Below are 53,437 nucleotides of genomic sequence, written 5' to 3' on the forward strand. Positions count from 1 at the left end.
CGGCGGACGCGGGCCGGCCGGGAGCGCGGCACGGCCCACACCGGCCGGATCCGCATCGACAGCTCCCCGGACGCGGGCGGCCCGACGCCGCCCCCGACCGGTCAACGAACGCCGGGCCGGTCACGACGCGCGGTCAGCTCGGGGTGGCGAAGACCTGCGTCCAGTACGGCCCGTTGCTGCGCGCCACACCCACCCCGATCTGGGTGTACGAGCAGTTGAGGATGTTCTTCCGGTGGCCCTCGGAGTTCATCCAGCCCTCCATGACCGCCGCCGGGGTCTGGTAGTTCCAGGCCACGTTCTCGCCCACCATGCGGTAGCTGTAGCCGGCGGCCTTGACCCGGTCCCAGGGCTGACTGCCGTCGCTGCCCGTGTGGTCCATCTTCCGGTGGTCGGCCTGGTCCTGGCTGTGCCGCTGGGCGGCCAGGTTCAGCTTGGCGTTGACGGTGAGCGCCTTGCAGCCGGCCTTCGCCCGCTCCTGGTTGACGATCGTGACGACCTTCTGCAGCTCGGCGCTGAGCCCGCTCGTGGCGGTGGCCTTCGTGCTCGTGGAGCCGCCGCTCGACCCGCCACCGCTCGACCCACCGCCCGGGGCACTGCTGCGCTCCTGCTGCCGCGACGGGGCGGTGCTGCGGCTCGGCTTCGGGGTGGCCTTCTTCGTCGGGCTCGGCGCGGCGGTGGTCGGTACGGCGGACGGGCTCGCCGACTCGGGCGCGAGCGCGTCGTCGGGTCCGTCCTCGGTCCCGTCGGGCGCCTGCGGCGCGGCGGCCACCGGCGCGTCGGCGGAGGTGCGCTTCGTGCCCTGGTCGCCGCGGGGCAGCAGGACGGCGCCCACGCCGAGGCTCACCACGAGCGTGGCCGCGGCGGCGGCCCCGCCGATCACGAGCGGCCGGGACAGGCGCCGCTTCGGGCGCCGCCGGTCGTCGGCCGGGGTGTCGGTCGCCGGCTGCCAGGTCGCGGTGGGCTGGTCCCAGCCACCGGCCGGCTGCTCCTGCCCCTGCCACGCGGCGGGCTGCTCCCGGCCCTGCCACGCGGGCTCCTGGCCCTGCCACGCGGCGGTGTGCTGCTCCTCGCCGTTCCACCGGTCACGGGGTGCCGGGGGCGCGTTCTCCGGGCCGTAGCCCGCGGGGGCCGGGCCGGCGGGCGGCCGCTGCGCGGCGTCCCCGAACAGGTACGACGACCGCGGCTCGGGCCGGTCGCTGAGCCACGCCGGACCCTCGTCGGTCGGCGGCTCGGGACGCCGGCGGGCGCCCTCCGGTTCGATCGGGTCGTTCCAGCGGTACACGCCTGTCCCCTCCACGGGTCGGTTGCGGGCCCGGGTGACGCTACGGGCGCGCTCCAAGCTGCGGCAACGTGGCTAAGAAAGAGTTAAGGCGAAGCCGGAGCCGAGGATGAGTCGTTCACACATTTCCGGCGTACAGTAAAGGTGTCCGGACAGAGCGTGTCCGCGCCTTGTGGCAGCCCCCCGGCGAGTGGACCGGCCGACGTGGAGATGATCTACGGCCTTGGTCAACTTGACGAAGGAGGGGGTTTCGGCTCAATATGTAGGTGTCGCCAGTCGCGCCCAGCCATGCCCCGATGCAGTGGGAATGGCAGCCGCGAACATCATGGGCGCGCGTTGGCCGGCCTTTCCGGCAGCGCACATCAAGGAGTCAGCATGGCGAAGGCCCTCTACGGCCACGTAAGTGCAGCGCCCGACCGGCGTCTGCTCGACGAGGTCACCCGACTGCGTGCCAGGGTTCAGGCACTGGAGTTCGAGATCACGCGTCTGCGCGCCGACAACGATCGGCTTGCGGCGGCAGCGGCGGAGGCCGATGACCTCCTCCGTCTGGCCGAGCCCGCACTGACCTGATCTCCAGTTGTCGGAAAACTGAATCGCACCACACCGAAAAGCGCGCCGACACTCAAGTGCCGGCGCGCAGCCATGTGTGGACCCCTTTTCGTCGCCGCCGTCGCAATAATCGATCTTGCGGAAGCGTCCGGAATTGCGCCCGGTAATTGTGATCATGCATTTCCGTTCCGTCCGCGACGGCCGGGCGGAAAGCGGGCAGCCGGCCCGGCGGGTGGGTCGCGTGGCGGCGGCGCCCCGGTCCCGGGTTAGTCTGCGGGTTCACCAGGTCCGCGCAGCCGGCGACGGTACGGCGGCCACCGGACGAGGATCGAGAAGGTGCATCTCAAGAGCCTGACGGTGAAGGGCTTCAAATCCTTCGCCTCCGCCACGACGTTGAAGCTGGAGCCCGGGATCACCTGCGTGGTGGGCCCGAACGGCTCCGGCAAGTCCAACGTCGTCGACGCCATCGCCTGGGTGCTCGGCGAGCAGGGCGCCAAGGCGCTGCGCGGCGGCAAGATGGAGGACGTCATCTTCGCCGGCACCGCCGGGCGGGCGCCGCTGGGCCGGGCCGAGGTCACCCTCACCATCGACAACACCGACGGCGCGCTGCCGATCGAGTACACCGAGGTCTCCATCACCCGCCGGATGTTCCGCTCCGGCGAGAGCGAGTACGAGATCAACGGCGACTCCTGCCGCCTGCTCGACATCCAGGAGCTGCTGTCCGACTCGGGCATCGGCCGCGAGATGCACATCATCGTCGGGCAGGGCCGGCTCGACGGCATGCTGCACGCCAAGCCGGAGGACCGGCGCGCGTTCATCGAGGAGGCGGCGGGCGTCCTCAAGCACCGCAAGCGCAAGGAGAAGGCGCTGCGGAAGCTCGACGCGATGCAGACCAACCTCAACCGTCTCACCGACCTCACCGCCGAGCTGCGCCGCCAGCTCAAGCCGCTGGGCCGGCAGGCCGAGGTGGCCCGCCGCGCCGCCGGCATCCAGGCCAACCTGCGCGACGCCCGGCTGCGGCTGCTCGCCGACGACCTGCACACGCTGCGGACCACACTGGACAAGGAGATCGCCGACGAGACCGCGCTGCGCGAGCGGCGCGAGCTGATCGAGGCCGAGCACGGCGAGGTGCAGGGCCGTCTCGGCGAGTTGGAGGCGGCACTGGCCGAGGACGCGCCGCTGCTCGCGGCGGCGCAGGACACCTGGTACCGCCTCTCCGCGCTCCAGGAGCGGTTCCGCTCGATCGAGCAGCTGGCCCGGGAGCGGCTGCGTCACCTCAGCGCCGCCGGCGACGACGAGCGCCCCGGCCGCGACCCGGAGCAACTGGAGGCGGAGTCGCGGCGGGTCCGCGAGCAGGAGGAGGAGCTGCGCGCCGCGCTCACCGAGGACCAGATCCGGCTGGCCGAGGCGGTCGAGCACCGCCAGGAGCTGGAACGCCAGCTCGCCGCCGCCGAACGGGAACTCGTCGCCGCGGCGAAGGCGATCGCCGACCGGCGGGAAGGGCTGGCCCGGCTGACCGGCCAGGTCAACTCCGCCCGGGCGCGGACCACGAGCGCCGGCGAGGAGATCGAACGGCTCGCCGCCGCGCACACCGACGCGATGGGCCGGGCCGAGAAGGCGCAGGCCGACCTGGACGCGGTAGCCGAACAGTCGACCGAGGCGGACCGGGACAACGCCGACCTGGACGCGCGGCACGACGAGGCGGTGGCCGTCCACGAGCGGGCCCAGGCGGCGGTGCGCAGCCTGGCAGACGGTGAGCGCGCCGCCGAGAAGGACGCCGCCACCTGGAAGGCCCGGGAGGAGGCGCTCGCCATGGGCCTGCGCCGCAAGGACGGCGCCGGGGAACTGCTGGCCCGCGCCGACCAGGTGCCCGGCCTGCTCGGCAGCCTCGCCGGGCTGCTCACCGTCGCGCCCGGTGACGAGGCGGCGCTCGCCGCCGCGCTGGGCGGCCTGGCCGACGCGGTGGCGGTCAGCGGCGTGGACGAAGCCGTCGAGGCGATGCGGCTGCTCAAGATCTCCGACGCCGGCCGGGCCGGGCTGCTCGTCGGCAGCCCCGCCGGACCGGGCATGGACGGTCCCGCCGACGCGCTGCGCCCGAAGCTGCCCGAGGGCGCCCGCTGGGCCCCCGACCTGGTGGAGTGCTCGCCCGCGATCCGCCCGGCCGTGCACCGCGCGTTGCGCGATGTGGCGCTCGTCGACGATCTCGCCGCGGCGTCCGCGCTCGTCGCCGCGAACCCGGAGCTGCGCGCGGTCACGCCCGACGGCGACGTGGTCGGTGCGTACGCGGCGGCGGGCGGGTCGGCCAAGGCGCCCAGCTTCATCGAGGTGCAGGCCGCCGTCGAGGAGGCGCGGGCCAACCGGGCCACCGCCGAACGGACCGCCGCCGAGCTGCGCGAACAGCTCGCCGAGGCGCGCGCCGAGGTGGCCGCCGCCAAGGAGGCCGTGCAGCACGCCGCGGCTGCGAAGCGGGAGGCGGAGAGCCACCGCAACGCCGCCGCGCGCCGCCTCGCCGAACTGGGCGCCGCCGCCCGATCCGCCAAGGCGGAGACCGACCGGCTCGGCGAGTCCCGGGCACGCGCCGAGGCGGCCCGGGAGCGGGATCTCGCCGCGCTAGCCGAGCTGGAGGAACGGCTGCGGCTGGCCGAGGCCACCCCGATCGACGCCGAACCGTCCACCGAGGAACGCGACCAGCTCGCCGCCATGGTGCCGCAGGCGCGGCAGAACGAGATGGAGGTCCGGCTCGCGGTGCGTACCGCCGAGGAGCGGGTGGCCTCGATCGCCGGGCGGGCCGACTCGCTGGCCCGGCAGGCCACCGCCGAACGGGCGGCGCGGGAGCGCGCCGCGGCCCGGCGCGCGGCCCGCACGCGCGGCGCCCAGATCGCCCGGGCCGTGGTCGGCGGCGCCCGCGAGGCGCTCACCCGGCTCACCGTCTCCATCGCCCGGGCCGAGGCGCACCGCGACGCCGTCGCCCGCGAACGCGCCGCGCGCGAGGCCGAGCTGTCCGAGGTACGCGGCGCGGCCAAGCGCCTCGCCGCCGAGCTGGAGCGGCTGACCAGCCAGGTGCACCGCGACGAGGTGGCCCGTGCCGAGCAGCGGATGCGCATCGAGCAGCTGGAGGCGAAGGCCGCCGAGGACTTCGGGCTGGACGTGGCCACGCTCGTCGCCGAGTACGGCCCGGACCGGCTGGTCCCGCCCACCGACGCGGACGTGGCGCTCGCCGAGAAGGAGGGCCGTCCGGTGCCCGAGCCGGTCCGCTACGAGCGGCCGGTGCAGGAGAAACGGGCCGCCAAGGCGGAGCGGGAACTGGCCCTGCTGGGCAAGGTGAACCCGCTCGCGCTCGAGGAGTTCGCCGCACTGGAGGAGCGTTACAAGTTCCTCTCCGAGCAGCTGGAGGACCTCAAGGCCACCCGGCGTGACCTGCTCACCGTGGTCAAGGACGTGGACGACCGGATCCTTGAGGTCTTCGCGAGCGCGTTCGAGGACACCGCCCGGGAGTTCGAGCAGGTCTTCACCGTGCTGTTCCCCGGCGGCGAGGGCCGGCTCGTGCTCACCGACCCGGAGGACCTGCTGACCACCGGCGTCGAGGTCGAGGCCCGCCCGCCGGGCAAGAAGATCAAGCGGCTCTCGCTGCTCTCCGGCGGGGAGCGGTCGCTCACGGCGGTGGCGATGCTCGTGGCGATCTTCCGCGCCCGGCCCAGCCCGTTCTACATCATGGACGAGGTGGAGGCGGCGCTCGACGACGTGAACCTGGGCCGCCTGATCACGCTGCTGGCCCAGTTGCGGGAGAAGAGCCAGCTCATCGTGATCACGCACCAGAAGCGGACCATGGAGATCGCCGACGCGCTCTACGGTGTGACGATGCGCGCCGGTGTGACCCAGGTGATCAGCCAGCGGCTCAACCGGGCCGACGACGAGGAACAGGTGACGAGCGAGTGAGTCGGGAACGCGCCACGGCGCTCCTGGTGGACTTCGACGGCGTACTGCGCCGCTGGGATCCGGCGGTGGCCGCCGGCGTCGAGCGGGAGTACGGGCTGACCGAGGGCGTCCTCGGTGAGATCGCGATGTCCTGGGGACTGCTCCAGCCGGTGCTCACCGGCCAGGTCAGCCACGCCCAGTGGATGGTGAGCGTGGCCGACGCGCTGACCCCCGCCGTCGGTGCGGACCGGGCCCGTGCGGCGGTCCAGGAGTGGCAGAGCTACCGCGGTGAGGTCGACCCGGAGGTGCTGACGTTCCTCCGCGAGGTGCGGGCCGCCGGCATCCGGGTCGGGCTGGGCACCAACGCCACCGACCTGCTCGACGCCGACCTGGCCGCGCTGGGCCTGACCGAGGAGCTGGACGTGATCGTCAACTCCTCGGTCGTGGGGGTGCACAAGCCGGCGAAGGAGTACTTCCAGGCCGCCTGCGAGGCGCTGGAGACGCCGCCGGGGCGGGTGCTGTTCGTCGACGACGAGGACCGCGCGGTGGCCGGCGCCCGGGTGGCGGGTCTGTCCGCGCACCGCTGGAGCGGCCCGGCCGACCTGCGGTACCTGCGCGCCGCGCTGGCGTACTGAGCCGGACGGGCCCCGTGTCCCGCCCGGCTCGTGCGCCGCTCACCGCAGGCCCGGCACCTCGGAGACCGTGAACGGCGGGGTGGGCGTGGTGGCGAAGAGTTGGCTGTCCACCCAGAGCAGCCGGCCGGCGTCGCGCGCCACCGAGGTCGGCGACCGCTCCGTGCCGACCGGACGGGACCGCTCGACCACCCGGGCGGTCCGCAGTCCGTCGTCGAGCCGGGCCACGTTCACCAGGAACCGGGTGCCGCCGGCGCCGTCCGGTTCGTTGACCACGCCGTAGAGCCGGTTCCCCTCCAGCAGCAGGCCGTCCGCGCCCATCCGACCACCGCTGATCTCGACCTCGGTCACCGACCGGCCGCCCAGGTCGACCCGGAACAGGCGCTCGCCGCCCTGTTCCGCGACCAGTGCGACCCGGCCCGACGGGTCGGCCACGACGCCGTTGAGGAAGACCGGGGCGGCCGGGAAGTCGTCGGGGCCTACCCAGGGGACCATGGTGCCGACGCGCCCGCCGTCGAGTGCGGCGCGCCACAGGGTGCCGGTGGCGGAGTCGGTGACGTAGACGGCGTCGCCGGTGACCGCCAGGTCGTTGAGGGCCGCGCCGGGTGCGGCGGTGCGGCGGGCCAGCAGGGCGCCGTCCGGCGCGTACACGAAAGGGTGCCGGTGGTCCAGCCGGCGACGAGGACGCGCCCCCGGTGGTCCACCCGGACCCCGGCGGCGCTGGTCCGGCCGTCGGCGCCGGGGGCGAGGAACGGGCGCAGCCCGGCCCGGCGGGTGTCGCCCCGGTAGACCGCGCCGGTGGCCGAACTCGTGACGTACATCGTGCCGGAGGGGGTGACCGCGAGCCCTTCGGGCAGCACGCCCGGCGCGCGGGAGACGACGTAGGTGTCGGGACGGACGCTGGTGGGGGCAGGCCGGGACGCGCCGACGGTCACCGCCGTCAGGACCGCGGTGGCCACCGCGAGGAGTGTCTTCACGCGACGCAGCGTCCGACGGTGCCGGCCCGCCCGGAAGCCCCTTTCGGTACGGGCCGAAAGGTGGCTACCGTTGCGCCGGTGACCACCGTGCGGCTCAACGCCACCGACCTGAGCCGCACGGTCCTGCGGTCCTGTCCGGCGGTGCTGGTCGAGCTGGCGATGGCCGCCCAGCGGCTGGTCCTGGCGGACGTGCCGGAGCACCTCGCCGGTTGGTGGTCCCGGACCCGGGCGGCGTTGCGCCCCGAGATGCGTCCCTACCTGGACCTGTGCCGGACGCCCTACCTGGTGCCGGACTTCGTGACCCCGCCGGTGTTCGACGGCGGTCTCGACGCCCTGCTGGACCGGGTCGCCGGCACCCCGGACGAGGTGCTCGCCGCCGAGTTGGGCCCGCTGGTGGCGTCCGGCGCGCTGCCCGCCCGGGTGGCGCCGCTGGCCGCCGGGGAGCCCGCCGCCCGGGCCCGGCTGCGGGCCGCGATGCGGGCCTTTTACGGCGTGGCGCTCGCGCCCTACTGGGCGGAGATCGAGACGGCGGTACGCGCCGACCGGGCGGTACGCGGCCACACGCTGGCGGCCGGCGGCCTCGACCGGGTGCTGCGCGACCTCAGCCCGTACCTGGCCTGGGCCGAGACGGGGGAGGACTACGCGCTGTCCTACCGGTGCGCGGTCGCCGACGACGTCGAGGTGGCCGCGGGCGGGCGGGGCCTGATCCTGCTGCCCTGCCACCTCGCCCCGCAGCCCTACCTGCTGGCGGACCCGGGCGGCCCGCTGGTGCTGGTGTATCCGATCCGGCCGGGGCGGCGTGAGCTGGGGCCCGGGGCGCCGCTGGCGGACCTGCTCGGGCGCACCCGGGCGGCCGTGTTGGCGGCCACCGCCGACGCCCCGGGCACCTTGCAGCTCGCCCGCCGCGTCGGCGTCTCCGCCGCCACGGCCAGCGAGCACGCGGCGACCCTGCGGGCCGCCGGGCTGATCACCACGCGGCGGGACGGCGCGGCGGTGCGGCACTGCCTCACCCCGCTGGGCGAGCAGGTGCTGCGGGCGGGCGCCCCGGCCGGGGTCAGGCCCCGGTGACGCCGTCGATACGCTCGCGGATCAGGTCGGCGTGGCCGTTGTGCCGGGCGTACTCCTCGATCATGTGGACGTAGACCCAGCGCAGGCTGATCTCGTGGGTGGTGTCGCCCCGGCGGTGGTGGAAGGTGTGCTCCAGCGGCAGGCCGGCCACCGCCTCCTGGGCCGCCTCGATCTCGGCCCGCAGGGTGGCGAACGCCTCGGCCGGGTCGGCGTCGGCGATGTCGTTGTGGTCCGCGTCCGGGTCGGTGCTGTAGTCGTAGAGCGTGGGCACGTCCTGCCCGGCGGCGCGGATGCGGAACCACCAGCGCTCCACGTCGGCCATGTGCCGGACCAGGCCGAGCAGGGTCAGCCCGGAGGGCTCGACGCTGCGGGTCCGCAGTTGCTCGGCGGTCAGCCCGGCGCACTTGTGCACCAGGGTGTCGCGGTGCAGGTCGAGCCAGCCCTGCAGCATGGTGCGCTCGTCGGCGACGAAAGGCTCGTGGCGGCGGTCGATCTCAGGAACGGTCCAGGTCATGGGCGCAGATGTTAAGAGGGGCCCCCTGTACAACGCGAGGCGTTAACAGGGGGCCCTTCCTTACACCATCAGGGGACCACGACGACGGGCCAGCGGCCGGTGCGCACCAGCCGGGTGGCGACCGAGCCGACCAGCCTGTGCCCGGCCTGCTCGGACGAGCCGACCACCACCATGTCGGCCCGGTGCTCGTCCGCGGCCCGGCACAGCTCGGTGTAGGCGTCGCCGCGCCGGCACAGGAACGTCACCGGCAGGTCCAGTTCCTCGGCCCCGCGCCGGCACTCCGCGCGCAGCTCGTCGGCCAGCTCGTCGTGGGTCTGCTGGACCGCACCGGCCACCACGCCGGAGAGCATCGCGCTGTACGAGGCGGGCGAGCTGACGAACACCGCCACCAGCGTGGCGCCCTGCCGCCGGGCCAGTCCGGCGGCGTACGCGGCGGCGCGCATCGAGGTGCGGCTGCCGTCCACGCCGACGAGCACCACCCGTGGCCCGTCCGTACCCCGTTCGTAGGGCAGCGGACGGGTCTGCGGGCCGTACCGTTCACGCTCCGCGGCGTCCATCGTCAGTCCTTCGTTCCGGCCGGAACGGCCTCGGCCGTCTCCCGTCCGGCGGGCACCGGCTCGGCGTTGGAGCGGCGCAGCGGCACCTCCCGGATGAGGACCACAGCGATCAGGGCGAGCAGTCCGAACGGGGCGGCGGCCAGGAAGATGTCACCGGCGGCGTGGCCGTACGCGGACTCGACCACGGCGCGGATCGGGCCGGGGAGCGTGTGCACGTCCGGCAGGCCGCCGCCACCCGACCCGGAGGCCGGGACGCCGAGGCGGCTCAGGCCGTCGGCCAGGTAGCCGGTGACCCGGTGCCCGAGGATCGCGCCGAGCGCGCTGACGCCGATCGCGCCGCCGAGGCTGCGGAAGAACGCCACCACCGAGCTGGCCGCGCCGAGTTCGTCCGGGCGGACCGTGTTCTGCACGGCCAGCACCAGGTTCTGCATGCTCATGCCGACGCCGAGGCCGATCAGCGCCATGAACACGGCGAGGCGCCAGTACGGGGTGTCCGCGCGCATGGTGCCCATCAGCGCGAAGCCGGCGGTGAGCAGCACCGAGCCGATGACCAGCCAGCTCTTCCAGCGACCGGTGGCGGTGATGATCCGGCCGACCACCGTCGAGGAGACCAGCAGGCCGCCGATCATGGGCAGCGTCATCAGGCCGGACATGGTCGGGCTGGCGCCACGGCTGATCTGGAAGTACTGGCCGAGGAAGACCGAGGCGCCGAACATGCCGACGCCGACCGCGATGCTGGCGATCACGGCGAGCGTGATGGTGCGGTTGCGGAACAGGTGCGGCGGGATCATCGGCTCCGCGGCACGCTTCTCGACCCGGGCGGCGAGCACGCCGAGCACCGCCGCGCCGGCCACCATCACGCCGCTGGTCCAGGAGATCCAGTCGTACCTGTCGCCGGCCAGGGTGATCCAGACCAGCAGCAGCGAGACGGCGGCGGTGATGAGCGTGGCACCCCACCAGTCGATCTTCACCTCGCGCCTGACCACCGGCAGGCGCAGCGTCCGCTGGAGCACGACCAGGGCGAGCACGGCGAACGGCACGCCGACGTAGAAGCACCAGCGCCAGCCGAGCCAGGAGGTGTCCACGATGACGCCGCCGATCAGCGGGCCGCCGATGGTGCCGACGGCCATCACCGCGCCGAGGTAGCCGCTGTACCGGCCGCGCTCGCGCGGCGCGATCATCGTCGCCATGATCACCTGGGCCAGGGCGGTGAGGCCGCCCGCGCCGACGCCCTGCACCACGCGGCAGGCGATCAGCTCACCCGTGGTCTGCGCCTGCCCGGCGAGCACCGAGCCCAGCACGAAGACCACCAGGGAGAGCTGGACCAGCAGCTTCTTGCTGAACAGGTCGGAGAGCTTGCCCCAGATGGGCGTGGTCGCGGTGGTCGCCAGCAGCGTCGAGGTGACCACCCAGGTGTACGCGGACTGGCCGCCGCGCAGGTCGGTGATGATTCGCGGCAGCGCGTTGGAGACCACGGTGGAGGAGAGGATCGCGACGAACATGCCCAGCAGCAGGCCGGAGAGCGCCTCCAGGATCTGCCGATGGGACATGTCGACGGCGGTCGCCCGCGCGGGCGCAGTCGCCTGGGTCATCGTGGATTGCCTCCGGAGCGGGAAAAAGGTTGCCTTGGGCAACCGTATAAGTCGTTGCCTTGAGCAACAACTCCTGCCGGACCGGCTTTGTTCCCCCCGCCGGGGGCATCAGAACGACTCGTTGAAGCGGTGCATCAGCCGGGCCAGGTCCGCCACGTCCTCTTTCGGCCAGCTTTCGAGCGAACGCCTTATCTGTCCGAGTCGCGCCGCCCGGGCCGCGTCGAACCGCCGCGTGCCCTCCTCGGTCAGGCTCAGCTGGGCCGCCCGCCGGTCGGTCGGGTCCGGGTCGCGCCGGACCAGGCCCAGCGCCTCCAGCCCGCCGATCTGGCGGCTCAGCGTGCCCTTCCCGATGCCCAGCTTCGCGGCCAGGTCGGTGAGGCGGATCGATCCGGAGCGGCGCAGCCAGAGCAGCAGGCCGTACGCGTTCGGTTCCAGGTTCGGGTGGACCTCGCGGGCGATCTCCCAGGACAACGCCCGGCCGCGGCGCAGCAGCGCGGTCAACTCGTGCTCCACGGCGCGCAGCGTCTCGTCCACGCTCAGAGGGTACTCAGTCCCCGTCGCTGAGTTGCTGTTGCGCCACCGGTCGCAGCTCGCCCTCGCTGGTCGTGCCCTCTATCACCACGGCGGCCCTGCGACCCTGATGCGTGAGCGTGGCGACCGCGTTACCGAAGTAGGGCCCCGCCAGCTTCCGCCAGCGCACCGGCGGGCGGCGTACCCCGGCCGAGCGTGCCAGCGCCCGGGTCGCCCCGGCCGGGCCGGGATTCCAGCCCAGCGTCATCAGCGGGCGCATCGCGGCCGGCACCTGGTTGTGGATCGGCGAACAGGTGAGCTGGTACACGGGTGTGCGGACGTCACGGTCGGCGAACCGCGCCCGCGCCACGTACGAGTGGTGCACGTCACCGGAGAGCACGCTGATCGACGCCGGTCGCGCGTACGCCGGCCCGGCGCCCACCCGCGCCCCGGTGCGCGGCGCGGTACCGCTGCCCAGCCGCGCGAACAGCTCGCCCAGCGCCTCGAACGAGCGCCGGAACGCGGCCCAGTGCTCCAGGTCCAGGGCCCGGCGGATCTGCTCGGAGATCCGCGCCACCCACTGCCGGTCGGAGTCGGCCAGGCGCTCGTTCCACGCCTCGACGTGGTGGATGCCCGGCGGCAGCAGCCACGGCAGCGAGCTGCCCACCACCAGATGGTCGTAGGTGCCGTGCGCCTGGTCGAGGAACCACGACCACTCGCCCGGCGGCAGCATCGCCCGGCTGCCGGGCAGGAGCACCCGGCTGGACCGGTTGTCCAGCATGACCAGGCGGGTACGGCCCAGGTCCAGCGCGTAGCTCCACTGGTATTGCACGGCCCGCCAGCGCTCGGTGTCGTGCGCCAGGTCGGCCTCCTTGTCGACCCGCTCGCCGAACTCGTGCAGCACACCGGTGGCGTCCTCGGCGGCGATCACCTTCGCGTACACCGGGTCGGCGGCGATCTCGTCCGGGCTCAGGTTGCCCAGGTGCTGGTAGACCCAGTAGGAGGCGAGGCCGCTGCGGATCCGCTCGGCCCACCACGGCTGCTCGCGCATGTCCGCGCGCCACGACTGCGAGGTGTTCCAGTCGTCGATCACCTCGTGGTCGTCGAAGATCATCACGCTCGGCACGGTGGAGAACAGCCAGCGGATCTCCGGGTCGCGCCACGACTCCAGATAGAGCTTGGTGTACTCGTCGAAGCTCACCACCTGAGTCGCCGGGGCGTCCTTCGGCCGCCGCCGGCGGCGCTTGAGCAGCCGCCGCACCGTGGGCGAGGTCTCGTCCGCGTACACCTGGTCGCCGAGCAGCACCAGCAGGTCGGGCAGCACGGCCTCGTCGGGCGCCGCCATCACCCGCCGGGCGTACGCGTCCAGCGCATCAGGCGGCAGCTTCCGCGCGGTGGAGTGCTGGGTGGTCTCCCGGCACGAGCCGAACAGCAGCCGCACCGGCTGGTCCGCGTCGTCGAGCGCGCGGGTGCGGATCACGCTGGGCGGGAACGACGAGTCCGGCAGCGGCCACGCCACCTCGTCGTCGATCAGCACCTCGTAGGTCGTGGCGGCGTCCGGGGTGAGCCCGCTCACCACGACGATCGCGTAGTGGTGGTCGTACGCGGAGAAGGTGGGCGAGCTGCCGGTGGCGCCGTCCGCCGTGCGGACGGTGACCACGGCGGGCGAACTGGTCTCCACCCAGACGGTCGCCCGCGTGTCGACGACCCGGCGCAGCAGCGGGCCGATGAGCAGGCGGGAACCGGGCACGACGCACCTCCGACAAGATCGTTGCGGCTGATTCCTACCCGGCCGGCGGTTGCGGTACGCCTTCCGGTGTGAGCGTACCCGCAGGTTGTTCGCGTGCCGAGGCGGTGAGTGGGACGCCGTCGCCGGCATCTGACAGGATTTCGGGCATGACGGAATACCTCCTCGTCGCTCTCGCCCTGCTCGGCGTGCTGATCATCGGCGGCCTGAGCCTCGTGGTGCCCCGGCTGCGCCGGCGCCCGCAGCCGCCGCTGCCGCGTACGGAGGTCGACACCCGGACCGAGGAGGACCTGGCCGGCCCGCCGGTCGAGGCCCCGGAGGCGGAACTCACCACCGGCGTGGTGGTCGAGGCGCCGCCGGCCCCTCCGGTCGAGGTGCCGCAGGTCGAGGTGCCGGAGCCGACCGCCGGCCGCCTGGTCCGGCTGCGCTCGCGGCTGTCCCGCTCGCAGAACGTCTTCGGCAAGGGCCTGCTCGGCCTGCTCAGCCGCGACCGGCTGGACGAGGACACCTGGGAGGAGATCGAGGACAGCCTGATCACCGCCGACGTCGGCATCGACGCCACCCGGGAGATCGTCGACCGGCTGCGCGAGCGGACCCGGGTGCTCGGCACGCGGACCGGGGAGGAACTGCGCGCGCTGCTCGCCGCCGAGCTGGTCAACGCGCTCGACCCGGGCCTGGACCGCTCGCTGCGCACCGCGCCGAAGGAGGGCGTCCCGGCGGTGGTGCTCGTGGTCGGCGTCAACGGCGCCGGCAAGACCACCACCTGCGGCAAGATCGCCCGGGTGCTCGTCGCGGACGGCCGCAGCGTGCTGCTCGGCGCCGCCGACACGTTCCGGGCCGCCGCCGCCGACCAGCTGGAGACCTGGGGCGGCCGGGTGGGCGCCGAGACGGTCCGCGGGCCCGAGGCCGCCGACCCGGCGAGCGTCGCGTTCGACGCGGTCAAGCGCGGCATCGACACCGGCGTGGACACCGTGCTCATCGACACCGCCGGCCGACTGCAGAACAAGATCGGCCTGATGGACGAGCTGGGCAAGGTCAAGCGGGTGGTGGAGAAGCACGGCCCGATCGACGAGACGCTGCTGATCCTCGACGCCACCACCGGCCAGAACGGGCTGGAGCAGGCGCGGGTCTTCACCGAGGCGGTGAACGTCACCGGCGTGGTGCTGACCAAGCTCGACGGCACCGCCAAGGGCGGCATCGTGATCGCCGTGCAGCGCAAGCTCGGCATCCCGGTCAAGCTCGTCGGCCTCGGCGAGGGCAAGGACGACCTGGCCCCGTTCGACCCGGCACAGTTCGTCGACGCGTTGCTCGGCACCGAGCCGCTCGCCCGGGACGCGTAGCCTCTCCCGTGACGACTGACGATCGCGCCTACGCGGGGTGGCGCGACCCCAGCCACCCGTCGCCACGCCTCGGGAGACCGTACGTGACTTCGCAGGAGATCCCGCTGCACGGCGGGAACGTGAGCACCGTGGTCCGTGTGGGAGACACGGTCCGGCGCAACGCCGGCCCGTGGACGCCCTCCGTGCACGCGCTGCTGCGCCACCTGGAGTACGTCGGATTCACCGGCGCGCCCCGGGCGCTCGGCATGGACGAGCGCAACCGGGAGGTCCTGTCGTACCTGGAGGGGGAGTGCGGGGAGTACCCGCTGGCCCCGCACTGGGTCACCGACGAGGCCCTGGTCACGGTGGCCACCATGCTGCGGATGTTCCACGACGCGCAGTACGGCTTCACCCCGCCGCCCGGCGCGGTCTGGCGCTCGTTCGGGCCACCCCCGCCGGACACCGAGGTTATCTGCCACCACGACGCCGCGCCGCACAACGTGATCTGGCGGCCGGACGGCACGCTCGGGCTGATCGACTTCGACCTCGCCTCGCCCGGCGCCCGCATCTACGACGTAGCGTACGCGGCTTGGACCTGGGTGCCGATCTTCTCCGACCGGGACTCGATCACGCTCGGCTGGAAACACCCGGACCGGCCGCGCCGGCTGCGGCTGTTCGCCGACGCGTACGGGCTGATCCCGCGCGACCGGCACCGGTTGATCCGGACCATCCGCAAGCGCATCGTCGACCACGTCGAGGGCATCCGGCGGATGGCCGCCGCCGGTGAGCCGGCCTTCGTCCGGATCGTCCACAAGGGCCACCTGCGTCGGCCTATGCGTGACCTGCGGCTGCTCGACTACGAGCGGCACCAGCTGGAGTACGCGCTGCGCTGAGCAAGATCGGCGTTCTTCACACGCCGGAAACAACCCGTCACGCGTCGGAAATCGCGCGGTGTCGCTGAAGGAAACAGCCGGCGACGAAGCTTCCGCGCAACCGGCTGACGGGCGATGCTGCCAGGTCTCAGTCGGAGGGAGGAATACGACAACGAGAGGAGGCAGCGTGGAGATCGACACCGGGAACACTGCCTGGTTGCTTGTCTCGACTGCCCTCGTGCTGCTCATGACCCCCGGTCTCGCGCTGTTCTACGGCGGCCTGAACCGGTCCAAGGGCGTTCTGAACATGATGATGATGAGCTTCTCGTCCATCGGGCTCGTCAGCATCCTGTGGCTTTTCTACGGCTTCACCGTCGCCTTCGGCGAGGGCGGCAGGTTCTGGGGTGACCTGGGCCAGTACCTCGGCACCAAGACCTTCGTCGGCGAGAACGACCTGTGGGGCGAGACCGGCATCCCGATCTACGTCTTCATCGCCTTCCAGATGATGTTCGCGATCATCACCGTGGCGCTGATCAGCGGCGCACTGTCCGACCGGGTGAAGTTCGCCGGCTGGCTGCTGTTCGCGTTCGGCTGGGCCACCCTGGTCTACTTCCCGGTCGCCCACATGGTCTGGGGCGGCGGGCTGATCGGCGGCGACATCGGCGCGCTGGACTTCGCCGGTGGTACCGCTGTGCACATCAACGCCGGTGCGGCGGCGCTCGCGCTGGTGCTCGTGCTCGGCAAGCGGGTCGGCTGGCCGCGCGAGAGCATGAAGCCGCACAACGTCCCGATGGTCGCCCTCGGCGCCGCGCTGCTGTGGTTCGGCTGGTTCGGCTTCAACGCCGGCTCCGAGCTGACCGCCGACGGGGTCACCGCGCTGGCGTTCATCAACACCCAGGTCGCCACCGCCGCCGCGCTGCTCGGCTGGATCGTGGTGGAGTGGCTGCGCGACGGTAAGCCGACCCTGGTCGGTGCCTCGTCCGGCGCCATCGCCGGCCTGGTCGCCATCACCCCGGCCTGTGCGTTCATCACCCCGGCCGCAGCGGTGCTGCTGGGCGTGGTGGCCGGTGCGGTCTGCGCCCTCGCGGTCGGCCTGAAGTACCGGCTCGGCTACGACGACTCGCTCGACGTGGTCGGCGTGCACTTCGTCGGCGGCTGGATCGGCTGCCTCTGGATCGGCCTGTTCGGCACCGCCTCGGTCAGCTCGCTGGTGGAGACCGACGGTCTGCTCGTCGGCGGCGACGCCTCGCTGCTCGGCAAGCAGGCGATCAGCGCGCTGATCGTCAGCGTCTACTCCTTCGTGGTCGCCTTCGCCCTGGGCTTCGTGATCGACAAGACGATCGGCCTGCGGGTCTCCGCCGAGGCCGAGGTCGACGGCATCGACATCGCCGAGCACGCGGAGAGCGGCTACGACCTGTCGCCCACCACGGGCAGCAGCGGTGGCGCGTTCGCGATGGCCGGGATCGGCGCCGGCAAGCCGGCCGCGGAGCCCGCCGTCGAGACCGACGAGTCCGCGCCGGTCAGCGAGAAGGTCGCCGGTTAACGTTCCTGGGATGGAGGGGTTGGACATGAAGCTGGTGACCGCGGTCATCAAGCCGTACCAGCTGGACGCGGTGAAGGAGGCCCTGCACGCGCTCGGCGTGGCCGGGCTGACCGTCAGCGAGGTCCAGGGCTACGGCCGGCAGAAGGGGCACACCGAGGTCTACCGGGGTGCCGAGTATACGGTCGAGTTCCTGCCCAAGATCCGGGTCGAGGTGCTCACCGACGAGATGGACGTCGACAAGATCGTGGACGCGATCGTCGGCGCCGCCCGGACCGGCAAGATCGGCGACGGCAAGGTCTGGGTGACCGGCGTCGAGGAGGTCGTCCGGGTACGTACCGGCGAGCGCGGGCTCGACGCCCTCTGATCGCCGGATCCGCCGACGTGACCTCGTTGACCACTGCCGCCGCCCCCACCGGGGACGGCGTCCCAGTGGTCAACGAGGTCGCCGGCGTACCCGCCGGCATCGGCGCGGCCGCCCGGTCCGCCCGGGCCGACGCGCTCGACGCCTGGCTGTGCCGGGCCTTCCCGGACCGGGACGGGGTCGCGCTCGTCGCGGTGGGCGGGCTGGGCCGTCGCCAGTGCGCCCCCTACGGCGACCTCGACCTGGTGCTGCTGCACGCCGGGGTGCCCGGCATCGACGAGCTGGCCGCGTCGCTCTGGTATCCGATCTGGGACGCCGGGCTGCGGCTGGACCACTCGGTGCGCACCGTCGCCGAGGCGCTGTCGGTGGCCCAGGACGACGTCAAGGTCGCCCTCGGCCTGCTCGACGCCCGGCACGTGGCGGGCGACCCGGCGCTCACCGACCAGCTCGCCCGTACCGCCACCGACCACTGGCGGCGGACCGCGATCCGCCAGCTCCCCGGCCTGCGCGAGATCACCGCCGCGCGCTGGGAGGCGCACGGCGAACTGGCGTTCCTGCTCGAAGGCGACCTCAAGGAGGCGGCCGGCGGGCTGCGCGACGTGGGCATCCTGCGCGCCATCGCCACCGCCGGGGTCACCGACGCGCTCCGCCCCGCCGTGTACGCGGCGCACCGGCGGCTGCTGGACACCCGCGACGCGCTGCACCAGCAGGTGGGCCGCCGGGTCGACCGCCTGGTCGCCCAGGAACGCGACGGCGTGGCGCGCCTGCTCGGCGCCGAGGACGGCGACGCACTGCTGCGGCTGGTGGCCGGCGACGCCCGCACGGTGAGCCACGCCCTCGACGACGCCTGGCGGGCCGCCGACCGGCTCCGCTCCGGCCGGCACCGCGCCGCGCCCGGCCGCCCGCTGCGCCGCCCGGTGGCCCGGGACGTGGTGGAGCAGGACGGCGAACTCGTGCTCGCCCGCACCGCCATCGGCGCCCGACCCGACCCGAGCCTGTCGCTACGTGTGGCCGCCGCGGCCGCCACCACCCGGCTGCCGATCGCGCGGGCCACCTGCGAGTGGCTCGCCGCGTACTGCCCGCCGCTGCCCGCGCCCTGGCCGCCGGCGGCCCGCGCCGCGCTGATCACCCTGCTCGGTGCCGGTCCCGGCCTGGTGCCCGCCTGGGAGACCTGCGACAGGTACGGGCTGATCGACCGCTGGCTGCCCGAGTGGACCCGGATGCGCAGCCTGCCCCAGCACAACCCGGTGCACCGGTTCACGCTCGACCGGCACCTGGTGCAGACCGCGTACGAGGCGAGCCGGCACACCCGCGACGTGGAACGGCCCGACCTGCTGCTGCTCGGCGCGTTCCTGCACGACATCGGCAAGGGGCTGGACGGGGACCACTCGACTGTCGGCGCGCCACTGGCCGAGGCGGTCGCCACCCGGATCGGGCTGCCGCCGGACGAGGCGGCGCTCATCGGCACGCTGGTCCGGCTGCACCTGCTGCTGCCCGACGTGGCCACCCGCCGTGACCTGTCCGATCCGAAGACCGTCGCCGGGGTCGCCGAGCGGGTCGGTGACACCGGCACGCTGGAACTCCTGCACGCCCTGGTCCGCGCCGACGCCGCCGCCACCGGCCCGGCGGCCTGGTCCGGCTGGAAGGGCCGGCTGATCGCCGAACTGGTGAGCCGGGTACGCACCACGCTGGACACCGGCGTGGTACCCGCCCCGCCGGCCCCGGACCCGGCGCTCGTGGCCGGGCCGCTGCCTGTCGTACACCTGGGGGAGGACCGGGTGTCGGTGGCCGCGGCCGACCGGCGCGGGCTGCTCGCGACGGTGGCCGGGTGCCTGGCGCTGCACCGCCTGGAGGTGATCTCCGCGGACGCCGCCACCGTCGACGGCCGCGCCCTGGTCGAGTGCCGGGTGAAACCGCGCTACGGACTGGCCCCGGACCCGATCGCGCTCAGCGCCGACCTGCGCCGCGCGGTCGGCGGCGACGTGTCGGTCATCCAGCGGCTGCGCGGCCGGGCCCTCGCGGCGCGCAGCCGGGGCGCCGCGCCGCGGGTGGTGTGGCACCGGGAGGCGGCCACCGACGCGGTCCTGCTGGAGCTGCGGGCCGCCGACGCCGCCGGGCTGCTGTACCGGGTCACCTGCGCGCTGGACGAGGCGGGCGCCCAGGTGCGGGCGGCCCGGATCTCGACGCTCGGCGGTGACGTGGTGGACGCGTTCTACCTGGTCGGCGGCTGGCCCTCGGACGAGGAACGGGCCCGGATCGAGGCCGCCGTCCTCGCCGCCGTGTAAGGAAGGGCCCCCTCTTAACGCCTCCGGTAGAGCAGGGGCCCCTTGTTAACAGAGCTACGCCGCTGCGGTACGCCGGGAGCCGCCGACGGGCGACGCGTGGGTGGCCGGGCCGGAGCGGGGGTGCGGGCGGCGGGCTACCCTAACGGTGGGCTGGACCACCGGCCCGGCAGCATGTGCCCGCCGAAAACGACAAACGGGATGTTCGCGTGTTTGACACCTTGAGTGACCGCCTGTCCGGGATCTTCACCAAGCTCCGCGGCAAGGGCCGGCTCACCGACGCCGACATCGACGCCACCGCGCGCGAGATCCGGATGGCGTTGCTGGAGGCCGACGTCGCCCTGCCGGTGGTCAAGGGCTTCATCGCGAACGTCAAGGAGCGGGCGCGCGGCGCCGAGGTCTCCCAGGCGCTCAACCCGGCGCAGCAGATCGTCAAGATCGTCAACGAGGAGCTGATCAAGATCCTCGGCGGCGAGGGGCGGCGGCTCCAGTTCGCCAAGAACCCGCCGACCGTGATCATGCTGGCCGGTCTCCAGGGTTCCGGCAAGACGACGCTCGCCGGCAAGCTGGCCCGCTGGCTCAAGAGCCAGGGCCACCAGCCGCTGCTCGTCGCCGCCGACCTCCAGCGTCCCAACGCCGTCGGGCAGCTCCAGGTGCTCGGTGGCCGGGCCGGGGTCGAGGTGTACGCCCCGGCGCCCGGCAACGGCGTCGGCGACCCGGTGCAGGTGGCCCGCGACTCGATCGAGCACGCCCGCCGCGCCGCCCGGGACATCGTCATCGTCGACACCGCCGGCCGGCTCGGTATCGACACCGAGATGATGCAGCAGGCCGCGAACATCCGCGACGCGGTCCAGCCGGACGAGGTCATCTTCGTCATCGACGCGATGGTCGGCCAGGACGCGGTGCGTACCGCCGAGGCTTTCCGCGACGGTGTCGGCATCACCGGCGTGGTGCTGTCCAAGCTCGACGGCGACGCCCGCGGTGGTGCCGCGCTCTCCGTCCGCGAGGTGACCGGCCAGCCGATCCTGTTCGCCTCCACCGGCGAGAAGCTGGAGGACTTCGACGTCTTCCACCCGGACCGGATGGCCAGCCGGATCCTCGGCATGGGCGACGTCCTCACTCTGATCGAGCAGGCCGAGGCGGCCTTCGACTCCGATCAGAAGGAGAAGATGACCGCCAAGCTGATGGGCGGGGAGACCTTCACGCTGGAGGACTTCCTCGATCAGCTCATCGCGGTCCGGCGGATGGGCCCGATCGCCAACGTGCTGGCCATGATGCCGGGCATGGGGCAGATGAAGGACCAGCTCGCCGAGCTGGACGACAAGCACTTCGACCGGGTCACCGCGATCATCAGGTCGATGACCCCGGCCGAGCGCACCAACCCGAAGATCATCAACGGCTCCCGCCGGGCCCGCATCGCGAACGGCTCCGGCGTCACCGTCATGGACGTCAACCAGCTGCTCAACCGCTTCGCCGACGCGCAGAAGATGATGAAGCAGATGGGCGGCATGATGGGCCTGCCCGGCGGCGGCCGGCGCAAGGCGACGAAGTCGCCGAAGAACAAGCGCAAGGGTACGAAGGGCGGCGGGCGGCCGCGTACCGGCGCCGGCATGCCGGGCGGCTTCCCGGGCGGCATGCCGCAGCTCCCGCCGGGCCTGGACCCGGGTGACCTGGCGGGTGGGCAGGGCCTGCCGCCGGGCTTCAAGCTCCCGAAGATCGACTTCAACAAGCTCGGCAAGGGCGGCGACAAGGGCCCCCGCTAGCGTGTCGGTGACGGTGGGCGACATCGCTGTCTCTTAGGGTTATGTCGCCCCCTGGAAGGAGATGTCAATGACCGCGGCCCCGATCCTGCCGGAGCGGCACGAGTGGACGGTCGACGACCTGGGCGAGCTGCCCAAGGACCTTCCGTACGAACTGATCAACGGAAGGTTGATCGTGCCGTCGCCCACTCTGCTGCACCAGGACATGTGCGTCGAGTTGCTGCTCGCGCTTCGCGTCAACTGCCCGAAGGAGTACCAGGTCGGGATCGACCTGTCGATGCGGGTCGACCACCGGAACGAGCCCCGGCCGGACGTCGTCGCGGTCGTGCGGGGTAACGCCAACCGGAGCCCGTTGCCGGTCGAGGACGCGGTGCTCGCCGTCGAGGTCATCTCGCCGACCTCCACCTTCCGCGACATGTACGACAAGGCCAGGGTCTACGCGCACGCCGGTGTCCGCTCCTACTGGGTGCTCGACCCGGTCAAGGAGAAGATCACGCTGACCGAGTACGTGCTCGGCGCCAATCGCGAGTACAAGCAGGTCAGTCAGGCCGAGGATCTGTTCGTCACCGAGCGGCCCTGGAAGGTCTCGGTCGATCTGCCGGCGCTGACCGCGCGCCGCAACGACCTGCTCGCCGGCGAGGAGGACTGATCGGGTAGGACTGTGCACATGGCTCTGCACGTGCGCGGTGTGTTCCTTCCCGACGACGAGGTCCGGGACGTCTGGCTGGTCGGCGACCGGGTGACATTCGAACCGGTGCCCGGCGCCGAGACGGTGGCCGACGGCGGCTTCGTGCTGCCCGGCCTGACCGACGCGCACTGCCACATCGGCATCGCCCGCGGCGGCAGCCCGATCACCTCGCTCGACCAGGCACGGGACCTGGCCCGGATCGACCGGGACGCGGGCGTGCTGGCGATCCGGGACGCCGGGTCGCCGTACCCGTACCCCGAACTGGAGGACGAGCCGGACCTGCCGCGACTGGCCCGCGCGGGCCGGCACGTCGCCCCGCCGAAGCGCTACCTGCGCGACATCGGCGTGGAGGTCGGCGCGGCGGAGGTCGTCGCGACGGTGGCCGCGCAGGCCGCGGCCGGCAACGGCTGGGTCAAGCTGGTCGGCGACTGGATCGACAGGGGCGTGGGCGACCTGGCGCCGGCCTGGGACGCCGGCACCATGACCGCGGCGGTCGCCGCCGCGCACGCCGCAGGGGTACGCGCGGCGGTGCACACGTTCTCCGAGTCGGCGGTGGAGATCATGGTGCGGGCCGGGGTGGACTCGGTGGAGCACGGCACCGGGCTGAGTCTCGACCTGATCGACCTGATGGCCCGGCAGGGCACCGCGCTGGTCCCCACGATGATCAACATCCGGACGTTCGGCCACATCGCCGAGCAGGCCCGGCCCAAGTTCCCCGGGTACGCCGACCACATGCTCGCCCTGCGCGACCGCTTCCCCGAGGTGGTGCGCGCCGCGCACGAGGCCGGCGTGCCGATCTACGTCGGCACCGACGCGGGCGGCGGCATCGACCACGGGCTGGCGGCCGAGGAGATGCTGCTGCTGCACGAGCAGGCCGGCATGTCCGCCACGGACGTGCTCGCCGCCGCCTCCTGGCGGGCCCGGGAGTGGCTCGGCTTCCCCGGCCTGGTCGAGGGCGGCCTCGCCGACCTGGTGGTCTACCCCGAGGATCCGCGCCGCGACCTGCGTGCGGTCCGGACGCCCAGCCGGATCGTGCTGCGCGGCCGGGTCGTCCGCTGACCTGCGGTCGGGGGCGGGGGTGACCGGCCGCCACCGGCGGCCCTAGCGGGCCGTCGCCGCCATCAGGAACAGGCGTACCGCCAGGTCGGCCAGCCGGTCGGCGGTCTCGTCGACCGGGCCGCCGGGCAGCACGATGTGGCTCACCACCAGGCGTACGACGCTGTCCGCCGCGAACGCCAGGGCCGCCGGATCGGCGTCGGGCAGGCGCTCACCGGTCCACTCCAGCAGCGCCCGCGCGGCCTCGGCGAGCACCAGCTCGGACCGGGTGGTGAGGTACGGCAGCAACTCCTCCGATCCGCCCCGGGTGCTGGTCAGCACCGCCCGGACCAGCGGGTTTTCGGCGGCCGAGGCGAGCGTGCGGTGGATCGCCGCGTACGCGGCCGCGCGGACGTCGAAGTCGTGCTCGGCCAGCGCGGACCGGACCTGGCCGACGAACCGGTCCACCTCGTGCCGGGCGAGCGCCTCGCCCAGGCCCGCCTTGGTGCCGAACTCGTTGTAGACCGTCTGCCGGCTCACCCCCGCGGCGCTCGCGACGGCACCCATCCGGACCCCGGCCCAGCCGGTCGTGACGGTCAGCGAACGGGCGGCGTCGACGATCGTGTCGCGCACCGGCGTGACGTTCCTCGGCTTAGACATGGTGATCGAAGTCTACGGGCGCTGTTCAGCGCACCTCGAGTTCGTACTCCGCCTCGACCCGGAACCGTCCGCCGTCGTGGCCGCCGAAGCTCAGGTGGTGCGTCCCCGGCGCGGGCGGCGGCACCAGACCCCACAGACCCCAGCAGGAGACGTGCACCGGCCACGGCCACGCGGTGACGACGTTGTTGAAGAACCCCCGCACCGGGAACGAGGCGGGCGAGCCCGCCGGCCGCACCGGCACCGCCACGCCGTCCAGCTCGGCGTGCCCGACGGCGTGGGGCATCGGCGGGACCGGATCGTCCCGGCGGCCGACCCGCCAGCAGCAGATCGCCGGGAAGAACAGCGGGCGACCCGCCGGCACCACACCACGCCGGGCGACCCCGCCGCCCTGCGTGCCGGCCAGGAACCACACGTCGTCGGGCTGGTGACGCCCGCCGTGCCGGCCGGTGGTGTCCTTGAGCGGGTTGACCGGCTGGCGGTGGGCGGCCACCCAGGCCACCCAGCGGGCGGCGAGCGGGGCCAGTGCCGGCGCCGGGTCCGGGGCGGGGAGGTGCATGACGGCAGATGGTAGTGCGGGCGCGCCCGGCTGCGCCGACCCGTCACGGGACGCATAGGATGTGCGGTCATGGCACGCGTGCTCACTCCCCGTGCGGAGGACTTTCCCCGCTGGTACCAGGACCTGATCGCCAAGGCGAAGCTGGCCGACAACGGCCCGGTCCGGGGGACCATGGTGATCCGACCGGCCGGCTACGCCATCTGGGAGCGGATGCAGGCCGAGATGGACGCCCGGATCAAGGCGGCGGGCGCGGAGAACGCGTACTTCCCGCTGTTCATCCCGGAGAGCTACCTGAAGCGGGAGGCCGAGCACGTCGAGGGCTTCTCGCCGGAGCTGGCGGTGGTCACGCACGGTGGCGGCAAGCAGCTCGCCGAGCCGGTGGTGGTGCGCCCCACGAGCGAGACGGTCATCGGCGAGTTCATGGCCAAGTGGATCGACTCGTACCGCGACCTGCCGCTGCTGCTCAACCAGTGGGCCAACGTGGTGCGGTGGGAGCTGCGCCCGCGGATCTTCCTGCGTACCAGCGAGTTCCTCTGGCAGGAGGGGCACACCGCGCACGCCACCCGTGAGGACGCCCGCGCCTACGCGCGGCGGATCCTGCACGAGGCGTACGAGGACCTGATGGTCAACGTGCTCGGCATCCCGGTGGTGGTCGGCCTGAAGACCGCCCGGGAGCGCTTCGCCGGTGCCACCGCCACGTACACGTGCGAGGGCATGATGGGCGACGGCAAGGCGCTCCAGTTGGGCACCAGCCACGAGCTGGGCCAGAACTTCGCCAAGGCGTTCGACATCAGCTACTCCTCGGCCGAGGGCGGCCGGGAGCACGCGTGGACGACCTCCTGGGGCACCTCCACCCGGATGCTCGGCGGCCTGATCATGTGCCACGGCGACGACAACGGGCTGCGGGTGCCGCCGAAGCTGGCGCCGGTCCAGGCGTACGTGATGATCGTCAAGGACGGCGAGGGCGTGAGCCAGGCGGCGGCCAAGCTGTGCGACGCGCTGCGGGACGCCGGGGTGCGGGTGGCGCTCGACGACCGGACCGACACCGCGTTCGGCCGCCGCGCCGTCGACGCCGAGCTGCGCGGCTACCCGGTCCGCGTCGAGGTCGGCCCGCGTGACCTGGCCGCCGGCAACGCCGTGGTGGTCCGGCGTACGGACGGCTCGAAGGCCCCGACGCCGGTGGCCGACGTGGTCGGCGCGGTGGTGGCCGCGCTGGAGGCCGACCAGCGGGCGCTGCACGACCAGGCGCTGGAGTTCCGCCGGTCCCGCACCGTCGAGGTGTCGACGCTGGCCGAGGCGATCGAGGCGTCCGCCACCGGCTGGGCGCGGGTGCCGTGGTCGGCGGTCGGCGTCGAGGGCGAGGCCGAGGCGAACGGCCAGGGCGTGACGGTCCGCTGTCTGGTGCGCGCCGACGGCTCGGTGCCGGACTCGGAGGACGAGCCCGACCTGGTGGCGATCCTCGCCCGCGCCTACTGAGGGTGTAAGGAAGGGCCCCTTCTTAACGCATTCCGCAGAGGAGGGGCCCCTTGTTAACACGACGGCGGGGGTGAGCGTGCGGTTCGAGCCGGGGCGGCTGATCATGCACCGCAACGTGCGCAACGGCCGGATCGGCTGGGTCCGGTCGGCCCGCGTGGTCTCCGACGACGAGCGCGGCCTGGTGCTCTGGGTGGCGCGCGAGGCGCCCGTCGCGCACGAGGTGAACGCCGCCGGCCTGGGCATGCGGGCCGTGCCGTTCGCCGAGTGGGTGACGTCGTCCTACCGGCTCGCGCAGGGGCTGTGGAACGGCCCGCCGGTGCTGAAGTTCCTGCCCACCGGCGCGGCCCACTCGGTCTGGTGGTTCCGCGACGCCGCCGGCCGCTTCCAGAACTGGTACGTCAACCTGGAGGAGCCCGGCGTCCGCTGGGACGACGGCACGGTGGCCGGGGTCGACATGGTCGACCAGGATCTCGACGTCGTGGTCCACCCGGACCTGAGCTGGGAGTGGAAGGACGAGGACGAGTTCGCCGAGCGGCTGGCGTTCCCGGAGCACTACTGGGTGACAGACGAGAAGGCGGTACGCGCCGAGGGCGAGCGGGTGATCCGGATCGCCGAGGCGGGCGAGTTCCCGTTCGACGGCACCTGGTGCGACTTCACCCCGCCCGCCGAATGGGATGCGCCGGACGAACTTCCACCGGGGTGGGACCGCCCGCCGGTGCGCTGAACGAGTGTCCTCGGTCACGGCCCGGGCTGCCCCCGGGCGTGGTGTCCGGGTCCGGTGTGAGAGTTCCGGTCCCGATCTGGCAGAATGGTTCGCTGGTATCCGGCACGCGTCCGGCGCCCTCTAACCCGGGCGCGTCGCCAGTTCACCGAGCAGTCTCCGGCCCAAACCCCACTGTGCCGGTCGGCGCTCACCCGCCACACCGCCCGTACGGGCCGGTGAGATCGCAACAGGAGCGAAACAACTGTGGCCGTAAAGATCCGGCTCCTGCGGATGGGCAAGATCCGCAACCCGCAGTACCGCATCGTCATCGCCGACTCGCGCACCAAGCGTGACGGTCGCGCGATCGAGTTCGTCGGTGTGTACCAGCCGAAGGAAGACCCTTCGGTGATCGAGGTCAAGTCGGAGCGGGTCCAGTACTGGCTCTCGGTCGGCGCCCAGCCGAGCGAGGCCGTGCAGCGCCTGCTGGAGCTGACCGGTGACTGGCAGAAGTTCAAGGGCCTGCCGGCCCCGCCGCCGCTGAAGGTCGCCCCCGAGCGGGCTGACCGCAAGGCGGCGTACGAGGCCGAGGCGAAGGCCGCCGCCGGCGTGGCGGACACCCCGGCGAAGCCGGCCAAGAAGGCCGCCGCCAAGGCGGAGGAGCCGAAGGCCGAGGCCCCCAAGGCCGAGGAGCAGACCGGTGCCGAGTCCGGCGAGCAGGCCTGACATGCCGCTGCGTCCCGCTCTGGAGCACCTGGTCAAGGGCATCGTCGACCACCCGGACGACGTCCGGGTGCGCATGGTCGACTCCCGTCGGGGCAAGCGCCTCGAAGTCCGCGTGCACCCCGAGGACCTCGGCACGGTGATCGGGCGGTCCGGCCGGACCGCCAAGGCGCTGCGTCAGGTGATCGGCTCCATCGGCGGGCGTGGGGTACGCGTCGACATCGTCGACTCGTACTGATGCTTCTCGTCGTCGGCCGGATCGGTAAGCCGCACGGCATCCGCGGTGAGGTCACCGTGGAGGTGCGTACCGACGAGCCCGAAGCACGGTTCGCCCCCGGCTCGGTGTTGACCACCGAGCCGGGGGTCACCCCGTCGGAGCCCGGCGCCTGGCGGGTGCCGCCGACACTCACCGTCGAGTCGGCCCGCTGGCACCAGGGCCGCCTGCTCGTCGCCTTCGAGGGCGTGCTGGAGCGGAACGTCGCCGAGGCACTGCGCAACACGCTGCTCGGCGTGGACAGCGCCGACGTCGCCCCGCCGGAGGACCCGGAGGAGTTCCACGACCACCAGTTGGTCGGGCTCGCCGTGGTCACCCGCGACGGCGAGCACGTGGGCGAGGTGGCCCGCATCGACCACGCGCCCGCGTCCGACATGCTGGTGCTGCGGCGCCCCGAGGGGCGTACCGCGCTGGTCCCGTTCGTCAAGGCGATCGTGCCCGAGGTGGATCTGGCGGGCGGTCGCGTCGTCGTCGACCTGCCCGGTGGCCTGCTCGACCTCTAGCTCTCGACCTCCGGCTGGAGCCACCGCATGCGCGTCGACATCGTATCGATCTTCCCTGAGTACTTCGCCCCGCTGGACCTGTCGCTCATCGGCAAGGCCCGCGCGAACGGCACGCTGCGGCTGGCCGTACACGATCTGCGGACCTGGACCCACGACGTGCACCGCACCGTCGACGACACGCCCTACGGCGGCGGTCCGGGCATGGTCATGCGGCCGGAGCCGTGGGGTGAGGCCCTGGACGCGCTGGCGCCCGGCGAGCTGAGCCCGGACGGGCACACGCTGCCCCGGCTGCTCGTGCCGTCGCCCGCCGGCGTCCCGTTCACCCAGGCCCTGGCGCACGAGCTGGCCGCCGAGTCGCACCTGCTGTTCGCCTGCGGCCGGTACGAGGGCATCGACCAGCGGGTGCTGGACCACGCGGCGACCCGGATGCCGGTGACCGAGGTCTCCCTCGGCGACTACGTGCTGTTCGGCGGCGAGGTGGCCGTGCTGGTGATCCTGGAGGCGGTCACCCGGCTGCTGCCCGGTGTGCTCGGCAACGCCGGGTCGCTGGACGAGGAGTCGCACGCGCACGGGCTGTTGGAGGCCCCGCTCTACACGAAGCCGGCGAGCTGGCGCGGGATGGACGTGCCCGAGGTGCTGCGCTCCGGCGACCATGCCCGGATCGACCGCTGGCGGCGCGACGAGTCGCTGCTGCGGACCGCGGCCCGGCGCCCAGACATGATCGGCGCGCTGGCCCCGGAGGCGCTCGACGAGCGGGACCGGGCGACGCTGGACCGGGGCGGATTTTCCCCGCCACCGGGGCATGTGGCAAAGTAGAGGGGTTGCCGCATCCGTCCACGCCGTGGGCGGCTGCGAGGACCCTCGACCGGGGCCGGTCTCGCCGGCCACCACCCGGGGGTCAGAATCACCCATCCGCGCATCGACTGACGATGCGCCGTGAGCCTCACGAGGACGCAGCGATGAACATCCTGGACGCCCTTGACGCCCAGTCGAAGCGTACCGACCTGCCCGACTTCCGTGCCGGTGACACCGTCAAGGTGCACGCGCGGGTCGTCGAGGGCAACCGCTCCCGGGTCCAGATCTTCCAGGGCGTCGTCATCCGCCGCCAGGGTGACGGCCTGCGCGAGACCTTCTCGGTCCGCAAGGTCAGCTTCGGGGTCGGCGTGGAGCGGACCTACCCGCTCAACGGCCCGGGCATCGACCGGATCGAGGTCGTGACCCGCGGTGACGTGCGTCGCGCCAAGCTCTACTACCTGCGTGAGCTGCGCGGCAAGAAGGCCAAGATCAAGGAGCTGCGGGAGAAGCAGCCGGCGAACTGATCGCGTTCGCCACGCCGCCCGGCCTGCGCGGATGTCGTATCGACCAGACCGCATTACCCTGGTCGGTACGGGCGCAGCCGGACGGTGCGAAACGGTCCACTACCGCCCGTGGGGTCTCCGAGGGGACTCCCGGGCGGTAGTGTCGTTTCCGCGGACCGGAGAGTGGCATGGTGCAGATGGTTGACGAGGACGGCGCCGTCGATCCCTGGCGCCGGCGGGCCCGCCGCGGCCGCCGCCAGATGCCGCTCTGGCAGGAGCTGCCGCTGCTGCTGATCGTGGCGTTCTGCCTCGCGGTGCTGATCCGGACGTTCCTGCTCCAGGCGTTCTTCATCCCCTCCGGGTCGATGGAGGACACGCTGCTCGTCGGTGACCGGGTGCTCGTCAACAAGGTCGTCTACGACGTCCGGGATCCGATCCGCGGCGAGGTGGTGGTGTTCCGGGGCACCGACCGCTGGGTCGCCCAGGAGGCGCCCGCGCCGCCGACGAACTTCGCCGGCCGGGTCGGCCGCACGCTCGGTGACCTGGTGGGCGTCAGCCGCCCGGGCGAGAAGGACTTCATCAAGCGCGTCATCGGCGTACCGGGCGACAAGGTCTGGTGCTGCGACGACGGCCGGGTGGTGGTCAACGGGGTGCCGCTGGACGAGACGGCGTACGTCTCCGAGGACTCCCCGGTCGAGCTGCCACCCAATCCCAAGGAGTGCCGGTCCCGGCAGTTCACCGAGGTGGTGGTGCCGCCGGGGCAGATCTTCGTGATGGGTGACCACCGGCTGGTCTCGCAGGACGCCCGATGTCAGGGACCGGTGCCGATCGAGAACGTGGTCGGCCGCGCCTTCATGATCGTCTGGCCCTCGCAGCGGTGGACGAGTCTGCCCGTACCGGAGACCTTCGCGAGCGTGCCGCGCGCGGACGCCGCGGCGGCGCCGGGGCCGGTGCCGGTGGATCCCGACCCGGTCGGCGGCGTCGTCCTGATCCTCCCGGTCGCGGCGACGCTCACCGTTCTGGCGGGTTCGGGGCGACCGCGGCGTACCCGGCGACGTAGGCTCCACCCGTGATCGACGAGCAGACCGAGAAGCCCCGCAGCTCCTTCTGGAAGGAGCTGCCCATCCTCCTGGGCGTGGCGATCCTGGTCGCGGTGCTGGTGCGTGCCTTCGTGCTGCAGACCTTCTTCATCCCGTCGCCGTCCATGGAGAACACCCTCAAGATCGACGATCGGGTGCTTGTCAACAAGCTGGTCTACGACTTCCGCTCGCCGCACCGGGGTGAGGTCATCGTCTTCAAGGCGCCCACCGAATGGAGCGGCAACCCCGACGGCGAGGACTTCATCAAGCGGGTCATCGGCGTCGGCGGCGATCACGTGGTCTGCTGCGACCGCACCGGCGGCCAGGAGCGGCTGGTCATCAACGGCAAGCCGATCGACGAGCCGTTCGTCTTCCCCGGCAACAAGCCCGCCGACCAGGACTTCGACATCACCGTGCCGAAGGGGCGCCTGTGGGTCATGGGTGACCACCGGGAGGCGTCCGGCGACTCGCTGGAGCACTGGCAGCAGTCGGGCGAGGACATCAACGTCGCCACCATCCCCGAGGGCGAGGTCGTCGGCCGGGCCTTCACCATCTTCTGGCCGGTCAGCCGCGCGACCTGGCTCAGCGTTCCGAAGCAGTTCGACGGGATCCCCAATCCCTGAGCAGGCCCGCGCCACGCTGCGGCACGCCGGCCCGGCGCCGGCGGCGGGAGGGCGTGGTCGTTCGTCGCAGGCGTCTGGCAGGCTGGTGCGGTGACCGTCTACACCCCTCGTCGCGCGGCCCGGGTGCTGCTGGTCGACGCGTCCGACCGGGTGCTGCTCTTCGAGGGCAGTGATCCGGCCCGGCCGGGTCACCGCTACTGGTTCACCCCCGGCGGAGGGCTGGAGCCGGGGGAGTCCCCGGCCGACGGCGCCATTCGGGAGCTGGCCGAGGAGACCGGCCTGCGGCTGGCCCCGGCCGAGCTGGGCACGCCGGTCTGGTCGGACACGGTCGAGTTCCCCTTCGACGGGGTCTGGTACCGCCAGGAGCAGCAGTTCTACCTGGTCCGGGTGACGGTCTGGGACGTCGACACCGCGGGTTTCAACGACGTCGAACGGGCGAGCGTGCACGGGCACCGCTGGTGGCCGGTCACCGAGCTGGCCGCCACCGCCGAGCGCTACTACCCGCCGGACCTGCCCGGCCGGCTCGGCGCCGTGCTCGCGGGAGGCGCCGCATGCTGACCCCGCCGCGCACCGTGGTCCGCCGCGACGGCGGCCTGTACGCGCTGGAGCGCGCCCTGCAACGGCGTGGCTTCCGGCACGTGGCGGGCGCCGACGAGGCCGGCCGGGGCGCCTGCGCCGGGCCGCTGGTGGCCGCCGCCGCGATCCTGCCCGAGGGCCGGCGCGGCGAGATCGACGAGCTGGCCGACTCGAAGCTGCTCACCCCCGCCGCCCGCGAGCGCGTCTACGACGAGGTGGTGGCACGGGCCCTGGCGTACGCCGTGGTGGTCATCCCGGCCGAGGAGGTCGACGCCCGCGGGCTGCACGTGTGCAACCTCGCCGCGATGCGCCGGGCGCTCGCCTCGCTCACCACCCGCCCGGAGTACGTGCTGACCGACGGCTTCGGCGTCGACGGGCTGGACGTGCCGGGCCTGGCGGTCTGGAAGGGTGACCGGGTGGCCGCGTGTGTCGCGGCGGCGAGCGTGCTCGCCAAGGTCACCCGGGACCGGATGATGGTGGAACTGGACGGGCGGTTCCCCGGCTACGGCTTCGCCGAGCACAAGGGCTACATCACCGCCGAGCACAGCGCCGCCCTGCGCGCGCTCGGGCCCTGCCGGGAACACCGCTTCTCGTACGTGAACGTGGCCGCCGTCTCCGGACGGGACGGCCGGCCTCCCCGCGCCCGCCGACCGGTGGGCGCCGACGCGGCGTCGCCCGAGCCCGCGGCCGGGCTGCCGGGTCTCGGGCCCGGAGCGTTCGCCGGCCGCCCGGACGATCCGATGGGGCACTGCGGCGCGTCAGGGGGTACCGTCGGCGTGGCGTTGGGCGAGCAGCCGCGACCTCCGGCGTCGGTGGGGGAAGATGTGGTCATGGAAGGCGGAGTGCGATGAGCGCGGAAGATCTCGAGAAGTACGAGACCGAGATGGAGCTGCAGCTCTACCGGGAGTACCGGGACATCGTCCGCCAGTTCTCCTACGTGGTGGAGACCGAGCGCCGTTTCTACCTGGCCAACCAGGTCGACCTGCACGTGCGCAACTCCGACGGCGAGGTCTACTTCGAGGTCGAGATGCACGACGCCTGGGTGTGGGACATGTACCGCCCTGCCCGTTTCGTCAAGAATGTGCGAGTAATGACGTTCAAGGACGTCAATGTGGAAGAGCTTGAAAAGCCCGACATCTCGCTTCCCGCAGATTCCGGATTCGGGAGCTGACCGGAGGCGGCTGAACGCCCCCCGATCACTCCGCCGGCACGACCACCTCGACCCGCTGCACCAGGTTGTTCGCGAACCCGCCCCGGTTCCACGGCTGCTCGACCGGCTGGGTACGCCCCGACGCGTCGGTCGCCCGGGCGCCGAGCACGTACCGCCCCGGCGTCGCCGTCCAGTTCACCGACCAGCGGCGCCACGCCCACTCGCCTCCGGCCGGCTCGTCCAGGACCGCCGCTGTCCACGTCCCACCGCCGTCAGTCGTCACCTCGACCGAGGTCACCGGCGCGTGGCCGGACCAGGCCCGGCCGTCCAGAGTGCACGGACCGGGCCGCAGCACCCGGATGCGGGACATGAAATCCGGGAACCCGGGCGGACGTACCAGCGCACGCGGCTCGATCCGGGTCACCGGCACACCCGGGTCGTCGGCGTCGCGCCGCAGCCGGTAGGCCACCGCGTTCTGGTAGCCGTCGAACGGCTCGGTCGCCACGGTGATGTCGCGCAGCCACTTCACGTGCGCCATGCCGTACCAGCCGGGCACGATCAGGCGCAGCGGCGCGCCGTGCTGCGGCAGCAGGGGAGCGCCGTTCATCTCGTACGCCAGCAGCACCTCCTCGCGCAGCGCGTCGGCGACCGGCAGCGCCCGCTGGTAGTCCTGCTCGACGCCGCGCTCCACTCCGTGGTCCGCGCCGGTGAACACCACGCCCACCGCGTCGCCGGACAGGCCGGCCTCACGCAGCAGCGGTGCCAGCGGCGTACCGGTCCACTCGGCGTTGCCCACCGCCTCCACCAGCCAGGGCTGGCTGACCGGACGGGGACGCAGCAGCGCCCGGCCGTTGCCGGCGCACTCCAACGTCACGCGGTGGGTCACCCGGGGCCGGTCGCGCAGCGCCGCCAGGTCCAGCCGCAGTGGACGCTCGACCGCGCCGGACACGTTCAGCGTGTGCGCGGCCGGGTCGACGTCGGGGATGTCGTAGTGGATGAGCAGGTAGTGCAGGCCCGCCGGGGTCACGTCGTAACGCAGCGCCTCCAGCGGGATGCCGTGGTTACGCGCGGCGAGCTGAAGCTCCTCGGCGCTGATCGCCTCGTCCGGCCCGGCCACCCGCGAGGGCCGGCTGACGTCGTCCACAGTGGTCACGGCTGCTCCGTCCGCTCCAGCACGTCATAGCCCACGAACGTGAACATCCGTACCCCCGGCGCCAGCGGGCGGGGCGTGCCGGTGAAGCGGTGCGCACCGACGCCCACACCCTCGGCCGGGCTGTTCACCGCGACCGGCTCGAAGCCCTCCTCGGCGAACCACTCACAGATGACCGGCACCAGGTCCGGCTCGCGCCGGTGCCGCGTCCACAGCACCGTGCCGCCGGTGGCGCAGAGCGAGGCGCAGTGCCGCACCGTGGCCCGGATGTCGTCGTCGCTGATGTTGCCGAAGATGCCGCAGGCCAGCACCAGGTCCGCCGGGGCCAGATCGGCGTAGCGGTCGGTCAGCGAGGCGTCAGCGGTCACCACCTCCACGCCGGTGAGCCCCGCGTCGGCGGCGGCGCGGCGGGCCGGATCGGCGTTGCGCGGATCCAGCTCGACCAGGCGGGCGGTCACGTCGGCGCCCCGGGGATGGGCGGCCAGCACCGGGATCAGGTCGCGGCCCTGGCCCGCGCAGAGACTCAGCGCGCGCAGCGGCCCGGGCGGCGCCGCATCGAGGGCGTCGGCGACACGCTGCCGCACCTCGGCGAGCCGCCGGGCCAGTGCGGACTCGGGCTGGTCGTAGTCGCTGTGCCAGGCGTACCAGTCCTTCGTCACCCGGCCAGCATAGGCGTCCCGGCCGTAGCAGATCGGCCCCGATCTCGGCGCTCGTCCACAGTCGGTGCGTCGTCCACAGGGCGGACGGGTGGGGTGCGCGGGAGGGTGCCCGGGGTGGGCAGGGTGGTCGCGTGCGTTCCTCGATCTCACCCGCCGTGGTCTTGTTCCTCGTCGTCTGCCTGCCGGGGCCCTCCGCGTCTTCCCGGGCGACGCTGCCGGCCTCGGTCGGGCCGTTGTCGGGGTTACCTGCGGGTGCCCCGGCTTCTGGTCCTTCGGCGGCGGACGGCTCGGCTGCGGGACGTCGGGGTGCGTCCGGCGGGCGGTTCCGGTGGCCGCTGCCGGGCGCGCCCCGGGTGGTGCGGCGCTTCGACCCGCCGCCGCAGCCCTGGCTGTCCGGGCACCGGGGCGTCGACCTCGCCGCCGCGCCGGGCGCGCCGGTGCTGGCGGCCGGCGCCGGGACCGTCCTGTTCGCCGGCACCGTCGCCGGCCGGCCGGTGCTCACCGTCGGCCATTCCGGCGGGCTGCGCACCACATACGAACCGGTCCGCCCCGGGCTCACCGCCGGTACCCCTGTGGACGCCGGCACGCCGGTCGGCGACCTGCTCGCCGGGCATCAGGGCTGCGCCGAGGCGGCCTGCCTGCACTGGGGACTGCGACGCGACGCGGAGTACCTCGATCCGCTGGCCCTGCTCGGGCTCGGCCGGGTCCGGCTGCTCCCGCTGCACCCCGTCCCCGCCGGGTGATCGACTGTGTCGCTCAGCCCTGGGCGAGCAGCGTGGGCAGCCGGACGGCCAGCCGGTCGTACTCGTCGGGGGTGTTGTAGACCTGCCCGCACAACCGCAGGTAGCCGCGCCCGTTCCAGCCGGCGATCGACACCTCGGCGGCGAGCCGGTCCGCGATCCGGGCCCGCAGCTCCCGGGCCGCGTCCAGCGTCGTCGCGACACCGGGCGGCAGCGGCACGAGCCGCATGGCGACCGCCGGTCCGCCGGGCTCCGGCAGCCGCTCCGGCGCCACACCGAGCGCGTCCCCGACGACCCGTTGCCCGTACGCGGCCAGCGCCGCGTTGTGCGCGCGTACCCGGTCCACGCCGAGGCTGCGCAACGTGAACAGGCCCACCGGCGCGGCCAGCCAGCCGGTGTAGTCGAGCGTCGCCTGCCACTCGACCCGGATCGGGAAGCCGCTGTCCTGCTCCCACGAGACGACGAGCGGCTGGATCCTCTCCCGCCACTGCGGCGCCACCACGAGCACTGCGGTGCCGCGTGGCGCGTACGCCCATTTGTGCAGGTTGCCGACCCAGAAGTCGGCGCCCACCGACGCGACGGTGGCCGGCAGCATGCCGGGTGCGTGCGCGGCGTCCACCAGGACCGGCACGCCCTGTTCCCGGGCCACCGCGACGATCGCCGCGGCGGGGAACAGCCGTGCGGTCGGCGAGGTGAGCTGGTCGACGATCAGCAGCCTGGTACGCCCGGGGCGCAGCCCGCTGCGGACGATCTCGACCACCTCCTCGTCGGTGGCGGTCAGCGGCACCGGCAGGGTGCGGGACACCGCCCCGGTGCGGGCGCACTCCCGGGCGACCGACAGGGCCACCGCCCCGTACCCGTGGTCGGTGGTCACGATCTCGTCGCCGGGGCGCAGCGCCAGCGACTGCAACACCACCGCCGCTGCGGCGGTGACGTTGCCGACGAGCGCGGTGTTGCCCGGATCGGCGCCGAGGAACGTGGCCAGGTGCCGGCGGGCGTGGGCGATCCGGTCGACCAGGCCCTGCGTGAAGAACCGCAGCGGGTTGGCCTCCATCTCGTCGCGCAGGCGCTGCTGGGCGCGCTGCACGGCGATCGGTACGGCGCCGAACGCGCCGTGGTTGAGGTGGCTGACGGAGGGATCGAGGGAGAAGAGCAGCCGAGCCCCGGGAATCGGCTCGGGTGGCTGCGGCACCGTCATCCGTCGATCCTAGCCCGGGATGGATCATGCGCTGCCCGGATTCGGCGGTCAGGCGCGGGGGTGGGCCTGGCGGTACGCGGCGCGGAGCCGCTCGACCGAGACGTGCGTGTAGATCTGGGTGCTGGCGAGCGACGAGTGCCCCAGCAGCTCCTGCACGGCGCGCAGGTCCGCGCCCCCTTCGAGCAGGTGCGTCGCTGCGGAGTGGCGCAGCCCGTGCGGCGTGACCCGTGGTACCCCGGCGGCACCGGCCCACCCGGACACGATCCGCCGCGCGGTGGTCGGGTTGAGCCGCCCGCCCCGGGCTCCGAGCAGTAGTGCCCGGCCCGAGCCCGGGGTCAGCAGAGCAGGCCGGCCGTCGCGCAGCCAGGCGTCGAGCGCCCGCTGGGCCGGCACTCCGTAGGGCACCGACCGTTCCCGCCCGCCCTTGCCCAGCACGCGTACCACCCGGCGGGCCTGGTCGACGTCGGTGACGTTGAGGCCGCACGCCTCGCTGACGCGTACCCCGGTGCCGTAGAGCAGTTCGAGCAGCAGCCGGTCGCGCAGCAGCACCGCGCCGGCCGGTCCGTCGCCGGCCGGTTCGGCGGACGCCGGCTCGGCGACCGTTCCGTGGTCGTCTCCGAGTCCTACGCCGTCGGGGTGGGCCGTCGGGGGGTCGGCCTCGGCCGGGCCCGGGTGCTGCCGCGACGGGGCCTCCACGAGAGCGGCGGCCTGGTCGGCCCGCAGCACGGTGGGCAGTTCCCGCCGTGCGCGAGGGCTGGCCAGCGGCGCGGCGAGGTCGTCGGCGAGCAGGCCGGTCCGGTGCGCCCAGGCGCTGAACGTCCGGGCCGCCGCGGCGCGTCGCGCCATCGTCGTCCGGGCCGCACCCATGGTCCGCTGCTTCGCCAGCCAGCTGCGCACCACGGCGAGGTCCAGCTCCGGCAGTTCGGCGCAGCCCATCCGGACGGCGTGGTCCAGCAGCGACACGAGATCCGTGACGTACGCCCGGACGGTGTGGACGGAGCGGTTGCGGACCCGCGACAGGTGGTCGGCGAAGTCGTCCACCGCCTCGCGCATCGAGGCAGGCAGTTCCTCGTGTGCGTCCCGGGTGCCGCGCTGCCGCTTGCTCACCGGTGCACCCGGTCCTGGCGCACACGGTCGCGGCGGCGAGAGCGGACGGCGATCACCGCTCCAGCGTAAGGCCGGAGCGCTGCCGTTCGCCGTGCCGTTGCTCTCGTCCTCGCGGTGGGCACGTGGGTTGTGCCGTCCGCCACGTCGCCCGCGTCCTTCCGGCGTGGGATACGTGACGACGCGCTGAGCGGGGTGGCAGAGGCCGGTCTGGACAGGGGAAACTCATGCTGCGGCACGCTCCGGTGCGGCGACCGGCGGGCAGCGTGGCCGGGCCGGCCCCGACGGAGGGTCGATCCGGCCGCGATCAGGCCAGTGCGTCCCCGTGACGGTGACGCCGGTACGAGGAGGCCGAGAGTGGGAGTGGACGCCGTCCTCTACCGGCAGATATCGGCGGGCACCGGTCGTCGTCGGCCCGCGTACGTCTCGATCGAGGCCGTGGCGGATCCGCAGGACGTGCTGCTCGACCTGCTCAGGCGTGTCCGGGGCGGTGGGCGGACCCCGCTGCTGGACCGCGTCGACCCGCTCGGCGAGCTGACAGTGGGCGCCGAGCGGATGCCGCAACTGCTCGCCGAGCTGCGGTGCCTGGCCGAGGTGGCCGGGGCGCCGGTGGAGGTCGACCACGTGCACCGGCTGGCCCGGCTCGTCCGCCGATGTGCCGAGGGCCGCAACGCCGAGATCCGGTTCGAGGGCGACTGACGCGTTCACGAGCGGTCGACCGGTGGTGGCGGTGCGAGCGCGTAGCCGTCGTCGCGGCGTACCACCATCGCCAGTTCCTCCAGCATGGACAGTTTGCGCATGGCGGTGCGCAGGTCCACGCCCGCCCGCGCCGCGACGCTCTCCACGTCGAGGGCCCGGCGGCGGGGCAGCGCCTCCAGCACCTGGGTGGCCTCCTCGTCGAGCCGGTCCCGGGGGCGTTCGGGCGCCCGGGCGGGCGGGGCCAGGTCGTACCCGATGCGTCCCACCTCCTCCAGCACGTGCGCGACGTTCGCGACCAGCCGGGCCTCCGGCCGCTCCCGCAGCACCTCGTGCCCACCGACCGACATCGCTGAGGTCACCGGACCGGGCACCACCATCGCCGGGCGGCGCAGGCCGAGCGCCCGGTTGAGCGTCTGGGTGGCGCCGCTGCGGGCGGCGGCCTCGACGAGGACCGTGCCGTTCGTCGCCGCCGCGATGACCCGGTTGCGGATGAGGAACCGGGGCCGCAGCGGCTCCGCGCCCGGAATCCATTCGCTCACCAGCAGGCCGGTCTCGGCGATCCGGTCGAACAGCGCGGCGTTGCCCATCGGGTACGGGCGGTCCACCCCGCAGGCGAGCACGGCGACGGTGCGCCCGCCCGCCGTCAGCGCCCCGCGATGCGCGGCGGCGTCGATGCCGAACGCCCCACCGGACACGACTGTCCACTCCCGGTCGGCCAGGCCGTAGCCCAGCTCGGTGGCGATGTGCGCACCGTAGGGGGTGGCGGCACGCGCGCCGACGACCGCCACCGAGCGCGCCAGCGCCTCACCGAGCGGCCACGCTCCGCGTACCCAGAAACAGAGCGGCGGATCGGTCTCCACGTCGACCCGCCGGGTGGCGCCGGAGAGCGCCAGCAGGCGCAGGTCGCCGACCTGGGTGGGCCATTCGTCGTCGTCCGGGGTGACCAGCCGGGCCCCGAGCCGTTCGCCGCGGGCCAGCGCGTCGGCGGCGACCGCCCGGGCGTCACCGGCGGCGCCGCGCGCCGCGACGGCCGACCGCAGCGTCCGCTCCGGTGCCCCGCCGGACAGCAGCAGATCGAGTGCCGCGACCGGGCCGAGCCGCTCGACCAGGGCGTATACCGACCGGGTGCCGGGTTCGGCGAGCCAGGTGAGCGCTACCCGCGCCAACCGGCGGTCGTCGGCGCTCACGCGACCTCTCCCGTCCGGAGCTGGATGGCCTCCGCCACGTCGTCGTGGGCGGGCCGGTCCCGCCCGTCCAGGTCCGCGATGGTCCAGGCGAGGCGGAGTACGCGGTCGTAGCCGCGCGCGGACAGCGAACCGGTGTCGAGCCGGCGGCGCAGATCCGTGGTGACCCGGGCGGGCAGGTGCCACGGCGGCCGGCGCAGGTACGGGCCGGGGACGTCGGCGTTCACCCGGTGCCCGGTGGCCGTCCAGCGCTCGGCGGCGGCGTGCCGCGCGGCGACCACCCGGGCGGCGACGGTGGTCGAGGACTCCTGAGCGGCGTCGGTGCGCAGTAGCTCCGCCGCGCGTACCGCCTTCAGCCGGACCTGCACGTCCACCCGGTCGAGCAGCGGACCCGACAGCCGCCCCAGGTAGCGTCGCCGGGCCAGCGGCGGGCACTCGCAGTCGACGTCACCGGAGGGTTTCGCGCAGGGGCAGGGGTTCGCCGCCAGCACCAGTTGGGTGCGGGCCGGGTACTCGGTGCCGCCCCGGGTACGCGCCACCCGCACCCGGCCGTTCTCCAGCGGCTGCCGCAACGCCTCCAGCGCGCCCTTGCTGAACTCGGGCGCCTCGTCCATGAACAGGACCCCGCGGTGGGCGAGCGACACCGCGCCGGGCCGGGCCAGCCCGGAACCGCCTCCGACGAGTGCGGGCACCGTGGCGGTGTGGTGCGGCGCCTGGAACGGGGGACGGCGCAGCAGCCCGCCGCCGGGTGGCAGCAGGCCGGCGATCGAGTGCAGCGCGGTCACCTCCAGGGCTGCCTCGTCGTCCAGCGCGGGCAGGATCGACGGCAGCCGCTCGGCGAGCATGGTCTTGCCGGCGCCGGGTGGGCCGAACAGCGCGAGGTGGTGGCCACCGGCGGCGGCGATCTCCAAAGCGCGCCGTCCGAGCGGTTGCCCGGCCACATCGGCCAGGTCGGGCCCGGCCGTGCCGCCGGCCGGGACGTGGGCGGGCGGGGCGAGCAGCGGGCTGCCGTCGCGGACGTGGGCGACGAGCCGGTGCAGCGTGTCGACCGCGTGCACGCGTACGCCCGGGATGACTGCCGCCTCGGCGGCGTTGCCGGCGGGTACGACGACGCGGGTGTGCCCGGCGCGGGCGGCGGCGGCGACCATCGGCAGCGTGCCGCGGACAGGGCGTACCGCGCCGTCGAGGCCGAGTTCACCGAGCACGACAGTGGCGTCCAGGGCGACCGGCGGCAGCTCGCCCGAGCCGGCCAGGACGGCGAGCGCGATGGCGAGGTCGAACGCCGAGCCGTACTTCGGCAGGGTCGCGGGGAGCAGGTTGAGGGTGATGCGCCGGTTGGGCCACTTCTGGCCCGAGTTGACGATCGCGGCGCGGACCCGGTCGCGCGCCTCGTGCAGCGCGGTGTCCGGCAGGCCGGAGATGATCACGGCGGGCAGTCCGGGAGCCAGGTCGGCCTCGACCTCGACGAGATGGCCGGCGACTCCGGCCAGGCCGACGCTCAGCACTTTCGCGTACCCCATGTCAGAACGCGCCGCGGAGGTGCTCGACGCGGGCGGGGCCGGTGAGCGGGAGCCGGACGGAGAGCACGTCGAAGCGGACCTCGTCGGCGGTGGTGCCGGTCTCGGCGAGCCAGCGCGCGGCCAGGCCGCGCAGCCGGCGGGCCTTGGCCCGCACGACGGCCTCGGCGGGGGAGCCGAACTGCTCGGTGCGGCGGGTCTTCACCTCGCAGATGGCGAGGACCGGGCCCTCCCAGGCGATGATGTCGATCTCGCCCTCGGGGCAGCGCCAGTTGCGGGCGACCGGGCGCAGGCCCGTCTCGATCAGGTGCCGTAGCGCGCACCGCTCGCCGTACGCCCCGACGGCTCGGTTCCGGTTCGTCATGCCGGCCAGGATGCGACCGGACGCCACCGTCACGGGTGACGCGGATCGGTTGCCTGTGGACAAGGTGCCGCCTGTGGACGGAACGACGATCATGAGCCCGATCTGCTACGGAGCGGCACGTCCCCTGCCGGGACGTCGCGCCGATCTTCACGCCGTCGGCTACTGAGCGTGTTTTGTCGGCGACCCGGCGATTTCGACGCTGACCTGGGCCGATCCGCGGGAGGCCCGAATGGCGTCGCTGGTGCCCGTCGCATACCGTGCCGGTCGTGGACGGACGACGCAGCTATTCCGAGGATGAGCAGGGGTCGCGATGGGGCGACCGGGGATACGAGTCGGACTGGCGCGCCGCGGGCGAGCCCCGCTACCGCGACGACGACTACCGCACGCCCGAGCAGCGCGCCGGTGAGAACCGGTACGCCGAGCCGGGCCGGTACTCCGCCGCCGATCCGCTGGTGGACGACACGAGCAGCTGGCGGTCGCAGCGTCCGGACGACCCGGAGGTCTCCGGTGAGCTGCCCGGGTCGCGCGCCGGCCGTCGCGCGGCACGCGAGTCGGCGGCCGACCCGCTCGCCGCGGTGTCCCGCAGCGGCGTCGACGCGCTCGGCACCGCCGCGCACGGCAACCCGCTGTCGAGCACGCTCGGTACGCCGGCGACCGCCCCGCTGACCGGCGCCGCACCGGCCGGTGCCGACCCGTACGGCCTCATCGCCCACGGCAGCGACCCGGCGGGCGGCGTGGGCGTCGACGCCCGGAGCGCTGCCGCCGGCGTCGAGAAGCCCCGGCTCAGCCCGATCGGCGGCTACCCGGTCGTCGAGCCGGCGCCCGGTGCCGACGGCGGGGCCGAATCGGCCGCCGCGGCACGGCTGAATCCCGGCGAGGCCACTCCGCTGCGGATCGGCGAGCGTCCGGGTGGTCCGGCCCAGCCGGCGGCGACCCCGAACCCGCTGGAGATGCCGACCGGCCCGATGCCGGCACTCATGCCCCGACCGGACGGTCCGCCGCCCGGTGACGGCGTCTACCGGACCCGGCGCCCCGCGCTGGCGGTGCTGCTGGCGGTGATGGTGCTGGTGCTGGAGGTGCCGGCGGTGCGGGTGTTGCTGCACGGCCTGTTCGGTGACCCGGTGTCGACGTCGCACGTCGTGGTGGGCATCTTCCTGGTGGTCGGCCTGCCGATCTTCGGCACCGGCCTGTACGGGCTGCGTACCGGCGGGCTGGCGCTCGCCGACGGCAGCCGGGGCTGGCTGCGCCCGCCGACCGCCTACCTGACCGTCGGGCTGGTCCTCTTCCTCGCCGCCGCCCTCGCGGCGGGATGAGCGGTTGACCGACCGCTGAGCCAGTACGCCGGAGTGGCGGTGTCACCGACAGGTTGACACCGCCACTTCGCCGTACCTGCGTCGATCAAGCCGGCCTCCCGCACCCGGGGGCCGGGCAGCGGAGAGGGCGCGTACACTGGTCGACTGGCGACCGCCTCGCGCGGTCGACCTCGCGTGCCCTCTCCACGGTCTCCTCCGTGGGGCGACGGCCTCCCTGGTCCCGGTCTGACGTACCGGGCCCACCCTGGCCGGCGATCGGGCGCCAGGCGTCCGGCCGCCGGCTGGACGGACAACCAGGGACAACGTAGGAGTAACCCACCATGGCCGTCGTGACCATGCGTCAGCTGCTGGAAAGCGGTGTGCACTTCGGGCACCAGACCCGCCGCTGGAACCCGAAGATGAAGCGCTTCATCTTCACCGAGCGCAACGGTATCTACATCATCGACCTGCGCCAGACGCTCGACTACATCGAGAAGGCGTACGAGTTCGTCCGCACCACCGTCGCCGGTGGCGGCAGCATCCTGTTCGTCGGCACCAAGAAGCAGGCCCAGGAGGCCATCGCCGAGCAGGCGACCCGGGTCGGCCAGCCGTACGTCAACCACCGCTGGCTCGGCGGCATGCTGACCAACTTCCAGACCGTGTACAAGCGGCTGCAGCGGATGAAGGAGCTGGAGGCCCTGGGTGACCTGAGCGGCACCGCCGCCGGTTACACCAAGAAGGAGACGCTCCAGCTCTCCCGCGAGAAGATCAAGCTCACCAAGACCCTCGGTGGTCTGCGGGACATGCAGAAGCTCCCGGCCGCGGTCTGGATCGTCGACACCAAGAAGGAGCACATCGCCGTCGACGAGGCCCGCAAGCTGGGCATCCCGGTGATCGCGGTGCTCGACACCAACTGCGACCCGGACGAGGTCGACTTCCCGATCCCGGGCAACGACGACGCCATCCGCTCGGCCGAGCTGCTGACCAAGGTCGTGGCCGCCGCCGTCGCCGACGGCCTGATCGCCCGTTCCGGCCGTAACCGGGGCGCGGACGAGAAGCCCGAGGCCGGCCAGGTCGGCGCCGACGAGCCGCTGGCCGAGTGGGAGCGCGAGCTGCTCGAGGAGCCGAAGAAGGCCGACGAGCAGCCCGCCGCCGCCGCTGCCGCCGAGCCGGCCGCGCCGGCCGCCGAGCAGCCGGCGACCGCCTCCGCGGAGTGATCTCGCCGTCGCGTCCCCACCGTCCGGGTTCCCGGCGGTGGGGACGTGACGGGTACGCCGGGCAGAACCGGCCCGGAACCGGGTAACCAGCACCCCAGACCACCTCACTGACACCGAAGAGAGAGTCATGTCCAACTTCACCGCCGCGGACGTCAAGAAGCTCCGCGACCTCACCGGCGCCGGCATGATGGACTCCAAGAAGGCGCTGACCGAGGCCGAGGGCCACTTCGACAAGGCCGTCGAGATCCTGCGCGTCAAGGGCGCCAAGGACGTCGGCAAGCGGGCCGGGCGCACCGCCGCCAACGGTCTGATCGCCCACTCCGGCCAGGCGCTGCTCGAGCTCAACTGCGAGACCGACTTCGTCGCCAAGAACGACGCCTTCATCGCGCTGGCCCAGCAGCTGGTCGAGCACGGCGTGGCCAGCGGCGCCACCAACGCCGAGGAGCTGCTCGCCAGCAGCATCGACGGCAAGAGCGTGGCCGACCTGATCCAGGAGCAGTCCGCCAAGATCGGCGAGAAGCTGGTGCTCAACCGCTTCGCCAAGCTGGACGGCACCACCGCGGTCTACATGCACCGCAAGAGCCAGGACCTGCCCCCGGCGGTCGGCGTGCTGGTCGAGTTCACCGGCAAGTCGGACGAGGCGGCGGACGCCGACGCGCGCGCCGTGGCCATGCAGATCGCCGCGATGCGGCCGAAGTTCCTCACCCGCGACGAGGTGCCGGCCGAGACCGTCGAGTCCGAGCGGCGCATCGCCGAGCAGACCGCCCGCGAGGAGAACAAGCCCGAGGCGGCGCTGCCGAAGATCGTCGAGGGCCGGGTCAACGCCTTCTTCAAGGACTTCGTCCTGCTGGAGCAGGCGTCGGTCGCCGACAACAAGAAGACCGTCAAGCAGGTGCTGGCCGACGCCGGCATCGAGGTGACCCGCTTCCTGCGGTTCGAGGTCGGCCAGGCCTGAGCCGCCGCACCGGGCCGGACGGCCCGGGGCACAGGGGAGAACGTCGACGAGGAGGCCGCCGGTGTACGCGACAGGCACCGCGGCCTCCTCGTCACATAGGGTCGGCAGGGGCACGTACGCGACGCTCGCGCGATGCGCGGGGAGAAGGGGCGGGGCGGATGACGCAGGTTGTGAGTGACCGGAGCCTGGCGGCGGAGGACCCGACCGCCCCTCCGCCCGGTCGGTCCCGCCGGGTGGTGCTGAAGCTCTCCGGTGAGGTCTTCGGCGGCGGCGCGATCGGCGTCGACCCCGACGTCGTACAGGGCATCGCCCGCCAGATCGCCACCGTGGTACGCCGCGGCGTGCAGGTGTCGGTGGTGGTCGGCGGCGGCAACTTCTTCCGCGGCGCCGAGCTGCAGAAGCGCGGCATGGACCGGGCCCGCGCCGACTACATGGGCATGCTCGGCACGGTCATGAACTGCCTGGCCCTCCAGGACTTCCTGGAGAAGGAGGGCATCGAGACCCGGGTGCAGAGCGCCATCACGATGGCCCAGGTCGCCGAGCCGTACATCCCGCTGCGCGCGATCCGCCACCTGGAGAAGGGCCGCGTGGTCATCTTCGGCGCGGGTGCCGGCATGCCGTACTTCTCCACCGACACGGTCGCCGCCCAGCGGGCGCTGGAGATCCGCGCGGACGTGGTGCTGATGAGCAAGAACGGCGTGGACGCGGTCTACACCGCCGACCCCCGGATCGACCCGACCGCGAGCAAGCTCGACTCGATCACCTTCTCCGAGGTGCTGCGCCGTAACCTGCGGGTGGCCGACGCCGCCGCGTTCAGCCTCTGCATGGAGAACGGCCTGCCGATGCTGGTCTTCGGCGCCCAGGGCGACGACACCATCGTCCGGGCCGTCGGCGGCGAGAAGATCGGCACCCTGATCACCGCCTGACCGGCCCGCCGGACCGGCAGCGGTCCCTCTGCCACGGCAGCACCCGCACCACACACGACGAGCGACAGAAGGAGGCGAGGAGACCGGTGATCGACGACACCCTCCTCGAGGCGGAGGAGAAGATGGAGCGTGCCATCGAGCACGCCAAGGAGGAGTTCGGCGGCATCCGTACCGGACGCGCCAACGCCGCCATGTTCTCCCGGATCGTCATCGACTACTACGGCAGCCCGACCCCGCTGCCGCAGATGGCGTCCATCGCGGTGCCCGAGCCGCGCATGGTGATCATCAAGCCGTACGACAACTCGCAGCTGGGCGCCATGGAGAAGGCGATCCGCGACTCGGACCTCGGGGCCAACCCGAACAACGAGGGCAACCAGCTCCGCATCGTCCTGCCGCAGATGACCGAGGAGCGGCGCCGCGACATGATCAAGGTCGCCCGGCAGAAGGGCGAGGAGGCCAAGGTCGCCGTCCGCAACATCCGCCGCAAGGCCAAGGAGGAGCTGGACCGCCTGGTCAAGGACGGCGAGGTCGGCGAGGACGAGGGCCGGCGCGCGGAGAAGGAGCTGGACGACCTGACCCAGCGCTTCGTCGCCAGCGTCGACGAGCTGGTCAAGCACAAGGAGAGCGAGCTGCTCGAGGTCTGAGCACCCGCGTACCTCGCACGGCACCGCGCGCCGTCGCCCGCCCGGGCGGCGGCCCGGTGCCGTCGTCGTGCCCGGCGGCGCACACCCTCGGGGCCGCGACGGGTGCAGTAGGCTCGGCACGATTCCCGACCACCACGGGGTGAACGGCGGGAGTCGCCCGGCCGTCGGTCGGTAAACAGGAAGTCTCACGCCGGTAGGGGATGGTCTTGGTCTTGCGTCATGTGGTGGCTCTCGTACCGGCTGCCGGTGCGTGATGTCCCACCCCGACCCCTACGGCAACACCGAGTCGCGTGGCTGGGACCGCCCGGCCGCTCCGGCCCTGCCCTGGCCGGACACCGACCTGGAGCCCGGCCCCTGGCGACCCGGCCCGGCCGCGCACACCCACCCCGCCGAGCCGGACACCCACGCCCGCCCCGGCGCCGGTCCGGACACGTATGCGGGATCTGACACCTACGCCGGTCCGGACACCTACGCCGGGCCGTACCCGACGAACTCCCGGCACCACGACGGCCCGGGCCGCTACGACGGACCGCCGGCCGGCGACCGCGGCCGGCCCGCCGGGCCGGACCACGACGGTCCGTGGGGTGAGCCCGCCCGCGACGACGAGTACCCGACCGCGCAGATCGCGCCGGTGCGCGACGAGCCCACCGAGCAGATCCCGGCGGTACGCGACGAGCCCGCCTCGGAGCCGCCGGCCGGCCGCCGCGGGCCCGGACGCCGGCGGGCGAGCGCCGAGCGCCCGCCGACCACCGTTCCGAAGACGTCCCGGGCGGGGCGCAACCTGCCGGCCGCGATCGGTGTCGGGGTGGCCCTCGGCGCGGCGGTCGTGGTGCCGCTGTTCTTCTTCATGCCGGCGTTCCTCGCCGTGCTCGCGACCGCCGTGGGGATCGGCATCTGGGAGATGGCCCGCGCGGTACGCCGTAGCGGCGCCCACCCGCCGCTGGCGCCGCTCGTCGCCGGTGGCGTGATCACCGTGGGCCTGGCCTGGTACGCGGGCCCCGACGCGCTCTGCCTCGGCCTGCTGGTCACGGTGCTGGGCACGATGATCTGGCGGCTGGGCGACGGGCCCGGCAACTACCAGCGCGACCTGACCGCGGCCACCCTGATCGCGGTGTACGTGCCGTTCCTCGCCGGGTTCGCGGCGATGCTCGCGGCGGCACCTGGTGACGGGCACCTGCGGGTGCTGGTGACGCTGGCGGCGGTGGTGCTCTCCGACACCGGCGGGTACGCCGCGGGCGTGTCGTTCGGCAAGCACCCGATGGCGCCCACGATCAGCCCGAAGAAGTCCTGGGAGGGCTTCGCCGGCTCGGTGACCGCCGCGGCGGCGGGCAGCGCGGCGCTGCTGTGGGCGTTGTTCGACGTGGCCCCCTGGTGGGGTGCGCTGTTCGGGATGGCGATCTCGGTCTCGGCGGTGCTCGGTGACCTCGCCGAGTCGATGATCAAGCGGGATCTCGGCGTCAAGGACATGAGCAACCTGCTGCCCGGGCACGGCGGCCTGATGGACCGGCTCGACTCGATCCTGTTCGCCGTCCCGGTGGCGTACCTGCTGCTCGCCGTCTTCGTCCCGGTGGTGAACTGAGGCATGCGTCACGGCGGCGACCCGCTGCGGGCCGGGTGGCCGGGGGCGATTCGACACGTACGGACGGGTGCGTCCGGGCGGGAGCGTGTCAGACTGGACGCGCCATGACGAGTCTTCCGCTGATCTCCGTAGACCCCGACGCCCGCGGCCGCCGGCCCGCGATGCCTCCCCGCCACCTCGCCGACCTGGACCTGCCGGGCCGCCAGGCGCTCGTCACCGAGCTGGGTGAGCCCGCGTTCCGCGCCAAGCAGGTCTCCAACCACTACTTCGGCCGCCTGGTGCGCGACGCGGAGCGGATGACCGACCTGCCGGCGGCGACCCGGGAGCGGCTGGCGGGTGAGCTGCTGCCCACGCTGCTCACCCCGGTCCGTGAGCTGGCCTGCGACGACGGCGCGACCCGCAAGGCGCTCTGGCGGCTGCACGACGGCTCGCTGGTGGAGAGCGTGCTGATGGGCTACCCGGACCGGGTGACCGTCTGCATCTCCAGCCAGGCCGGCTGCGGCATGGCCTGCCCGTTCTGTGCCACCGGCCAGGCCGGGCTGACCCGCAACCTGTCCACCGCCGAGATCGTCGACCAGGCGGTCTACCTGGCCGGGGTGGCCGCCTCCGGCGCCGTGGCCGGGTCCCCGCCGCGGCTGTCGCACGTGGTGTTCATGGGCATGGGCGAGCCGCTCGCGAACTACTCGCGGGTGGTGGCGGCGATCCGCCGGCTGGTCGCCCCGGCACCGGAGGGACTGGGCCTGTCGCAGCGGCACATCACCGTCTCGACCGTCGGTCTGGTGCCGGCGATCCGCCGACTGGCCAGCGAAGACCTCTCGGTGACCCTTGCGCTGTCGCTGCACGCCCCCGATGATGAGCTGCGCGACGAACTCGTCCCGGTCAACCAGCGCTGGAAGGTGTCCGAGGTGCTGGACGCGGCGTGGGACTACGCGGCCACGACGGGGCGTCGCGTGTCCATCGAATACGCGATGATCAAGGACGTGAACGATCAGCCGTGGAGAGCCGATCTGCTCGGGCGGCTACTGGCCGGCAAGCTGGCCCACGTGAACCTGATCCCGCTCAACCCGACTCCGGGCAGCCGCTGGGACGCCAGCCCGAAGCCGGTCGAGCGGGAGTTCGTCCGGCGGTTGCGCGACGCCGGGGTGTCGACCACGGTGCGCGACACCCGGGGACGCGAGATCGACGGGGCCTGTGGGCAGCTCGCCGCCGCCGGGGACACGGACGGCGACTCACGCGCGGCAACGGCGTAGCGGTACGAGACCAGGAGACATAGTGGCGAGTCAGGGTCAGCGTTTCCGGCGTAAGGCGCTCCGCCGGGGCTACAAGGTCGACGAGGTCGACGCCTTCCTGGACCGGGTCGAGGCGACACTCGACGGCCAGCCGATCGGCGCGCCCGTGGCCTCCCAGGAGGTCCACGACGTCGTCTTCCGGGTCCGGTTCAACGGCTACGACGAGTGGCAGGTCGACCTGCACCTCGACCGGGTCGAGCGACAGCTCGCCGAGCTGGAGGAGCGCGGTGGCGCGCCGGCCGGGCGCGGTGGCGACCCCCGGATGGCCGACCGGCTCGGCCCGCCGATGCGCGACGACCGGGGCATGTCGCCGGTGCCGCAGCCGCCGATGCCGCCCCGGCAGATGCCCGCCCAGCCCGGCCCGCCCGCCGACCGGTACGGCAACCGCTACGACGAGCCGACCGGCGCGTTCGCCGGTGGCTACGACGGTCCGCGCGGTGGCTACGACGGCCCCCGCGGCCCGGGTGGCCCCGGCCCGATGGGCCCGGGCGCGCCGATGGGGCACGGCGGCCCGCCGCCGCGCGGCCTGCCGCCCGGCCCGGGCGGTTACGGTCCGCCGGACAACGGCCCCGGCGGCTACGGCCCGCCGGACAACGGTCCCGGGGGGTACGGTCCCCCGGACAGCGGCCCCGGCGGGTACGGCCAGGAGGAGCGCTTCGACGGGTTCGAGGCCGGTCGGCGTGCCCGTGCCGACATGACCGCAGAGATCCGCATGCCCGAGCGTGAGCTGCGTGGCCGTGGTCCCGGTGGCCCGCCGGCGCTTCCGCAGCAGGGTTACGGCGCACCGGAGCCCGGCTACGGCCCGCCGGAGCAGGGTTACGGGCCGCCGGACCAGGGCTACGGTCCGGGCCCCTCGATGACCGGCCCGCCGCTCGTGAGCCCGCCGGTCGCCGGTCCGCCGATGGTGGGGCCGCCGATGGCCGGCCCGCCCGGCAGTGACCTGCACCGGGTCGACCAGATCCGGCGCAGCTTCCAGGTCCGGCGGTTCGGCAGCGGGTACGACCCGGACCAGGTCGACCGGTTCTTCGAGACGCTGCTCGGCGGCATGCAGGGGCGCAACCCGATGCCGGTGAACCCGAAGGAACTCGACACGCTGCGCTTCGGGCTGGTGCCCGGTGGCTACTTCGAGGCCGAGGTCGACGCGGCGCTCAAGGACGTGCAGGACATCCTGCTCGGCCGCTGACCCCGCCTCCCGAGACGACGAAGGGCCCGCCCCCCGGTGAGGGGGCGGGCCCTTCGCGCACTACCGTGGGCGCCGCGCGTCAGGACCGCAGGCCGTTGCGGCGCAGCACGGCGTCGCCGATGACGATGGCGATCAGCAGTCCGGCGATCCCGAACAGCCAGATGTGCTCCACCCGGCCCTCCTCGATCCCGCAGAGCGCCATCAGAACCAAAGCCACCGCCGACAGCACCGCACCGATCCGTCCGGACTTGCGGTGTCCGGGCTTGTGCTGATCTGGCGCGGTTACCGGCTCGTCTCCTGCCACTGTCGGTCCTTCCCTCGCGATCGGATCTCCGATCAGTCTGGCACGGCCCCAACCGGGCCCGGCGCAGGGTCCGACCTCCTGTGCCGGGGATGACCCGGGCGGGCGACAGCGGGCGGGCGGTGCGGCCCGGGTCGTTGGTCCCGTACCGGTGGGGGCGGATGGCCACTACCGGCGTCGCGGGACGGCGAGCACACTGCCTCCGGTAGCGTCTTGACGTACACCTTGATGCCTTTTTGAGGAGGACTGCGGTGCGAGTGACCGGTACGGGGCATGCCAGCATGCGGATCGACACGGCCGCGGGCAGCATCCTGTGCGACCCGTGGGTCAACCCCGCCTACTTCGCCTCGTGGTTCCCCTTCCCGGACAACTCCCTGCTCGACTGGGCGACCCTCGGCCAGGTCGACTACCTGTACGTGTCGCACCTGCACCGGGACCACTTCGACGCGAAGCACCTGCGGGACTTCGTGTCGAAGGACGCCACCGTCCTGCTGCCCGAGTTCCCCACCTCGGAGATGGAGGACGAGTTCCGGGAGCTGGGCTTCACCAAGTTCCTCAAGGCCCCGAACGAGCAGGTCGTGGAGCTACCCGGCGGCCTGAAGATCATGATTCAGGCGCTGACCAGCCCGACCGACGGCCCGATCGGCGACTCGTCGCTCTGGGTCGAGTACGACGGCGTGCGGCTGCTCAACCAGAACGACGCCCGCCCGACCGACCTGAGCGTGTTCGCCGAGCTGGGCCACGTGCACGCGCACATGCTCCAGTTCTCCGGCGCGATCTGGTACCCGATGGTCTACGAGCTGCCGCAGGCGGCGAAGACCGCGTTCGGCAAGCAGAAGCGGGACCGGCAGTTCGACCGCACCTGGCGCTACATCGACGACCTGAAGGCCGACCACGTCTTCCCGATCGCCGGCCCGCCGTGCTTCCTCGACGACGCGCTGTGGCAGTTCAACGACATCTTCGGCGACGAGGGCAACATCTTCCCCGACCAGTCGGTGTTCCTCGCCGAGTACGCCAAGGTCGGCGGCACCAACGGCATCGTGCTGCTGCCGGGCAGCGTCTCGGAGATCACCACCGAGGGCGCGACCACCACGCACCCGGTGCCGGTGGAGGAGTTCTTCGCGAACAAGGTCGCCCACTTGGAGGAGATGCGGGAGCGCAAGCGCGGCGTCATCGAGGCCGAGAAGGCGTCCTGGCGGCACCCCGAGGTCGACGTGCTCGGCGAGATGAAGCGCCGGATCGAGCCGCTGCTCGACGAGTCGATCTACCTGGCCAAGGGCGTCGGCGGGCCGGTCCGTTTCGACCTGGTCGGCTACGACGGTTCCGAGGTCGAGTCGATCGTGGTGGACTTCCCGGGCAAGGAGGTCCGGCCGTACGCGGACGAGAAGGTCCGCTACCGGTTCCGTACCGAGCGGGCGCTGATCGAGCACCTGCTGCACATCGGCGAGGTGGACTGGGTCAACTCCCTCTTCCTGTCCTGCCGTTTCTCCGCGGCCCGCATCGGCCAGTACAACGAGTTCGTCTACGCCTTCTTCAAGTGCCTGTCCGAGGAGCGTCTCCAGTACGCCGAGGGCTGGTACGACGAGCACGAGCGGGCCGTCGACGCCGAGGACATCACGCTCGACGGCTGGGTGGTGCAGCGGCGCTGCCCGCACCTGAAGGCGGACCTGAGCCGGTTCGGCATCGTCGACGGCGACCAGCTCACCTGCCAGCTGCACGGCTGGAAGTTCGACCTGGCCAGCGGACGCTGCCTGACCAGCGTCGGACACAAGATCCGCGCGCATCGCGCCGACGCGGAGACCTCGGCGCCGGCCGTCTGACGGTTTCGCCCCGCACGCCGCCCCCGGCACGCGACCATCGGTCGGGAGGGGGGCGGCGTGACGGGTGCGGACAGGGAACCGGCGTACCGGTTCGGGCGCGGCAACGAGATGGCGCGCGATGCCTCCCGGGTGGAGGCCTTCAGCGACGCGGTGATTGCCATCGTGCTCACCCTGATGGCCGTCGAGCTGCTGTCGTTCGACCCGGACACACCGCAGGACGACGGGCTGCCGGCCGCGCTGCTGCACGAGTGGCGCGCCTACCTGGCGTACGTGATCACGTTCGCCATCGTCGGCCAGGTCTGGCTGACCCACCACAACATGTGGCGTTACGTCCGCCGGGTCGACCAGATGCTGCTGGTGCTGAACCTGCTGCTGCTGATGTTCGTGGCGGCGATCCCGTTCACCGCCGACCTGCTCGCGGACAACCTGCGCGGCACCGTCGGCGACCAGCGGCTGACCGCCGCGCTGTACGCGGGCGTGGTGCTCGGTGAGGCGCTGTTCTTCAACCTGAGCTGGTGGTGGGCGCGCCGCCGCGGGCTGCTGCAACCGGGCCTGGACCCGAGGCTGGCGCGGGCGGTGGCCCGCCGGTTCCGCCTCGGTCCGCTGCTCTACCTGATCGCGTTCGCGATCGTGTTCGTCGACCCGGTGCTGAGCCTGCTGGCGTACCTGCTGCTTGTCGGCGTCTATCTGGTGCGCGGGCCGGGCGACCTCCCGCCCGCCGGTCAGGAGTCGCCCGAGACGCCGTGAGCGTTTGTTAAGAGGTCCTAACTTTTTGAGGGTGGGCGTAACCGACTGGAT

At 73.2% G+C, this 53,437-nt stretch carries 52 protein-coding genes and 1 pseudogene; 36 read left to right on the top strand and 17 right to left on the bottom strand.

Annotated features, from left to right (window positions below; genetic code table 11):
- Positions 1-133: 133 nt before the first annotated feature.
- On the bottom strand, positions 134-1,282 hold the full coding sequence (locus tag ACPCK6_RS17595) for a CAP domain-containing protein (RefSeq protein ID WP_423481654.1): 1,149 nt from the start codon (positions 1,280-1,282) through the stop codon (positions 134-136).
- Positions 1,283-1,654: 372 nt separating this feature from the next.
- On the opposite strand from ACPCK6_RS17595, the gene ACPCK6_RS17600 reads away from it, so the two are divergent.
- The 3 genes from ACPCK6_RS17600 (at position 1,655) to ACPCK6_RS17610 (ending at position 6,378) form a co-directional block, all read left to right on the top strand.
- Complete coding sequence (locus tag ACPCK6_RS17600; protein ID WP_013284566.1) at positions 1,655-1,849, top strand: hypothetical protein; 195 nt, start codon at positions 1,655-1,657, stop codon at positions 1,847-1,849.
- A gap of 315 nt (positions 1,850-2,164) precedes the next feature.
- The gene (smc, locus tag ACPCK6_RS17605; RefSeq protein WP_423481655.1) at positions 2,165-5,764 is read left to right on the top strand and encodes a chromosome segregation protein SMC; all 3,600 of its coding nucleotides are present in this window, start codon (positions 2,165-2,167) and stop codon (positions 5,762-5,764) included.
- A complete protein-coding gene (locus ACPCK6_RS17610; protein ID WP_396880281.1) occupies positions 5,761-6,378 on the top strand; it encodes an HAD family hydrolase in 618 nt (205 codons plus the stop codon). Before smc ends, ACPCK6_RS17610 begins: the two co-directional genes overlap by 4 nt.
- Positions 6,379-6,417: 39 nt before the next feature.
- Here ACPCK6_RS17610 and ACPCK6_RS17615 read toward each other — a convergent pair whose 3' ends face one another.
- A complete protein-coding gene (locus ACPCK6_RS17615; RefSeq protein WP_423481656.1) occupies positions 6,418-7,026 on the bottom strand; it encodes an NHL repeat-containing protein in 609 nt (202 codons plus the stop codon).
- Between the two features lie 404 nt (positions 7,027-7,430).
- Between ACPCK6_RS17615 and ACPCK6_RS17620 the strand changes: the two genes are divergently transcribed.
- A complete protein-coding gene (locus tag ACPCK6_RS17620; RefSeq protein ID WP_423481657.1) occupies positions 7,431-8,420 on the top strand; it encodes an ArsR/SmtB family transcription factor in 990 nt (329 codons plus the stop codon).
- Here ACPCK6_RS17620 and ACPCK6_RS17625 read toward each other — a convergent pair.
- The 5 genes from ACPCK6_RS17625 to ACPCK6_RS17645 form a co-directional block, all read right to left on the bottom strand.
- The gene (locus ACPCK6_RS17625; RefSeq protein WP_423481658.1) at positions 8,407-8,934 is read right to left on the bottom strand and encodes a DinB family protein; all 528 of its coding nucleotides are present in this window, start codon (positions 8,932-8,934) and stop codon (positions 8,407-8,409) included. The two genes, ACPCK6_RS17620 and ACPCK6_RS17625, sit on opposite strands and share 14 nt — an antisense overlap.
- Positions 8,935-9,002: 68 nt before the next feature.
- Complete coding sequence (locus ACPCK6_RS17630; RefSeq protein ID WP_194799703.1) at positions 9,003-9,491, bottom strand: universal stress protein; 489 nt, start codon at positions 9,489-9,491, stop codon at positions 9,003-9,005.
- A 2-nt stretch (positions 9,492-9,493) separates the two neighbouring features.
- Positions 9,494-11,083 (bottom strand): MDR family MFS transporter, encoded by a 1,590-nt coding sequence (locus ACPCK6_RS17635; RefSeq protein WP_194799704.1) that lies wholly within the window; start codon positions 11,081-11,083, stop codon positions 9,494-9,496.
- 108 nt (positions 11,084-11,191) lie between these two features.
- Positions 11,192-11,617, bottom strand: coding sequence for a MarR family winged helix-turn-helix transcriptional regulator (locus ACPCK6_RS17640; protein WP_013284573.1), 426 nt, complete (start codon positions 11,615-11,617; stop codon positions 11,192-11,194).
- Positions 11,618-11,630: 13 nt separating this feature from the next.
- Positions 11,631-13,343 carry an alkaline phosphatase D family protein gene (locus ACPCK6_RS17645; RefSeq protein ID WP_194799705.1) on the bottom strand — a complete coding sequence of 571 codons (1,713 nt, stop codon included), beginning with the start codon at positions 13,341-13,343 and terminating at the stop codon, positions 11,631-11,633.
- A gap of 146 nt (positions 13,344-13,489) precedes the next feature.
- Between ACPCK6_RS17645 and ftsY the strand changes: the two genes are divergently transcribed.
- The 8 genes from ftsY (at position 13,490) to ACPCK6_RS17685 (ending at position 23,224) form a co-directional block, all read left to right on the top strand.
- The gene (gene ftsY, locus ACPCK6_RS17650; protein WP_013284575.1) at positions 13,490-14,680 is read left to right on the top strand and encodes a signal recognition particle-docking protein FtsY; all 1,191 of its coding nucleotides are present in this window, start codon (positions 13,490-13,492) and stop codon (positions 14,678-14,680) included.
- 8 nt (positions 14,681-14,688) lie between these two features.
- The gene (locus ACPCK6_RS17655; RefSeq protein WP_174361701.1) at positions 14,689-15,552 is read left to right on the top strand and encodes a phosphotransferase; all 864 of its coding nucleotides are present in this window, start codon (positions 14,689-14,691) and stop codon (positions 15,550-15,552) included.
- A 166-nt stretch (positions 15,553-15,718) separates the two neighbouring features.
- Entirely contained in the window at positions 15,719-17,074 is a 1,356-nt protein-coding gene (locus tag ACPCK6_RS17660; protein ID WP_262014779.1) for an ammonium transporter, read from the top strand.
- Between the two features lie 25 nt (positions 17,075-17,099).
- Positions 17,100-17,438 (top strand): P-II family nitrogen regulator, encoded by a 339-nt coding sequence (locus tag ACPCK6_RS17665; protein WP_013284578.1) that lies wholly within the window; start codon positions 17,100-17,102, stop codon positions 17,436-17,438.
- Positions 17,439-17,455: 17 nt separating this feature from the next.
- Positions 17,456-19,720: a [protein-PII] uridylyltransferase gene (locus ACPCK6_RS17670; RefSeq protein WP_423481659.1), complete on the top strand. Its 2,265-nt coding sequence runs from the start codon at positions 17,456-17,458 to the stop codon at positions 19,718-19,720.
- Between the two features lie 206 nt (positions 19,721-19,926).
- Entirely contained in the window at positions 19,927-21,480 is a 1,554-nt protein-coding gene (gene ffh / locus ACPCK6_RS17675) for a signal recognition particle protein (protein ID WP_423481660.1), read from the top strand.
- A gap of 67 nt (positions 21,481-21,547) precedes the next feature.
- Positions 21,548-22,126, top strand: a complete 579-nt coding sequence (locus ACPCK6_RS17680; RefSeq protein ID WP_120571180.1) for a Uma2 family endonuclease — start codon at positions 21,548-21,550, stop codon at positions 22,124-22,126.
- Between the two features lie 18 nt (positions 22,127-22,144).
- A complete protein-coding gene (locus ACPCK6_RS17685; RefSeq protein WP_396880292.1) occupies positions 22,145-23,224 on the top strand; it encodes an amidohydrolase family protein in 1,080 nt (359 codons plus the stop codon).
- 42 nt (positions 23,225-23,266) lie between these two features.
- Here the strand turns inward: ACPCK6_RS17685 and ACPCK6_RS17690 are convergent, their stop codons facing one another.
- Positions 23,267-23,860: a TetR/AcrR family transcriptional regulator gene (locus ACPCK6_RS17690; RefSeq protein WP_396880293.1), complete on the bottom strand. Its 594-nt coding sequence runs from the start codon at positions 23,858-23,860 to the stop codon at positions 23,267-23,269.
- Positions 23,861-23,885: 25 nt separating this feature from the next.
- Positions 23,886-24,416: a hypothetical protein gene (locus tag ACPCK6_RS17695; protein WP_423481661.1), complete on the bottom strand. Its 531-nt coding sequence runs from the start codon at positions 24,414-24,416 to the stop codon at positions 23,886-23,888.
- A 69-nt stretch (positions 24,417-24,485) separates the two neighbouring features.
- Between ACPCK6_RS17695 and proS the strand changes: the two genes are divergently transcribed.
- The 12 genes from proS to ACPCK6_RS17755 all read left to right on the top strand — a co-directional run bounded on the left by proS (position 24,486) and on the right by ACPCK6_RS17755 (position 32,839).
- Positions 24,486-25,892 (top strand): proline--tRNA ligase, encoded by a 1,407-nt coding sequence (gene proS / locus ACPCK6_RS17700; protein WP_396880295.1) that lies wholly within the window; start codon positions 24,486-24,488, stop codon positions 25,890-25,892.
- A gap of 76 nt (positions 25,893-25,968) precedes the next feature.
- Complete coding sequence (locus tag ACPCK6_RS17705; protein ID WP_318336292.1) at positions 25,969-26,616, top strand: ribonuclease FAU-1 family protein; 648 nt, start codon at positions 25,969-25,971, stop codon at positions 26,614-26,616.
- Between the two features lie 243 nt (positions 26,617-26,859).
- Positions 26,860-27,318: a 30S ribosomal protein S16 gene (gene rpsP, locus ACPCK6_RS17710; protein WP_018786330.1), complete on the top strand. Its 459-nt coding sequence runs from the start codon at positions 26,860-26,862 to the stop codon at positions 27,316-27,318.
- The gene (locus ACPCK6_RS17715) at positions 27,293-27,553 is read left to right on the top strand and encodes an RNA-binding protein (RefSeq protein ID WP_026268109.1); all 261 of its coding nucleotides are present in this window, start codon (positions 27,293-27,295) and stop codon (positions 27,551-27,553) included. The genes rpsP and ACPCK6_RS17715 overlap by 26 nt, the downstream gene beginning before the upstream one ends.
- Positions 27,553-28,092 carry a ribosome maturation factor RimM gene (gene rimM, locus ACPCK6_RS17720; protein ID WP_396880297.1) on the top strand — a complete coding sequence of 180 codons (540 nt, stop codon included), beginning with the start codon at positions 27,553-27,555 and terminating at the stop codon, positions 28,090-28,092. Before ACPCK6_RS17715 ends, rimM begins: the two co-directional genes overlap by 1 nt.
- A 27-nt stretch (positions 28,093-28,119) precedes the next feature.
- The gene (gene trmD, locus ACPCK6_RS17725) at positions 28,120-28,908 is read left to right on the top strand and encodes a tRNA (guanosine(37)-N1)-methyltransferase TrmD (RefSeq protein WP_423481662.1); all 789 of its coding nucleotides are present in this window, start codon (positions 28,120-28,122) and stop codon (positions 28,906-28,908) included.
- A 143-nt stretch (positions 28,909-29,051) separates the two neighbouring features.
- Positions 29,052-29,411: a 50S ribosomal protein L19 gene (gene rplS / locus ACPCK6_RS17730; RefSeq protein WP_013284591.1), complete on the top strand. Its 360-nt coding sequence runs from the start codon at positions 29,052-29,054 to the stop codon at positions 29,409-29,411.
- A 167-nt stretch (positions 29,412-29,578) separates the two neighbouring features.
- Positions 29,579-30,463: a signal peptidase I gene (gene lepB, locus ACPCK6_RS17735; protein WP_396880299.1), complete on the top strand. Its 885-nt coding sequence runs from the start codon at positions 29,579-29,581 to the stop codon at positions 30,461-30,463.
- Positions 30,460-31,092: a signal peptidase I gene (gene lepB / locus ACPCK6_RS17740; protein ID WP_318332897.1), complete on the top strand. Its 633-nt coding sequence runs from the start codon at positions 30,460-30,462 to the stop codon at positions 31,090-31,092. The genes lepB (ACPCK6_RS17735) and lepB (ACPCK6_RS17740) overlap by 4 nt, the downstream gene beginning before the upstream one ends.
- A 90-nt stretch (positions 31,093-31,182) precedes the next feature.
- Entirely contained in the window at positions 31,183-31,650 is a 468-nt protein-coding gene (locus tag ACPCK6_RS17745) for an NUDIX hydrolase (RefSeq protein WP_423481663.1), read from the top strand.
- Entirely contained in the window at positions 31,644-32,519 is an 876-nt protein-coding gene (locus ACPCK6_RS17750) for a ribonuclease HII (RefSeq protein ID WP_423481664.1), read from the top strand. The genes ACPCK6_RS17745 and ACPCK6_RS17750 overlap by 7 nt, the downstream gene beginning before the upstream one ends.
- Positions 32,516-32,839, top strand: coding sequence for a DUF2469 domain-containing protein (locus tag ACPCK6_RS17755; RefSeq protein WP_011905215.1), 324 nt, complete (start codon positions 32,516-32,518; stop codon positions 32,837-32,839). Before ACPCK6_RS17750 ends, ACPCK6_RS17755 begins: the two co-directional genes overlap by 4 nt.
- Positions 32,840-32,864: 25 nt before the next feature.
- Here the strand turns inward: ACPCK6_RS17755 and ACPCK6_RS17760 are convergent, their stop codons facing one another.
- Positions 32,865-33,971 carry a sulfite oxidase gene (locus tag ACPCK6_RS17760; protein ID WP_423481665.1) on the bottom strand — a complete coding sequence of 369 codons (1,107 nt, stop codon included), beginning with the start codon at positions 33,969-33,971 and terminating at the stop codon, positions 32,865-32,867.
- Positions 33,968-34,627, bottom strand: a complete 660-nt coding sequence (locus tag ACPCK6_RS17765; RefSeq protein WP_396880303.1) for a methyltransferase — start codon at positions 34,625-34,627, stop codon at positions 33,968-33,970. The genes ACPCK6_RS17760 and ACPCK6_RS17765 overlap by 4 nt, the downstream gene beginning before the upstream one ends.
- A gap of 320 nt (positions 34,628-34,947) precedes the next feature.
- Between ACPCK6_RS17765 and ACPCK6_RS17770 the strand changes: the two are divergent.
- Positions 34,948-35,370: pseudogene (locus ACPCK6_RS17770) on the top strand (murein hydrolase activator EnvC family protein); the annotation flags it as partial.
- 13 nt (positions 35,371-35,383) lie between these two features.
- On the opposite strand, the gene ACPCK6_RS17775 reads toward ACPCK6_RS17770, so the two are convergent.
- Both ACPCK6_RS17775 and ACPCK6_RS17780 read right to left on the bottom strand, forming a co-directional pair.
- Positions 35,384-36,565, bottom strand: coding sequence for an aminotransferase class V-fold PLP-dependent enzyme (locus ACPCK6_RS17775; RefSeq protein ID WP_423481666.1), 1,182 nt, complete (start codon positions 36,563-36,565; stop codon positions 35,384-35,386).
- A gap of 48 nt (positions 36,566-36,613) precedes the next feature.
- A complete protein-coding gene (locus ACPCK6_RS17780) occupies positions 36,614-37,618 on the bottom strand; it encodes a tyrosine recombinase XerC (RefSeq protein ID WP_423481672.1) in 1,005 nt (334 codons plus the stop codon).
- 408 nt (positions 37,619-38,026) lie between these two features.
- Here ACPCK6_RS17780 and ACPCK6_RS17785 point away from each other — a divergent pair, with 408 nt between their 5' ends.
- Positions 38,027-38,368, top strand: a complete 342-nt coding sequence (locus ACPCK6_RS17785) for a hypothetical protein (RefSeq protein WP_396880305.1) — start codon at positions 38,027-38,029, stop codon at positions 38,366-38,368.
- A gap of 5 nt (positions 38,369-38,373) precedes the next feature.
- Here the strand turns inward: ACPCK6_RS17785 and ACPCK6_RS17790 are convergent, their stop codons facing one another.
- The 3 genes from ACPCK6_RS17790 to ACPCK6_RS17800 are packed head-to-tail and all read right to left on the bottom strand — an operon-like array spanning position 38,374 to position 41,433.
- On the bottom strand, positions 38,374-39,555 hold the full coding sequence (locus tag ACPCK6_RS17790; protein WP_423481667.1) for a DNA-processing protein DprA: 1,182 nt from the start codon (positions 39,553-39,555) through the stop codon (positions 38,374-38,376).
- The gene (locus tag ACPCK6_RS17795; RefSeq protein WP_423481668.1) at positions 39,552-41,072 is read right to left on the bottom strand and encodes a YifB family Mg chelatase-like AAA ATPase; all 1,521 of its coding nucleotides are present in this window, start codon (positions 41,070-41,072) and stop codon (positions 39,552-39,554) included. The genes ACPCK6_RS17790 and ACPCK6_RS17795 overlap by 4 nt, the downstream gene beginning before the upstream one ends.
- A 1-nt stretch (position 41,073) precedes the next feature.
- A complete protein-coding gene (locus ACPCK6_RS17800; RefSeq protein WP_073830500.1) occupies positions 41,074-41,433 on the bottom strand; it encodes a YraN family protein in 360 nt (119 codons plus the stop codon).
- A 257-nt stretch (positions 41,434-41,690) separates the two neighbouring features.
- On the opposite strand from ACPCK6_RS17800, the gene ACPCK6_RS17805 reads away from it, so the two are divergent.
- The 8 genes from ACPCK6_RS17805 (at position 41,691) to ACPCK6_RS17840 (ending at position 50,518) form a co-directional block, all read left to right on the top strand.
- Positions 41,691-42,746, top strand: coding sequence for a hypothetical protein (locus ACPCK6_RS17805; RefSeq protein WP_423481669.1), 1,056 nt, complete (start codon positions 41,691-41,693; stop codon positions 42,744-42,746).
- Positions 42,747-43,066: 320 nt separating this feature from the next.
- Positions 43,067-43,942 carry a 30S ribosomal protein S2 gene (gene rpsB, locus ACPCK6_RS17810; RefSeq protein WP_396880309.1) on the top strand — a complete coding sequence of 292 codons (876 nt, stop codon included), beginning with the start codon at positions 43,067-43,069 and terminating at the stop codon, positions 43,940-43,942.
- 127 nt (positions 43,943-44,069) lie between these two features.
- On the top strand, positions 44,070-44,897 hold the full coding sequence (tsf, locus tag ACPCK6_RS17815; RefSeq protein WP_423481670.1) for a translation elongation factor Ts: 828 nt from the start codon (positions 44,070-44,072) through the stop codon (positions 44,895-44,897).
- 158 nt (positions 44,898-45,055) lie between these two features.
- Positions 45,056-45,823 carry a UMP kinase gene (gene pyrH / locus ACPCK6_RS17820; RefSeq protein ID WP_013284607.1) on the top strand — a complete coding sequence of 256 codons (768 nt, stop codon included), beginning with the start codon at positions 45,056-45,058 and terminating at the stop codon, positions 45,821-45,823.
- 86 nt (positions 45,824-45,909) lie between these two features.
- Complete coding sequence (gene frr, locus ACPCK6_RS17825; RefSeq protein WP_318332909.1) at positions 45,910-46,467, top strand: ribosome recycling factor; 558 nt, start codon at positions 45,910-45,912, stop codon at positions 46,465-46,467.
- 253 nt (positions 46,468-46,720) lie between these two features.
- The gene (locus tag ACPCK6_RS17830; protein WP_423481671.1) at positions 46,721-48,046 is read left to right on the top strand and encodes a phosphatidate cytidylyltransferase; all 1,326 of its coding nucleotides are present in this window, start codon (positions 46,721-46,723) and stop codon (positions 48,044-48,046) included.
- Between the two features lie 104 nt (positions 48,047-48,150).
- On the top strand, positions 48,151-49,296 hold the full coding sequence (gene rlmN, locus ACPCK6_RS17835) for a dual-specificity RNA methyltransferase RlmN (RefSeq protein ID WP_262014804.1): 1,146 nt from the start codon (positions 48,151-48,153) through the stop codon (positions 49,294-49,296).
- 22 nt (positions 49,297-49,318) lie between these two features.
- A complete protein-coding gene (locus tag ACPCK6_RS17840) occupies positions 49,319-50,518 on the top strand; it encodes a DivIVA domain-containing protein (RefSeq protein WP_396880312.1) in 1,200 nt (399 codons plus the stop codon).
- Between the two features lie 79 nt (positions 50,519-50,597).
- Here ACPCK6_RS17840 and ACPCK6_RS17845 read toward each other — a convergent pair whose 3' ends face one another.
- On the bottom strand, positions 50,598-50,822 hold the full coding sequence (locus ACPCK6_RS17845; protein ID WP_013284612.1) for a hypothetical protein: 225 nt from the start codon (positions 50,820-50,822) through the stop codon (positions 50,598-50,600).
- A gap of 248 nt (positions 50,823-51,070) precedes the next feature.
- Between ACPCK6_RS17845 and ACPCK6_RS17850 the strand changes: the two genes are divergently transcribed.
- Entirely contained in the window at positions 51,071-52,639 is a 1,569-nt protein-coding gene (locus ACPCK6_RS17850; protein ID WP_396880313.1) for a Rieske 2Fe-2S domain-containing protein, read from the top strand.
- Positions 52,640-52,747: 108 nt separating this feature from the next.
- Positions 52,748-53,386, top strand: a complete 639-nt coding sequence (locus ACPCK6_RS17855; protein ID WP_396880414.1) for a TMEM175 family protein — start codon at positions 52,748-52,750, stop codon at positions 53,384-53,386.
- Positions 53,387-53,437 lie beyond the last annotated feature (51 nt).

Origin of the sequence: Micromonospora sp. AB353 (genome assembly GCF_049538395.1) — a bacterium.
Classification (GTDB): Bacteria; Actinomycetota; Actinomycetes; order Mycobacteriales; family Micromonosporaceae; genus Micromonospora; species Micromonospora aurantiaca.

Excerpts from the sequence above, each read along its gene's own strand:
- ACPCK6_RS17600 (WP_013284566.1), top strand. The coding sequence starts at position 1,655 with ATGGCGAAGGCCCTCTACGGCCACGTAAGTGCAGCGCCCGACCGGCGT.
- rpsB (WP_396880309.1), top strand. The coding sequence starts at position 43,067 with ATGGCCGTCGTGACCATGCGTCAGCTGCTGGAAAGCGGTGTGCACTTC.
- ACPCK6_RS17665 (WP_013284578.1), top strand. The coding sequence starts at position 17,100 with ATGAAGCTGGTGACCGCGGTCATCAAGCCGTACCAGCTGGACGCGGTG.
- ACPCK6_RS17630 (WP_194799703.1), bottom strand. The coding sequence starts at position 9,491 with ATGGACGCCGCGGAGCGTGAACGGTACGGCCCGCAGACCCGTCCGCTG.
- rimM (WP_396880297.1), top strand. The coding sequence starts at position 27,553 with ATGCTTCTCGTCGTCGGCCGGATCGGTAAGCCGCACGGCATCCGCGGT.
- ACPCK6_RS17635 (WP_194799704.1), bottom strand. The coding sequence starts at position 11,083 with ATGACCCAGGCGACTGCGCCCGCGCGGGCGACCGCCGTCGACATGTCC.
- ftsY (WP_013284575.1), top strand. The coding sequence starts at position 13,490 with ATGACGGAATACCTCCTCGTCGCTCTCGCCCTGCTCGGCGTGCTGATC.
- ACPCK6_RS17680 (WP_120571180.1), top strand. The coding sequence starts at position 21,548 with ATGACCGCGGCCCCGATCCTGCCGGAGCGGCACGAGTGGACGGTCGAC.
- ACPCK6_RS17780 (WP_423481672.1), bottom strand. The coding sequence starts at position 37,618 with ATGCGCGAGGCGGTGGACGACTTCGCCGACCACCTGTCGCGGGTCCGC.
- trmD (WP_423481662.1), top strand. The coding sequence starts at position 28,120 with ATGCGCGTCGACATCGTATCGATCTTCCCTGAGTACTTCGCCCCGCTG.
- ACPCK6_RS17775 (WP_423481666.1), bottom strand. The coding sequence starts at position 36,565 with ATGACGGTGCCGCAGCCACCCGAGCCGATTCCCGGGGCTCGGCTGCTC.
- ACPCK6_RS17855 (WP_396880414.1), top strand. The coding sequence starts at position 52,748 with ATGGCGCGCGATGCCTCCCGGGTGGAGGCCTTCAGCGACGCGGTGATT.
- ACPCK6_RS17830 (WP_423481671.1), top strand. The coding sequence starts at position 46,721 with ATGTCCCACCCCGACCCCTACGGCAACACCGAGTCGCGTGGCTGGGAC.
- ACPCK6_RS17795 (WP_423481668.1), bottom strand. The coding sequence starts at position 41,072 with ATGGGGTACGCGAAAGTGCTGAGCGTCGGCCTGGCCGGAGTCGCCGGC.
- ACPCK6_RS17750 (WP_423481664.1), top strand. The coding sequence starts at position 31,644 with ATGCTGACCCCGCCGCGCACCGTGGTCCGCCGCGACGGCGGCCTGTAC.
- ACPCK6_RS17625 (WP_423481658.1), bottom strand. The coding sequence starts at position 8,934 with ATGACCTGGACCGTTCCTGAGATCGACCGCCGCCACGAGCCTTTCGTC.
- proS (WP_396880295.1), top strand. The coding sequence starts at position 24,486 with ATGGCACGCGTGCTCACTCCCCGTGCGGAGGACTTTCCCCGCTGGTAC.
- ACPCK6_RS17695 (WP_423481661.1), bottom strand. The coding sequence starts at position 24,416 with ATGCACCTCCCCGCCCCGGACCCGGCGCCGGCACTGGCCCCGCTCGCC.
- pyrH (WP_013284607.1), top strand. The coding sequence starts at position 45,056 with ATGACGCAGGTTGTGAGTGACCGGAGCCTGGCGGCGGAGGACCCGACC.
- rlmN (WP_262014804.1), top strand. The coding sequence starts at position 48,151 with ATGACGAGTCTTCCGCTGATCTCCGTAGACCCCGACGCCCGCGGCCGC.
- ACPCK6_RS17685 (WP_396880292.1), top strand. The coding sequence starts at position 22,145 with ATGGCTCTGCACGTGCGCGGTGTGTTCCTTCCCGACGACGAGGTCCGG.
- ACPCK6_RS17755 (WP_011905215.1), top strand. The coding sequence starts at position 32,516 with ATGAGCGCGGAAGATCTCGAGAAGTACGAGACCGAGATGGAGCTGCAG.
- lepB (WP_396880299.1), top strand. The coding sequence starts at position 29,579 with ATGGTGCAGATGGTTGACGAGGACGGCGCCGTCGATCCCTGGCGCCGG.
- rplS (WP_013284591.1), top strand. The coding sequence starts at position 29,052 with ATGAACATCCTGGACGCCCTTGACGCCCAGTCGAAGCGTACCGACCTG.
- tsf (WP_423481670.1), top strand. The coding sequence starts at position 44,070 with ATGTCCAACTTCACCGCCGCGGACGTCAAGAAGCTCCGCGACCTCACC.
- ACPCK6_RS17690 (WP_396880293.1), bottom strand. The coding sequence starts at position 23,860 with ATGTCTAAGCCGAGGAACGTCACGCCGGTGCGCGACACGATCGTCGAC.
- ACPCK6_RS17800 (WP_073830500.1), bottom strand. The coding sequence starts at position 41,433 with ATGACGAACCGGAACCGAGCCGTCGGGGCGTACGGCGAGCGGTGCGCG.